The organism is Mariniflexile sp. (assembly GCF_052728615.1).
This window is the reverse complement of the sequence record NZ_JBFVFE010000035.1, coordinates 1-43,182: the sequence shown is the minus strand read 5'-3', so window position 1 is coordinate 43,182 and position 43,182 is coordinate 1. Positions and strand designations below refer to the sequence as shown.

43 protein-coding genes and 1 tRNA gene are annotated in these 43,182 nt (G+C 34.3%); 18 read left to right on the top strand and 26 right to left on the bottom strand.

What is annotated here, in order from left to right; all coding sequences use genetic code 11:
* Nucleotides 1-181: 181 nt before the first annotated feature.
* Nucleotides 182-256 (bottom strand) — tRNA-Pro (locus ACU1LP_RS13240).
* Between the two features lie 321 nt (nucleotides 257-577).
* Between ACU1LP_RS13240 and ACU1LP_RS13235 the strand changes: the two genes are divergently transcribed.
* The 7 genes from ACU1LP_RS13235 to ACU1LP_RS13205 all read left to right on the top strand — a co-directional run bounded on the left by ACU1LP_RS13235 (nucleotide 578) and on the right by ACU1LP_RS13205 (nucleotide 7,573).
* Nucleotides 578-2,863 (top strand): TonB-dependent receptor family protein, encoded by a 2,286-nt coding sequence (locus tag ACU1LP_RS13235; RefSeq protein ID WP_445736471.1) that lies wholly within the window; start codon nucleotides 578-580, stop codon nucleotides 2,861-2,863.
* Between the two features lie 10 nt (nucleotides 2,864-2,873).
* Nucleotides 2,874-4,004, top strand: a complete 1,131-nt coding sequence (locus ACU1LP_RS13230) for a PQQ-dependent sugar dehydrogenase (protein ID WP_445736470.1) — start codon at nucleotides 2,874-2,876, stop codon at nucleotides 4,002-4,004.
* Nucleotides 4,005-4,163: 159 nt separating this feature from the next.
* Nucleotides 4,164-4,559 carry a c-type cytochrome gene (locus tag ACU1LP_RS13225; protein ID WP_445734299.1) on the top strand — a complete coding sequence of 132 codons (396 nt, stop codon included), beginning with the start codon at nucleotides 4,164-4,166 and terminating at the stop codon, nucleotides 4,557-4,559.
* A 66-nt stretch (nucleotides 4,560-4,625) separates the two neighbouring features.
* Nucleotides 4,626-5,246, top strand: a complete 621-nt coding sequence (gene udk / locus ACU1LP_RS13220) for a uridine kinase (RefSeq protein WP_445734300.1) — start codon at nucleotides 4,626-4,628, stop codon at nucleotides 5,244-5,246.
* The gene (locus ACU1LP_RS13215; protein WP_445734301.1) at nucleotides 5,233-5,556 is read left to right on the top strand and encodes an FtsB family cell division protein; all 324 of its coding nucleotides are present in this window, start codon (nucleotides 5,233-5,235) and stop codon (nucleotides 5,554-5,556) included. Before udk ends, ACU1LP_RS13215 begins: the two co-directional genes overlap by 14 nt.
* A complete protein-coding gene (locus tag ACU1LP_RS13210; RefSeq protein WP_445734302.1) occupies nucleotides 5,549-6,958 on the top strand; it encodes a methylmalonyl-CoA mutase subunit beta in 1,410 nt (469 codons plus the stop codon). The genes ACU1LP_RS13215 and ACU1LP_RS13210 overlap by 8 nt, the downstream gene beginning before the upstream one ends.
* Nucleotides 6,959-6,976: 18 nt before the next feature.
* Entirely contained in the window at nucleotides 6,977-7,573 is a 597-nt protein-coding gene (locus ACU1LP_RS13205; protein ID WP_445734303.1) for a YdeI/OmpD-associated family protein, read from the top strand.
* Nucleotides 7,574-7,802: 229 nt separating this feature from the next.
* Here the strand turns inward: ACU1LP_RS13205 and proB are convergent, their stop codons facing one another.
* The 7 genes from proB to nusB form a co-directional block, all read right to left on the bottom strand.
* On the bottom strand, nucleotides 7,803-8,573 hold the full coding sequence (gene proB, locus ACU1LP_RS13200; RefSeq protein WP_445734304.1) for a glutamate 5-kinase: 771 nt from the start codon (nucleotides 8,571-8,573) through the stop codon (nucleotides 7,803-7,805).
* 2 nt (nucleotides 8,574-8,575) lie between these two features.
* A complete protein-coding gene (gene proC / locus ACU1LP_RS13195; RefSeq protein ID WP_445734305.1) occupies nucleotides 8,576-9,382 on the bottom strand; it encodes a pyrroline-5-carboxylate reductase in 807 nt (268 codons plus the stop codon).
* 23 nt (nucleotides 9,383-9,405) lie between these two features.
* A complete protein-coding gene (locus ACU1LP_RS13190; protein WP_445734306.1) occupies nucleotides 9,406-9,597 on the bottom strand; it encodes a hypothetical protein in 192 nt (63 codons plus the stop codon).
* 43 nt (nucleotides 9,598-9,640) lie between these two features.
* Nucleotides 9,641-10,078, bottom strand: coding sequence for a GNAT family N-acetyltransferase (locus ACU1LP_RS13185; protein ID WP_445736469.1), 438 nt, complete (start codon nucleotides 10,076-10,078; stop codon nucleotides 9,641-9,643).
* Between the two features lie 627 nt (nucleotides 10,079-10,705).
* Entirely contained in the window at nucleotides 10,706-10,993 is a 288-nt protein-coding gene (yajC, locus tag ACU1LP_RS13180; RefSeq protein ID WP_445734308.1) for a preprotein translocase subunit YajC, read from the bottom strand.
* Between the two features lie 20 nt (nucleotides 10,994-11,013).
* Entirely contained in the window at nucleotides 11,014-11,481 is a 468-nt protein-coding gene (locus tag ACU1LP_RS13175; protein WP_445736468.1) for a DUF1573 domain-containing protein, read from the bottom strand.
* A 243-nt stretch (nucleotides 11,482-11,724) separates the two neighbouring features.
* On the bottom strand, nucleotides 11,725-12,669 hold the full coding sequence (gene nusB / locus ACU1LP_RS13170; protein ID WP_445735016.1) for a transcription antitermination factor NusB: 945 nt from the start codon (nucleotides 12,667-12,669) through the stop codon (nucleotides 11,725-11,727).
* Nucleotides 12,670-13,339: 670 nt separating this feature from the next.
* Here nusB and ACU1LP_RS13165 point away from each other — a divergent pair.
* On the top strand, nucleotides 13,340-15,103 hold the full coding sequence (locus ACU1LP_RS13165; protein ID WP_445734700.1) for an ABC transporter ATP-binding protein: 1,764 nt from the start codon (nucleotides 13,340-13,342) through the stop codon (nucleotides 15,101-15,103).
* A 143-nt stretch (nucleotides 15,104-15,246) separates the two neighbouring features.
* The gene (locus ACU1LP_RS13160; protein WP_445734699.1) at nucleotides 15,247-15,633 is read left to right on the top strand and encodes a PUR family DNA/RNA-binding protein; all 387 of its coding nucleotides are present in this window, start codon (nucleotides 15,247-15,249) and stop codon (nucleotides 15,631-15,633) included.
* A 54-nt stretch (nucleotides 15,634-15,687) separates the two neighbouring features.
* Here ACU1LP_RS13160 and ACU1LP_RS13155 read toward each other — a convergent pair whose 3' ends face one another.
* Entirely contained in the window at nucleotides 15,688-16,023 is a 336-nt protein-coding gene (locus ACU1LP_RS13155) for a tRNA-binding protein (RefSeq protein WP_445734698.1), read from the bottom strand.
* Between the two features lie 455 nt (nucleotides 16,024-16,478).
* On the opposite strand from ACU1LP_RS13155, the gene ACU1LP_RS13150 reads away from it, so the two are divergent.
* Nucleotides 16,479-17,036, top strand: a complete 558-nt coding sequence (locus ACU1LP_RS13150) for a thioredoxin family protein (protein WP_445733631.1) — start codon at nucleotides 16,479-16,481, stop codon at nucleotides 17,034-17,036.
* Between the two features lie 67 nt (nucleotides 17,037-17,103).
* Here the strand turns inward: ACU1LP_RS13150 and ACU1LP_RS13145 are convergent, their stop codons facing one another.
* From ACU1LP_RS13145 to ACU1LP_RS13125, 5 genes are all read right to left on the bottom strand, one after another.
* Nucleotides 17,104-17,586 carry a GNAT family N-acetyltransferase gene (locus tag ACU1LP_RS13145; RefSeq protein WP_445733632.1) on the bottom strand — a complete coding sequence of 161 codons (483 nt, stop codon included), beginning with the start codon at nucleotides 17,584-17,586 and terminating at the stop codon, nucleotides 17,104-17,106.
* A 6-nt stretch (nucleotides 17,587-17,592) separates the two neighbouring features.
* Nucleotides 17,593-18,138, bottom strand: a complete 546-nt coding sequence (locus tag ACU1LP_RS13140) for a YfiT family bacillithiol transferase (RefSeq protein ID WP_445731617.1) — start codon at nucleotides 18,136-18,138, stop codon at nucleotides 17,593-17,595.
* A 57-nt stretch (nucleotides 18,139-18,195) separates the two neighbouring features.
* A complete protein-coding gene (locus ACU1LP_RS13135) occupies nucleotides 18,196-19,128 on the bottom strand; it encodes a peptidylprolyl isomerase (protein ID WP_445733633.1) in 933 nt (310 codons plus the stop codon).
* 179 nt (nucleotides 19,129-19,307) lie between these two features.
* A complete protein-coding gene (locus ACU1LP_RS13130) occupies nucleotides 19,308-20,135 on the bottom strand; it encodes a sterol desaturase family protein (RefSeq protein WP_445733634.1) in 828 nt (275 codons plus the stop codon).
* Nucleotides 20,136-20,296: 161 nt separating this feature from the next.
* Nucleotides 20,297-20,791, bottom strand: a complete 495-nt coding sequence (locus ACU1LP_RS13125; RefSeq protein ID WP_445731614.1) for a YkgJ family cysteine cluster protein — start codon at nucleotides 20,789-20,791, stop codon at nucleotides 20,297-20,299.
* A 90-nt stretch (nucleotides 20,792-20,881) separates the two neighbouring features.
* Between ACU1LP_RS13125 and ACU1LP_RS13120 the strand changes: the two genes are divergently transcribed.
* Nucleotides 20,882-21,580 (top strand): class I SAM-dependent methyltransferase, encoded by a 699-nt coding sequence (locus ACU1LP_RS13120; protein ID WP_445733635.1) that lies wholly within the window; start codon nucleotides 20,882-20,884, stop codon nucleotides 21,578-21,580.
* Here ACU1LP_RS13120 and ACU1LP_RS13115 read toward each other — a convergent pair.
* The gene (locus ACU1LP_RS13115; protein ID WP_445733636.1) at nucleotides 21,556-21,915 is read right to left on the bottom strand and encodes a hypothetical protein; all 360 of its coding nucleotides are present in this window, start codon (nucleotides 21,913-21,915) and stop codon (nucleotides 21,556-21,558) included. The genes ACU1LP_RS13120 and ACU1LP_RS13115 overlap by 25 nt on opposite strands.
* Nucleotides 21,916-22,096: 181 nt before the next feature.
* Here ACU1LP_RS13115 and tnpC point away from each other — a divergent pair, with 181 nt between their 5' ends.
* A complete protein-coding gene (gene tnpC / locus ACU1LP_RS13110) occupies nucleotides 22,097-23,461 on the top strand; it encodes an IS66 family transposase (RefSeq protein WP_445733637.1) in 1,365 nt (454 codons plus the stop codon).
* Between the two features lie 288 nt (nucleotides 23,462-23,749).
* On the opposite strand, the gene ACU1LP_RS13105 is transcribed toward tnpC, so the two are convergent.
* On the bottom strand, nucleotides 23,750-25,483 hold the full coding sequence (locus tag ACU1LP_RS13105) for a TonB-dependent receptor (protein WP_445736467.1): 1,734 nt from the start codon (nucleotides 25,481-25,483) through the stop codon (nucleotides 23,750-23,752).
* A gap of 248 nt (nucleotides 25,484-25,731) precedes the next feature.
* On the bottom strand, nucleotides 25,732-28,755 hold the full coding sequence (locus ACU1LP_RS13100; protein ID WP_445736466.1) for a tetratricopeptide repeat protein: 3,024 nt from the start codon (nucleotides 28,753-28,755) through the stop codon (nucleotides 25,732-25,734).
* A gap of 252 nt (nucleotides 28,756-29,007) precedes the next feature.
* On the opposite strand from ACU1LP_RS13100, the gene ACU1LP_RS13095 reads away from it, so the two are divergent.
* The 4 genes from ACU1LP_RS13095 to ACU1LP_RS13080 all read left to right on the top strand — a co-directional run bounded on the left by ACU1LP_RS13095 (nucleotide 29,008) and on the right by ACU1LP_RS13080 (nucleotide 32,234).
* The gene (locus tag ACU1LP_RS13095; protein ID WP_445731610.1) at nucleotides 29,008-29,691 is read left to right on the top strand and encodes a cell division ATP-binding protein FtsE; all 684 of its coding nucleotides are present in this window, start codon (nucleotides 29,008-29,010) and stop codon (nucleotides 29,689-29,691) included.
* Nucleotides 29,692-29,866: 175 nt separating this feature from the next.
* The gene (locus ACU1LP_RS13090) at nucleotides 29,867-30,433 is read left to right on the top strand and encodes a methyltransferase domain-containing protein (RefSeq protein WP_445736465.1); all 567 of its coding nucleotides are present in this window, start codon (nucleotides 29,867-29,869) and stop codon (nucleotides 30,431-30,433) included.
* The gene (locus ACU1LP_RS13085; protein ID WP_445736464.1) at nucleotides 30,430-31,320 is read left to right on the top strand and encodes a glycosyltransferase family 2 protein; all 891 of its coding nucleotides are present in this window, start codon (nucleotides 30,430-30,432) and stop codon (nucleotides 31,318-31,320) included. Before ACU1LP_RS13090 ends, ACU1LP_RS13085 begins: the two co-directional genes overlap by 4 nt.
* A complete protein-coding gene (locus ACU1LP_RS13080) occupies nucleotides 31,296-32,234 on the top strand; it encodes a glycosyltransferase family A protein (protein WP_445736463.1) in 939 nt (312 codons plus the stop codon). Before ACU1LP_RS13085 ends, ACU1LP_RS13080 begins: the two co-directional genes overlap by 25 nt.
* A gap of 53 nt (nucleotides 32,235-32,287) precedes the next feature.
* On the opposite strand, the gene ACU1LP_RS13075 is transcribed toward ACU1LP_RS13080, so the two are convergent.
* The 4 genes from ACU1LP_RS13075 to ACU1LP_RS13060 are packed head-to-tail and all read right to left on the bottom strand — an operon-like array spanning nucleotide 32,288 to nucleotide 37,614.
* Complete coding sequence (locus ACU1LP_RS13075; protein WP_445731606.1) at nucleotides 32,288-33,370, bottom strand: glycosyltransferase; 1,083 nt, start codon at nucleotides 33,368-33,370, stop codon at nucleotides 32,288-32,290.
* 6 nt (nucleotides 33,371-33,376) lie between these two features.
* Complete coding sequence (locus ACU1LP_RS13070) at nucleotides 33,377-34,999, bottom strand: phosphoethanolamine transferase (protein WP_445731605.1); 1,623 nt, start codon at nucleotides 34,997-34,999, stop codon at nucleotides 33,377-33,379.
* Nucleotides 34,989-36,281 carry an O-antigen translocase gene (locus ACU1LP_RS13065; protein ID WP_445731604.1) on the bottom strand — a complete coding sequence of 431 codons (1,293 nt, stop codon included), beginning with the start codon at nucleotides 36,279-36,281 and terminating at the stop codon, nucleotides 34,989-34,991. The genes ACU1LP_RS13070 and ACU1LP_RS13065 overlap by 11 nt, the downstream gene beginning before the upstream one ends.
* Nucleotides 36,282-36,312: 31 nt before the next feature.
* Nucleotides 36,313-37,614 (bottom strand): O-antigen translocase, encoded by a 1,302-nt coding sequence (locus tag ACU1LP_RS13060; protein WP_445736462.1) that lies wholly within the window; start codon nucleotides 37,612-37,614, stop codon nucleotides 36,313-36,315.
* 217 nt (nucleotides 37,615-37,831) lie between these two features.
* Here ACU1LP_RS13060 and ACU1LP_RS13055 point away from each other — a divergent pair, with 217 nt between their 5' ends.
* A complete protein-coding gene (locus ACU1LP_RS13055) occupies nucleotides 37,832-37,969 on the top strand; it encodes a hypothetical protein (RefSeq protein WP_445731602.1) in 138 nt (45 codons plus the stop codon).
* A gap of 44 nt (nucleotides 37,970-38,013) precedes the next feature.
* Here the strand turns inward: ACU1LP_RS13055 and ACU1LP_RS13050 are convergent, their stop codons facing one another.
* Together ACU1LP_RS13050 and typA are read right to left on the bottom strand one after the other, a co-directional pair.
* Nucleotides 38,014-38,241 (bottom strand): uroporphyrinogen decarboxylase, encoded by a 228-nt coding sequence (locus ACU1LP_RS13050; RefSeq protein WP_445731601.1) that lies wholly within the window; start codon nucleotides 38,239-38,241, stop codon nucleotides 38,014-38,016.
* 188 nt (nucleotides 38,242-38,429) lie between these two features.
* On the bottom strand, nucleotides 38,430-40,229 hold the full coding sequence (typA, locus tag ACU1LP_RS13045; RefSeq protein ID WP_445736461.1) for a translational GTPase TypA: 1,800 nt from the start codon (nucleotides 40,227-40,229) through the stop codon (nucleotides 38,430-38,432).
* A 374-nt stretch (nucleotides 40,230-40,603) separates the two neighbouring features.
* On the opposite strand from typA, the gene kdsA reads away from it, so the two are divergent.
* The gene (kdsA, locus tag ACU1LP_RS13040; protein ID WP_445736460.1) at nucleotides 40,604-41,425 is read left to right on the top strand and encodes a 3-deoxy-8-phosphooctulonate synthase; all 822 of its coding nucleotides are present in this window, start codon (nucleotides 40,604-40,606) and stop codon (nucleotides 41,423-41,425) included.
* An 85-nt stretch (nucleotides 41,426-41,510) separates the two neighbouring features.
* Here the strand turns inward: kdsA and ACU1LP_RS13035 are convergent, their stop codons facing one another.
* From ACU1LP_RS13035 to ACU1LP_RS13025, 3 genes are all read right to left on the bottom strand, one after another.
* Nucleotides 41,511-42,143: a hypothetical protein gene (locus ACU1LP_RS13035; RefSeq protein ID WP_445736459.1), complete on the bottom strand. Its 633-nt coding sequence runs from the start codon at nucleotides 42,141-42,143 to the stop codon at nucleotides 41,511-41,513.
* 210 nt (nucleotides 42,144-42,353) lie between these two features.
* Nucleotides 42,354-42,629 carry a HepT-like ribonuclease domain-containing protein gene (locus ACU1LP_RS13030; protein ID WP_445736458.1) on the bottom strand — a complete coding sequence of 92 codons (276 nt, stop codon included), beginning with the start codon at nucleotides 42,627-42,629 and terminating at the stop codon, nucleotides 42,354-42,356.
* A complete protein-coding gene (locus tag ACU1LP_RS13025; RefSeq protein ID WP_445736457.1) occupies nucleotides 42,619-42,921 on the bottom strand; it encodes a nucleotidyltransferase family protein in 303 nt (100 codons plus the stop codon). The genes ACU1LP_RS13030 and ACU1LP_RS13025 overlap by 11 nt, the downstream gene beginning before the upstream one ends.
* Between the last annotated feature and the right edge of the window lie 261 nt (nucleotides 42,922-43,182).

The following is a 43,182-nucleotide window of genomic DNA, read 5'->3' as shown; positions in this document are numbered from 1 at the left end:
AAATTGCTTTTAAATGCTCTTTAAATTTACGACAATTTTGGTAAGATACTGCACACCTGATTGCACACCTTTTATATGTTGTTTTTTGTTTTTATTTGGCATCAAACAAAATGCCTAAAAACAAAAAACACTGATAATCATACAATTAACAGTGTTTTGATACTTCCTATTTCTAGGTTCGTCGGGGTGGCAGGATTCGAACCTGCGACCTCCTGCTCCCAAAGCAGGCGCGATAACCGGGCTACGCTACACCCCGTAAAATTTTTCCTTAACGGGATGCAAATATACTTTTTTTATTCATTTCGTAAATACTTTTTAAAAAAATAATAAATTAATGTATATCCATTTTTTGTCAAATGGCTATCACGCCACCCGGAATCCATTTTAGAGTCTCATTTTATTGTATTGATTTACAGTGCTATGAGATTCTGAAACAATCCCGAAAGCTTTCGGAACAGAATGATGTGCTTTATCAATTTATGATTCTTTACGGACAATTAATATAAATTACTTCTTAAAATAAATTTCAAGATGAAAAATAGTAATTTAGCCAAGGTTTCATTTTTAATATAACATTTTGCATTACTCAAAAATAATTCTTGTTTTTTTAACCCTTTTTGGTTTTAGCTTTTCTTCATTTAGCCAGTCATTAATAGAAGGGAAAATTATTGATGGCGATAATAAATCACCATTATCCAAAGTGCAAATAATAAACACCGAAACCAAGGACACCATCTTTTCAAACAGTCAAGGGGTATTTAGAGTTAATAAAGTTGGCATCTATTCATTTAAAAAAGAAGGCTATAACAAAAAAACCATCAACCTAAAAAGCAATAAATATTATGTGATACAATTAAGTATAAATCCTTCGGAATTAAATGAAGTTATTATTAATGCGAGTAACATCCCGCAAAAATTAAAAAGGTCGATAACTTCTAGTGAAATTATATCGACTGCCGATATAGAACGAGGAAATTCCGTTGATATAGTTCCCATTTTAAACCGAACACCCGGCATTTTTATGCAAAGTGGCGCTCTAAATACCAACAGAATAACCATTCGCGGCATTGGCTCCAGAAATTTATACGGAACTTCCAAAATAAGAGCTTATTTCCAAGATATTCCTTTAACATCTGGAAATGGAGAAACAACTATTGAAGATTTTGAATTGGGTTCTATATCGCGTTTAGAAATAATAAAAGGTTCTGGTTCTAGCATTTACGGTGCCGGTTTAGGGGGCACCATTCATTTAATGCCACAAAGTGCTTATCTAAATCAAAATAGTGCTGAAAGTGATATATTGTTTGGGTCTTTTGGATTAATCAAAGGTATTGTAAATGTGAACCATGGCACAGAAAAAAACAGTTTTCGTGCCATTTACAGCAATACCCATAGCGATGGATATAGAGACAATAATGACTATAACCGACAAACTTTTACCATCAACACGAACCATTTTTTAAACGACAAAAATGACATTACATTTCTGGGGAGTTATGTAGATTTAAAAGGATTTATTCCAAGTTCCATTAACGAAAACACTTATAAAAACAACCCCAAGGAAGCCGCTTTTACGTGGGCACAATCCAAAGGTTATGAAGATACCAAACGTGGCGTTTTTGGACTCTCATGGAACCATCAATACAATAGCAACATAAAACAAACAACGAGTGTTTTTACGTCGTTTAAAGATGCTTACGAACCTCGACCTTTTGATGTTTTAACCGAAAACACGTCAGCCATCGGCATTAGAAGCCGCATTTTAGGTTCTATAAAAAAATTAAATTGGACCTTTGGTGGCGAATTATTTAAAGACAACTACAAATCGAGAAAATTTAAGAACCTTTATAAAGAATATCCAGCGGGAACTGGTAGTGTTGAAGGTGATAAGTTTTTCGATTTAAAAGAAAAACGTACCTACTACAACATATTTTTCGAAACCAATTACCATATTTCTGAAAAAACGATGCTTTCTTTTGGGTTGAATTTCAATAAAACATCCTATACTTTAAATGACCGATTTGTTACGAATGATAATCCTGACCAATCGGGCTCCTATGAATTTAAAGGCATTGTATCCCCAAAACTCGGAATATCATACTTGTTTACTGATAATATCAGTCTGTATTCCAATATCAGCCATGGTTTTTCACCGCCTTCAACAACTGAAACCTTATTACCAGATGGCTTAATTAATCCGGATATAAAACCTGAAACAGGCTGGAATTTTGAAATTGGTACGCGTTCATCTTTCTTCAACAATCGCTTACAACTTAATTTGGCTTTATACAGATTGGATGTTCGCAATCTCTTGGTTGCCAGAAGAACTGGGAATGATGAGTTTATTGGTGTAAATGCAGGAAAAACGCAACATGATGGGCTGGAAGTGTCCTTAAATTATCAATGGCTGAAAAAACAAACTTATACCCTTAGCACCTATACAAATTACACGCTTAACAACTTTGTGTTTAAAGAATTTATTGATGATACCAACAACTATTCAGGAAACGATTTAACAGGAGTGCCTAAAAACATTTTTAATGCTGGAATTGATTTCCAATCCGCTTTCGGCGTTTTCGGAAACATCAACTTTCAACATGTAGGCAGTATGCCAATTAATGACAGTAATTCCTTGTTTTCCGATAGTTACAACCTTTCAAACTTAAAATTTGGATTCCAGAGAAATATTAACAAAAAGCTAAATTTCAAGGTTTATTTAGGTATTAATAATATATTTGATGAAGCCTATGCTTCTCAAATCCTGATTAATGCTTCAGGTTTTGGTGGCACTGCCCCAAGATATTATTACCCAGGAAATCCTGTAAATTATTATTCAGGACTTCAATTAAGTTATAGTTTTTAATCAAAAAAAAATGAAAATGAAACAGACAACTCTATTCTTAGCACTTTTATTAGTTACATGCCTTTCATGTGCCCAACAAATAGAATCTGAAATAAAGGCAGAAAGTCCAACATCCATAAACTATACCACTGAAATTGTGGTGCCAGGGATAAATATTCCTTGGGGATTGGCTTTTTTACCAGATGGAAGTATGCTAATTACCGAAAAATCGGGTGAGCTTATCCATTTTAAAAACGGCATCAAAACCAATATTGAAGGGGTTCCGGAAATTTATGTACGTGGACAAGGAGGTTTTATGGATGTGGAATTGCATCCAGATTACAACAACAATGGCTGGATTTACTTTTCTTACGCTTCCGCGGAAGGTGAAGGCGAAGGCGGCAATACGGCCATTATGCGAGCTAAGCTAAAGAACAACACGTTAACAGAAAAGCAGCTGCTCTACAAAGCGGGTCCCAACACTACTAAAGGACAGCATTTTGGGTCCAGAATAGAATTTGATAACGAGGGCTACCTGTATTTCTCCATCGGCGAACGTGGGGAAGGCTCCTTAAATGCTCAGGATATTACTCGTGATGGCGGCAAAATATACAGACTCCATGATGATGGAAGCATACCTGAAGACAACCCTTTTGTTAATGTGCCAAATGCAAAAAAAGCCATTTACAGTTATGGCAATAGAAACCCCCAAGGACTCGTAAAGAACCCTTACACTGGCGAGATTTGGGAACATGAACACGGACCTAAAGGTGGCGACGAAATAAACATCATTGAAAAAGGAAAAAACTATGGATGGCAAGTGATATCTTATGGCATCAATTATGACGGCACACCGTTTACCGACATTACCGAAAAAGAAGGGATGGAACAGCCTCTTTTTTATTGGGTGCCCTCTATTGCCCCAAGCGGCATGACCTTTGTTACATCAGATAAGTATCCGGATTGGAAAGGGAATTTATTGGTGGGTTCTTTAAAATTCAGTTATTTGGAACGTTTGGTTATTGAAAACAATAAAGTTACAAAGCGTGAAAAATTATTGGAAGGCATGGGGCGTGTTAGAAATGTACGCCAAGGGCCTGATGGCTATATTTACGCAGGTATCGAAGGGAAGGGGATTGTGAAAATTATTCCTAAAAATTAAAATACCACCCGCAACTTTCCCCTCTTGGGAGGGGAACGGTTTATCAAAAATTTTCAACTTACGAACTCTTATGTTTTTAAAACCTGTGAGGTCTTTATACCTAAATAAACCTTATTATCTTCTGACTTTTTATCTTATGAAACCCTAAAAATCATAACCATGAAATTATTTATTTTAGCCACATTATTAACCATGTCCTTATCATGCTTTTCACAAAACAACGCTTTAAAAGAAAGTATGGAAAGAGGCCATGGAATATATACCGATTTTTGCATGTCGTGTCATTTACCAAATGGCGATGGCGTTGAAAGCGTATATCCACCTTTGGCAAATTCAGATTACTTATTAAAAAACAGGGAAGCGAGCATTAGAGGGATAAAATTTGGACAAAATGGCGAAATTGTGGTTAATGGCAAAAAATACAACAGCTTTATGGCGCCGTTAGGTTTGAGTGATAATGAAGTGGCCGATGTGATGAATTACATCAATAATAGTTGGGGCAATAAAAACAGCAAAATGGTTACTGAAGCCGAAGTTTCAAAAATTAAAAAATAATGGTAGTTCCTGTTAATTGATGTACATTTAACTAACTTTGTACAGCTTAATTAAACACATCTATCCATGCTTATAATAGGAATTGCCGGTGGCACAGGTTGTGGCAAAACTACTGTTGTAAACCAAATACTTAACGAACTTCCAGAAGGCGAAGTGGGCGTTATTTCGCAAGATTCCTATTATAAGGACACCACCCATTTAAGCTACGATGAGCGTATAAAAATCAATTTCGACCATCCCAGATCGATAGACTTTGAACTGTTGGAAAACCATTTAAAAGATTTAAAAAATAACATCCCCATACACCAACCCGTTTATTCTTTCGTTAAACACAATAGAACGGGCGATACCATTATAACACACCCAAGAAAAGTAATGATTGTTGAAGGTATTTTAATTCTGACCAATCCGGAATTACGGGATATGTTCGACATCAAAATATTTGTGCATGCCGATACGGATGAACGTTTGATACGCCGACTAAAACGTGATATTTCTGAAAGGGGAAGGGATTTGGACGAGGTGTTAACCCGGTACCAAAACACCTTAAAGCCCATGCACGACCAATTTATTGAGCCCATGAAAGAGTACGCAGATATTATTATACCCAACAATAGGCGCAATACGGTGGCCGTTGGTATGGTCCGCACCATTATAAACAACAAAATTATAAATGGCACCATTTAACCGCAACATATTAAAACCGTTCAAAAATATATTCATCCTTATTTTGGCGGTGTTTGCCGTTTGGATGCTTTTTTTTGATGCCAATTCATGGCTGATCCACCATGAGCTGAATACCGATATTGATGCGTTGGAAAGTGAAAAGGAATACTATAAAAAAGAAATAGAAAAAGATAAAAAAGCCCTTAAAAAACTAAGCACCGAAGAAGGATTGGAAAAGTTTGCGCGAGAGGAATACTATATGAAGCGCGATAGCGAAGAAATTTATATTATAGAATACGAGGACAGTTTAAAAAATAAACAAGATGAGTAGTGGTTTGTTTGATGGATTCTATTCGGTTTCCGCAAAACAATGGAAACAACAGATCCAGTTCGATTTAAAGGGAGCCGATTTTAACGACCGTCTTATCTGGAAAAGCAATGAGGATATTTCCGTGAAACCGTTTTATCATTCAGATGATTTTAAAGAATTCCCAGAACCTTCAAATACCCAAGCAACACCCTGGAGCATCTGTCAAGCCATTTTTGTGGCAGATGTAAAAAAATCAAATAAAAAAGCAATTGAAGCCATTGGAAAAGGTGCGGAAAGCATCAAATTCATTTTACCTTCCGAAACCGTTTCAATAGATGAACTAATAAAGCATATTGACTTAGAAATTACCCCCCTTTATTTTGAATTACAATTTCTTTCAGAGTCGTTTATTAAACAACTTTCTGGAATTTCATCAAAAGCAGGAATCCATATCCAAACGGATATTATTGGGAATTTAGCTAGACATGGCAATTGGTTCCAAAATTTAAACAGCGATTTTAAAATACTGAGACATGTGATTGCAAATAGCACAAATCAACTTGTTTCTACGCTATCCGTTGATGTTTCATTATATCAAAATGCTGGAGCCAATATGGTGCAGCAATTGGCTTATGCTTTGGCACATGCTAACGAATATATGGACGCCATATCTGATGACCCAGTGCCTTTTGCGACTTTCAAGGAAAATACTACTGCCAAATCTTGCATTGTTTTCAACGTTTCGGTAGGTAGCAATTATTTTTTCGAAATAGCAAAATTACGCGCCCTTCGCCTACTTTGGAATGTACTGGCTGATACTTACGGTATTCATCCTGAATGCCATATTATGGCTACGCCTTCAAAACGAAACAAAACCATTTACGATTATAACATTAATTTACTTCGTACCACAACCGAATGCATGAGTGCCATTTTGGGTGGTGCCAATACTGTTTGCAACTCGCCTTACGATGCCATTTACCATAAAACCAATGCATTCAGTACGCGAATGTCCCGCAATCAGTTATTGATTTTAAAGCACGAAAGTTATTTTAACAAGGTGAACAATCCTGCCGATGGTACTTATTATATTGAATCTTTAACCAATCAACTGGCTGAAAAAGCACTGATTTTATTTAAGGATATAGAAGCGAACGGTGGCTTTTTAAATCAATTGAAAGCAGGCACCATTCAGCGAAAAATAAAAGAATCCGCAGCTAAAGAACAACAACAATTTGATAGTGGGGAGGCTATTTTATTGGGTTCCAATAAACACCCAAACCCCCATGAAAAAATGAATGATGCGTTGGAACTTTATCCGTTTGTTAAAACCAATCAGAGAAAAACGCTCTTAGAACCTATTTTGGAAAAACGGTTAGCTGAAAAATTAGAGCAAAATAGATTGAAGAATGAAAACCAATAACATAAGATAAAAAAACAGTTGAAAAAAATAAGTTCCGTTGAAGAATACATTGAGGAAAACGCTCATTTCGCTGAAGCTTTAAATTTGTTGCGCCATATAATCAACAAAACAGAACTTGTAGAAAACGTAAAATGGAACGCCCCTGTTTACTCTTTACATGGTAAAAATGTTTTAGGGTTAGGTGCTTTTAAAAACCATTTTGGTATTTGGTTTTTTAATGGCGTGTTTTTAAAAGATGAAAATAATTTGTTGTCCAATGCACATGAAAAAACAAAAGCGTTACGCCAAATGCGCTTTGAATCTATAGACGACATTAATAAAAATAGCGTTTTAGCATACATAAAAGAAGCCATCGAAAATCAAAAATTAGGTAAAGAAATAAAAGCAGACCGAAACAAAAAGAAAACGGTTATACCCTTGGAATTAAAAGCCTTACTTGCAAAAAACCAATCGCTAAAAAGTAGTTTTGAAAACTTATCACCTTACAAACAACGTGAATATTGCGATTATATAGCCGAAGCAAAAAGAGATGCCACCAAAACAAGTAGGCTTGAAAAAATCATCCCCATGATTTTAAATGGCATCGGCTTGAACGATACATATAAAGACTGTTAATCAACCTGGGTTTTGCGTAAGATTACTTATTAGATTGAAGACAATATATATCCAATACGATTACGTTCGGTTATCCCCTTGAGGGGATTATAGGGGTGTTAGCCGTTTCAAAACACACCTCCCTAACCCTTCAAGGAGGGAATACACTTTATAAAAGAGCCTATTTAATTTGAAATTGTTACCTATAAATCAATTGGTTAATAATTTATTTTGATATTTCTCAACTTAGCTACAAAGCCACCTTAGTACCTACATTTTTACCGTCAATAATATCTATTATGGTATTATCTTTCTTTCCGTTAGCAATGTATGTTGTAATGTTTTTGGCAGCGGCCTGTTGTGCAAAATCTAATTTGGACCCCATGCCACCACGACCTTCACCTTCTCGTTTATTACTGTCTTTTATATATTTTTCCAAGTTATCGCCAGGTTCAATATACGAGATAAGATCACTGCTTTCAGCTTCTGGATGCCCTGTATAAACACCATCAATATCCGTTAGTATAATAAGTTTATCGGCATTAATCAATTGTGCTATCAAACTTGCCAACTCATCATTATCCGAAAACATGGACATGGTTACCGAAACGGCATCATCTTCATTTGCTATGGGAATCACGCCTTCAGAGAGCAAGCCTTCACAACAATTAATCATATTTTGGCGGTGAATACCCGGACTAAAATCACGCTTTGTAGGAAGTACCTGGGCACATTTCATTCCATAATCATGAAAAATATTGTAGTACAAACGCATCATTCGTGGTTGCCCAATGGCCGAATACACTTGTCTTTTTTGGGTTTTATTTTTTATGGAAGACGCTCCAAGCACTTCTTTTCCAGCAATTACAGAACCTGAAGATACCAATATGGTTATAATGTCCCTTTCATATAATTCAGCTATCTGTCTTACCAATTCTTTTAATACGGGTCTAACTATTTTGTTATCTCTATTGGTCATCACGTTTGTACCAACTTTTACAACTATTCTTTGTTTATACATATTCAATGTTCTTTTCCTAGTTCTACTGCGCGATTAAAAGCAGCAAATGCAGCATCTTTTATCAATTCATTTACATTATTACCTTGCATGGAATCGAGGGCTGCACGCGTGGTACCGCCTTTTGAGGCTACCATGTCCATCCATGAATTGGGCGATAAATTAGATTGGTTAAAAAGCTCTATGGCGCCCGTAAAGGTTTGGCTGACCAAGACCGTCGAGTCGTTTTTTGAAAACCCCATTTGCAGGGCAGCTTCCATCATACTTTGCATAAAATAAAATACATAAGCAGGCCCACTACCAGAAATTCCTGTAGAGGCATCTATTAAGCCTTCATTACTCACCTGAATGGATTTCCCTGTGGTGTCCAACAAACTTTCAACGGTAAGCAATTCTATTTTTGAAACATCTTTAGAGGCCACAAAAGAGGTAAGCCCCTTCCCTATTTTGGCCGGCAAATTTGGCATCGCCCTAACAATTTTAGGGATTCCAGCAAGAAGTTTTATGTTATCAATGGTTACCCCTGCCATGATGGAAATAATGATTTGGCCCGGATTGACCAAAGGGTTTATGGCTTTAAACAGACTTTCAGCATGGTACGGCTTTACGGCTATAAAAATGATATCTGCTTGTGGAACGCAATCTTTCAATTCGCTAAAGGCATCAAAATGCGCCATTTTATTTAACTTCTCCAATTTTTCCTCAGAGGTATCCAAAACCATGATGTTCCGTTTTTTGAGCAATTTTGATTTAGACATCCCTTCGGCATAGGTAAGCCCCATGTTCCCTGCGCCTATTACTAATACTTTCATTTAGTTACTATTTGTGTGGATTATTAAATAAATAATATGCAATCTTTACAGTCTTTTACTTCTCCATAATAGGTTTCCCTATATTTATGAAGAGTTTTAAAAGGGATTCCAAGCACGTATTTTTTAACGTATGTAACCTTGGTGGTTAACTCGCCCATTTTTAAACTGTAACGTTTTTCGTAAGTTGTTTTTCTTTTTACTTTTAAAATTCCCATTTGTTGTTTTTATTTTTGTAAAACCCTGTAATTCAATTGATTTTTAGCGGGTTAAACGCATTTCTATATTTCTTGATTTAAATCCATTTTCCTCAAAAAAACTAAGTGCTGGATTTTCTTTGTTAACATATAAGGCCATATCACCTTTACAATATGCTACGGTATAATCAATCAGTTTTTTAGCGACATCCTTTTCTTTATAGCTTTTATTCACAGCCAAATACACCAATATATTTTCTGGAATGTACTCGTTCATTCCTGTTTTATTGACAACCAAAACACCTCGAATTTCATTTTGATGCTCTAAAACAAACACAAAACCACCTAAGCCCGCAATATCCTTGTTGGCATACAGCAACGATTTTCTAATGGCGCTTTTGGCGTCTCTAAAGTCTCCTGAATGCTCGTAAAGAAAATTGGTTAAGCGATTTATATCAATAATAGATAGCCTTGAATAGGCGTCAAAGGTTTTTATAGTCATAAAATGAATGGTTATTAGCCTATCCAATAACGGAAAGGACTTTGTTTTCCTTTTATTAAAAAGATATTAAGTACAGATGATACTCGAAAAAACGGCGATAAGCTAGTTTCTTCTTCCTTAAAATTAATTAAGAAACTGGTGCAGGAGGAATAAATTTATCAGATTGTGTTCTGAAAACTAAAAATTTGAAGCTAAATATTCTACTGTTTTGTTTTTGGTACATTTTATTTCCCATACGGCAAATTTACAAAAACACATTCCCGATTGCAAATAAACGGCGTTAAGATAACGATCATGTATTAGTAAAATATAAATTCCAAAAAAAAAAATTCCAAATTCCAAAAAAATGAACCACTGTGGACTAGAAGTTCATAGTGTTGTTTCGCAGACTGAAAGTCTGCTTAGTGAAATTTGCAAAAACACATAAAACTGTGATAATTAATTTGCGAATTTGTGGTTAAAAAATTTAGATTCCAAATTGCAAGACACTAAAGACATAGTTTTAACTATATGTGAGACCATTAAAATTCCAAAAAACAAGGCAAATCTTGTGGTATCAAACCCCCTGTTACAAATAAAAAAAGCCTCCAAAATGGAAGCTTTGATTTTAAAAATTCACGTTTTATACTACTTAGCCGGTGTGTTTAATTTAGTGCTCAACTCCATAGAGATTGCAGAGCGCTCAAACTTAACTTTGCCCGACATGGTTTCAATAATGCACGTGCCATCTGAATCATGTAGTTCTAAAATTTTACCATGCAAACCGCTTTTGGTAATTATTTTATCGCCTTTTTTCATTTCAGCGCTAAATTTCTTTTCCTTTTTGGCACGTTTCATTTGTGGTGCAATCATAAAGAAATACACAACAACGAACAATAATAATATAAAGGGCAATTGCCCCATTCCTTCAATCATTTTTTTCTTATTTTAGTTATTTAGTTTACTGCGTTTGCAGCTGGTTTTACAAATGCTGTTATTTTTACCTCTTCAGTACCTTTTTCGGTATTTGCTGTTAAGGTTATGGTTTTAGTGATTTTATTTTCGCCACTTCCGTTAAAAGTTACCGAAAACTTACTGGAATCGCCAGGTTTTAAAGGCTCTCTGCTCCAATCTTGTGGTACGGTACAGCCGCAAGAACTTTTAATATCGGTAACCACTAAAGGGGCAGTCCCTGTGTTTTTATAGGTAAACGTCGTTTCAACTGGTACGCCTTTTTCAATGTTTCCAAAATCGTGTTCTCTTTCATTAAATTCAATTACAGGAAATTTGGAAGCATTTTCATCTCTTTCAGCTGCCGCGGTTACATTCACTTCTTCTATTTTTTTACTGGCATCTTCTTTACAAGATGTAAGTGCTATAAAGCTAAGCACACCTAATCCTAATATTAATATTAATTTTTTCATTACAAACGGTTTTTTATTCAAGTTGCAAAAATAGCAATTAATTAATCGATTAAAAACTTTTATTGAGATGTTAACATAGAACTGGTTTAAACTTTTTTGATTTGGAGCAAAAAATGGAGGTTTTTTGCTAAATTGAAGGATTTTTTGAACTGCATGGCATCGTTATGGAATTCTAAAAAGACAAAAACTGCCTGCCGGCAGGCTGGTTGTAGCCAATCGAAAAAAGTTTAAACCAGTTCATAATCACATCAATCCGCGGCCCACTTTGTTTAAGCTTCCGGCGTCCTTATATTCTTTAACCAACCTATCTAAAATGCCATTAATGAAAATACTGCTTTTTGGGGTTGAATATTCTTTGGCTATTTCTAAATATTCATTAATGGTAACTTTTACTGGTATGGACGGAAAGCTTTTTAGTTCGCAAATTGCCATTTGAAGCAGTACATAGTCCACTTGGGCAATTCGATCGGCATCCCAATTAAGGGTTTTAAGTTCTATTTCTTTATTGATTGCCGTTGTATTTAATAGTGTTTTCTTAAATAAATCGATGGCAAACTGTTTATCTTCAGCGTCTTTATACAGTTTTGGCGTAAAATAACCTTCAGAAGCTGTTGGTTTTGCTTTTCTCAATAATTTTAAAATGGTGGTGTTTACCGTTGGCAAATCATCTAACCAAGTTAAATTTTTATCCTCTAAATAATCGTAAAGCTTATCGTTTGGTGCAATAATATCCTTAAAAACATCTACAATAAAATCTTTGTCCAGTTTGAAATCGGAGGTTCTGGTTTGCATGTATTCGGTGTACAAATCACTGGCTGTTATCTCTTTAAAAATAATATCTACGTATCCACTATCCAATTCCCAATTGGTTATATTATGGTTTTCCAACTGATTTTTCAATTGGAAATTATCCGCTAAAAGCTTGAGCATCTCATTGTTTACAAACTTTCGGTTGGGATCTTTATCTTCTTTAGTGGCAAGGTGCTTTTTCTGTTTCTTGAGCAAATCGTCTTCCGCTCTTTTTTGAACTTCAAGCAGCAACGATAAAAGCAGCAAGTACAAGTTGTACATATTATCGATGCTGAACAGCAAAAACTTTTGGTCTTTACTAAAGTCATCACTTTCACCGCCTTTAAAGGCATACATGGTTTGCATTACTTTTACACGGATATGTCTTCTGCTTAGCATAATTACAAGGAACTTAAATTAATATGGCGAAAATTTAAATAGTGAACTCATTTAAACTTTTTCAATTGGCTAAAAAATTTAAACGAGTTCAGTTATTTCGAGCCGCAAAAATAATACTATTTTAAAAAGTGACTGTATATTTTTTGTTTTATTATTACTTATGCGAAACAAGGGTTAGAATATTGTAACTATTCAGCCGACTGAAAATTGGAGTGCGCGTTTGACTTAGGGGCGTTAGCCCTGTAGTCTTTTTAGCAAAATGTGACATGAAGATGAATTAGGGGCGTTAGACCTGACATCTATGATTAAATAATTGTGTACGTGTTTGCCATGTTTATTAATTTCACGAAGATAACAGGGCTACGCCCCTTTTTTAATATTAACGTTTGTATCTACGACGATTTTAGGGCTAACGCCCCTAATAGTGTATTCTAAATCCTTATGGGTTTTAATACTTTCAACACTTGATTCGCTTACCTATTTTATGGTATTTTTTTAACAGTTACAATATCTGCATTTGGGCAAAGCAACGCATTAAAAATATTAAGCCACAAATTTCACTAATTCTCACTAATTTCTGAAAAATCTTTAGATTTTTCTATTAGTGGTTTTAATCAATTATATTTGCTTACTTAATTTATCACGCATTCCCTTATTATTAAAGCTTTAAATGAAAGAATTACAGCACTTAAACAAATACTTCTTAAAATATAAAAAGCAACTTATATTAGGTACTGCCATTACCATAATAGCCCGACTATTTTTATTGTTTACTCCACGTTTTGTTCGTGAAATTTTTGTGGTTGTTGAAAAATATTTAAAAGGAGGCGTTCCGGAAACGGTCATTAAAGCAGAATTGACCGAAGTGATCATCTATATTATTGGCGCTGCAATTATTGCTGCCATTTTTACTTTTTTTATGCGTCAGTACATCATAAACGTATCGCGCTATATTGAATTCGATTTAAAAAATGAAATTTACGACCAATACCAGAAGCTTTCTTTAAATTTTTACAAGAAGAACAGAACGGGCGATTTAATGAACCGGATAAGTGAGGATGTTGGCAACGTACGCATGTATGCAGGACCCGCCATTATGTACAGCATCAACACCATTACGCTTTTTGTGATCGCACTGATTTATATGTTTAACGAAGCCCCTAAATTGGCTTTATATACGGTTTTGCCCTTGCCCATATTATCGATTGTTATTTATAAATTGAGCAAGGAAATCCATCACAGAAGTACCATTTTACAACAGTTTTTATCGAAATTATCTACTTATACCCAAGAATCGTTTAGTGGCATTTCGGTTATTAAAGCCTATGGCATAGAACCTCAAATCTCATCAAGTTTTACAACGTTGGCTACCGAAAGCAAGGAAAAACAAATCAGTTTAGCAAGAGTACAGGCTTGGTTTTTCCCGATGATGATTTTACTTATTGGCACCAGCAACTTATTGGTTATTTATGTTGGTGGGATGCAATACATTAATGGTGAAATTGAAAGTTTGGGCACCATTGCCGAATTTATTATTTACGTTAATATGCTTACATGGCCAGTAGCCACGGTGGGTTGGGTAACCTCTATTGTGCAACAAGCCGAAGCGTCGCAAAAACGTATTAACGAGTTTTTGAAATTAGAGCCCGAAATAAAAAATACAGTGAATGCGCATACCGAAATTACGGGTGATATTGCTTTTAATGACGTATATTTTACTTATGACGATACGAATATCCAAGCGTTAAACGGTGTAAGTTTCAATATTAAAGAAGGCGAAACTTTGGCCATTTTAGGAAAAACCGGTTCGGGTAAATCGACTGTTTTAGATTTAATTGGGCGTCTTTATGATATTAAAAGTGGGGCGATCATCATAAACGATACCCCCATTCATCAGCATAATTTAAACGATTTAAGAAACAGCATTGGCTATGTGCCACAAGATGCTTTTTTATTTTCTGATACCATAAAAAACAATATCAAATACGGGAAGAACAACGCCACCGATGACGAAGTTATTGAAGCCGCAAAAAATGCTCAAGTGCATAAAAATATTGTCAAGTTTAACAATGGCTATGATACTATTTTAGGCGAACGGGGCATCACGCTTTCTGGCGGACAAAAACAGCGGGTTTCCATTGCACGGGCTATTATAAAGTCGCCAAAGATTTTATTGTTCGATGATTGTTTATCGGCAGTCGATACTGAAACAGAAGAAAAAATACTGAAAAACCTATTTAAAATCACCAAAGGAAAAACCTCCATTATTGTGAGCCACAGGGTTTCATCCGCTAAAAATGCCCATAAAATCATTGTTTTGGATAACGGGAAAATAGTCCAGGAAGGCACCCACGAAACGCTTATAAATGTTGAAGGCTATTACAAACATCTTTATTTAAAACAATTAAGCGAAACGGGTTCCAATAAAAGTTAATGGGTTTGTTTTAAGTAGAATAGCTTGCATTTAATGCAATAAATATGGGCATTGAAAAAAGTAATCTCATAAAATGTTGGTTAGTTGCGGTTTTTTTTAGATTTTTGGTATAAATTGAGAACTTAATAAATTTCTATATAACTATGAACAATAATGACATGATGGAGAAAGAGGAGATTTTTTCTAAAGTATTGAGAGCTGGGAGACGCACCTATTTTTTTGATGTAAGATCTACTAAAGCAGACGACTATTATTTAACCATTACCGAGAGCAAAAAGTTTACCAACGATGATGGGTCTTTTCATTATAAAAAGCACAAAATTTATATCTACAAAGAAGACTTTAACGAGTTTAGAGAAATTTTAGGTGAAATGACCGATTACATTATTGATGAAAAAGGCGATGAAGTAATAAGCGAGCGTCATCAAAAAGATTTTAAAAAGGATTATGACACTGAAGATTTAAATGGTGAAGACGATTCAAAAACATCTACTGAAAGTTTCACGGATATTGAATTTGACGATATTTAATATCCAATAACAATAAATTATTTGGAAACCGTTACTGAAAAGTAGCGGTTTTTTTTAGCTAATAACACTCCCGTTCTTAACTTTCGTTTCTGGGTTCAAAAGGGTAACATCTTTACCATTTACAGCCCCCAGAACCAAACATTCGCTCATAAAATTAGCAATTTGCTTTTTTGGGAAGTTGATGATTGCTACTATTTGTTTTTGCAACAAATCTTCCTTTTTATAAAGCGTAGTAATTTGTGCCGACGATTTTTTAATGCCCAAATCTCCAAAATCAATGGTTAATTGATAGGCAGGATGTCTTGCTTCAGGGAACTCGTTTACTTCAATAATAGTTCCTACACGTAAATCTACTTTAGTAAAATCTTCAAAAGTTATTTGGTTATTCATATTTCTTTTTTTTAGCCACTCTTAATGAACAATTTATTTACTGTAATTTCACTTTGTGGTTTTTGTGTCTTCCTTTGTGTATTTTGTGTCATAGCTATTCCACAAAGGTTCACAAAGTTTTAAATGAAGTTTCTTTAGTACATGACAAAAACAGTTCGTTGATATTTAAATAGCTTCTATCGTTAACCCCTCCGCCTATCGGCACCTCCCCTTAAAAAAAGGGGAGGAATTATTAAGGAGCTCATTTTTAATGATTTGAACTTATTATTTAAAATTTTGTCATGTACTTAATGAAGTTTCACAAAGAATCTAAAGTTCCCTACAAGCATTTGTCTAGAGTATTCTGAAAAATTATTCGTGCATTCGTGTCTACTTCTAAGCATCAATAAATATTAACCTCTATTTCCTTTTTCAAAAATATAAATAATCCCGAACTTTGAGTAAAACTTTTAATCATGGCACGTACTCCTTCAAATATGCTTCCTTTGGGAACAAAAGCTCCTTTTTTTAAATTACCTGATACTAATGGCAATACGCTTGTAACCCTAAAATCCGCAAAAGGTAAAAACGGTACGGTTATTATGTTTATATGCAATCACTGCCCTTTTGTAATCCATGTGAATAAAGAATTGGTTGCCATAGCCAATACATACCATAAAAAAGGGATTGGTTTTATTGCCATTTCCAGTAATGATGCCATTAATTATCCGCAAGATGGGCCAGAAAACATGGCGATTCATGCTAAAAACGAGCAGTATCCATTTCCTTATTTATATGATGAAAGTCAAGAAGTTGCCAAAACGTATGATGCTGCATGCACACCAGATATATATGTGTTTGATAAAGATTTAAAATTAGTTTATAGAGGGCAGTTGGATGATTCCAGACCAGGAAATGGCAAACCAGTCACCGGAAATGATTTAAGACATGCTTTAGATTGTTTGCTTGAAAATAAAGAAAACAGCACTCTTCAAAAACCTAGTATTGGGTGTAATATTAAGTGGAAAAGTTAATTAAGGTGTTTAGACAAAAATCCATGTTTTAAATATTTTTAACAAGAGATTCCTGTCTTCACAGGAATTAAAAAGTCAATTGCCAAAAACCTACATCGTGCCACTTGTCAAATTTATAGCCTACTTCCTTAAAATGGGCCACTTTTTCAAAACCAAAGTTTTCATGAAGTTTTACGCTGGCATCATTAGGCAATGTTAACCCACCAATAACTACATGGTAATTTTGATTTTTAAGCTGAAGCAATAATTCTGAATACAATTTTTTGCCAATTTGTTTCCCTAATTCTGTATGTTTTATATAAACGGTTAGCTCTACGGTGTTTTTGTAGGCAGGTTTTGTTCTAAAGGTGTTGGCATAAGCATAACCCCATACTTCGTTATTCACTTCATAAACTATAAAGGGAAAATCATTAGAAATGGTTTTTATTTTCTCTTCAAAATCTTTTACCGAAAATGGAACCAAATCTAATGTAACGATAGAATTCATTACATAATAATTGTAAATATCCACAATTTGTTGCGCATCTTCAACAGTTACCAGTCTCATCATAATGTTCTAAACCCAGTTATTACGTTTCAACAAATTCTCAATATGTGTATAATGGTGATTGCTATGCCATGCATAAAGCCCGATGTTCGTTTTCAAAACGACTTCACTTTGTGTTTCAGGATGGATGAAACAGGTATCCAAATCATTTTCATGCAACCCCTTTAACAAATAAACCAATTTTGCATGAATGGCTTTTAAATGAAGCAAAGACATCTCAATGGGTGCTATTTTAGAATCGAACAAATCTGCCCACCTATCTTCGTAATAGGCTTTAATAACTGGCTTGTCTTCGGTTAAAGCCCATTTGAATCGTGCATAGCTGTGGTGGTGACTATCAGATAGATGATGAATCACTTGCCTAACGGTCCAACCTTCTGGTCTGTAGGGAGTTTCTAATTGGTCATCGGTCAAATTTTTGACCAGATTCTCCAATCGATTTGGGAAATGTTCTAGAATTGAAATCCAACTTTCAATGTGTTGTGATGAAATATTATTGGGACAATCGAACTTCCCAATAGGATATCTAAGTTTTTGTAATTCCTGCTCTGTCATATGTAAATATAAAAAAAGCCACAATGAAGTGGCTTAAAAAATATATTTTATTGAAAATTACTTAACATTCATTAATTCTACATCAAAAATCAACGTCGCATCTGGTGGAATAACGCCGCCAGCACCTCTACTTCCGTATCCTAAATGGCTTGGTATTACAAAACGTGCTTTATCACCCACTTTTAATAACTGAATGCCTTCATCCCAACCTGAAATTACTTGACCAACTCCTAATGGAAAATCGATGGGTTCATTGCGTTTGTATGATGAATCAAACACCGTTCCGTCAGCTAATTGCCCTTTATAATGTACTGATACGTTTTTACCTTTTTCGGCTTTAGCTCCACTTCCCTTTTGGATAATTTGGTAACGCAATCCGCTTTCGGTTTTGCTAAATCCTGTCGCCAATTTATCCAATTCCGCTTCGGCAGCTTTTTTGGTTTCTGCTATTTTTTTTTCTCTGGAACCTTCAAAAGTCCTAAAAGCTTCAACTGCTTTAAAAGCTTCAGCTTCTGCACCAACCCTTACAATCTCTAAAGTTTCAATTTTATCACCTTGTGCAATGGCATCCACCACATTTTGACCTTCTATCACTTTTCCAAAAACGGTATGGTTATTATCCAACCAAGGCGTTTCAATGTGTGTTATAAAAAACTGACTTCCATTGGTACCAGGACCCGCATTCGCCATAGACAATACACCTGGACCATCATGCTTTAAATCTGGATGAAATTCATCATCAAATTGATACCCTGGATTACCGGAACCAGTTCCCTGAGGACAACCTCCTTGAATCATAAAATCTGGAATAACTCTATGGAATTTTAAACCATCATAATAAGGCGTGCCTTGAGGTTTTACTTTATTTTCTAAGTTTCCTTCGGCTAAAGCTACGAAGTGACCAACTGTTCCTGGTGTTTTTTTGAATTCTAAAGCAACTAAAATGGCTCCTTTAGTTGTGTTGAATTTTGCGTATAATCCGTCTTGCATTGTTCTAATTTTTAAGAAAGGGCAAAGATAAGAATGATTTACGGATTACGATTTACGATTTACGGTTTTTTGACCAATGCAATTATTTTAAAGTGGGGATTTTAGTTTTTGCTGAAATTCACAGAGAAATTTTCTAACAAATAAATAGTTTCGGTTATTGATTTAGAAACTGAACGCACTCAAATGGAAGTCGGTTTTTTATACTTTTGAAAGGGTTGCTTCAACAAATCTTTAATGTTGCTATTTTCTTTTTCATCAGGAAATACATCTACACCATATATAATTTTATCTGTATCTAATTCCATATAGGTACCAAACAATCTATCCCACACCGAAAAAATATTTCCGTAGTTGGAATCGGTATATGGTATTTTGTAATGATGGTGTACTTTGTGCATATCGGGGGACACGAGTACATAACTTATACATGTATCGATTTTTTTAGGCAGTTTAATATTGGCATGGTTAAATTGGGTAGCCACCACCGATAACGATTGGTAGAGAATAACCAGTGCTATGGGCGTACCGATTATAAATATTCCTGAAAGTGTAAAAATGTATCGGATGAGACTTTCTATCGGATGGTGCCTATTGGCTGTAGTGGTATCTACATTATGGTCGGAATGATGCACTAAATGAACCATCCAAAGTGGTTTTACTTTATGTTCTATCAAATGCGGCAAATAAGCCCCAATCAGGTCTATTAAAAAGATGCCCACGAATGCGTACAACCATATAGGCATAGTAGGTAACCAATTAAGGATTCCAAAATTATTGGCCATTACCCAATCTGATGATTTTAAAAACAAAAATGCCAACGGCAGATTGATAAGAATAGTGGTTAATGTAAAGAATAAATTAGGAATGGCATGCTTCCATTTTTTGTATTTGAAACCAACTAAAGGCACGATACCCTCTAACAGCCAAAAGAAAGTTAAACCACCAACAATGATGAAGGCGCGGTGTGATGACGGAATGGTTTCAAAATAATTTAAAAGGGTTTCCAAAGGGATATTTTTTCTAAATATAATAAAATTATTTCTCGTCTAGGAGGCGCAAAGCGTCTTAAAATTATCTCGCAAAGCCGCGAGGCGCAAAGCGAATAAAAATACTGAAAACTGAGACTGAAAACTGTGACTGCGACTGCGACTGCGACTGCGACTGAAAACTAACCCTTAATCCGTTTCTTCATGTCCTCAACTATATTAAATGCTGCGGGACAAATAGCCACATTCTTTAAAGTTAAATTAGAAATTTGCTGAAACTTTTTTCTATTGGTATGTGGGAACTCACGGCACGCTTTAGGCCGTACTTCATAAATGGAGCAATAGTTATCGGCTCCTAAAAAGGTACAGGGCACACTTTTCAATACATAATCGTTATCTTCATCAATCTGCAAATATTGGTTGATAAATTGCTGCGTTTTCATTTTAAAATGTTTCGCAATACGCTCCACATCTTTATCGGTAAATAATGGCCCAGTGGTTTTACAGCAATTGGCACATGTTAAGCAATCCGTTTTTTTAAACTCCGCTCCATGCAATTCTTGCATCACATAATCCAGATTTTTGGGCGGTTTACTTTTTAGCTTCGCGAAGAATTTTTTGTTCTCGTTATGCTTATCTTTGGCGAGCTTTGGAAGATTGCTAATGATTTGTTCCAAGTTATTTGTTTCAAGTTTTAGATTCCCGAATGGAGCATCAAAAATATAACTTTTAAACCTGAAACTTTTTTAAACTCTAAACTTTTTATTTTGAAAGACCTTTTCGGAAAAGCTTTATTGGATTACCATAACGGGAATTATTCCGAAGATATTATTACATCTACAAATATTTCTGATGAAGATGAATTGCCTCTGCCCTATTTATTCCGAGGTTTTAAGGAGATGCCCAAACTAGAACAAAAAGCTCTAAAATTAGTAAAGGGAACTATTTTAGATGTCGGTTGTGGTGCCGGTAGCCATAGTTTGTATTTACAGGAAAAAGGATTTCAAGTAAAAGCCATCGATATATCGAAAGGTGCTATTGAAGTGGCTAAAAACCGTGGGGTTATACATGCTGAAGTAAAAAACATTTTAGATGAAACTGACACCTATGATACCATTTTATTATTGATGAATGGTACCGGTATTTTTCAGGAACTTGTTCAGGTTTCAAAATACTTAACACATTTAAAAAGCTTATTAAAACCTAGCGGACAGATTTTAATCGATTCTTCCGACATTAAATATATGTATGAAGATGAAGATGGTGGTTTTTGGATGGATGCACACTCCAACTACCATGGCGAACTCGATTATTTTTTAAGTTATAAAGATGAAAAAGAAGTACCTATGAAATGGCTATATTTAGATTTTGATACGTTGAAACTTGCTTGTGATACGGTTGGATTGAACTGTGAATTGGTTTTGAACGGGGAGCATTTTGACTATTTGGCGCAATTAGCATTGTAATAATTCACTAAATCTTCCAAATCCTTACGGTTATACTTTTCATCCTCAATTTTTGACACCAAACTAGAGCAATCACTAAAATACTCTGAAGCTCGCTTTTTAAATGACTTTAATTCTACATAATTAAAAATAATTGCTTCTTCATTATTTCGCATAAGTAACGATTCCTCAAAAACGCTATTTCTATTAGAATTGGATACAGTTCTTTTAACCAATTTGACTGTTCCGTCTATAATAAGTTCAGCAAAACCTAATTTATTTTTATTTTCACTTTTAATTATTGGGATGTATGTTGCTTGTCTTTTTACCCTTTTTCCTTTTTCTTTATAATCCAAGTCGAAAATGATTTTTTCAACTTCTTGAGGAGTAAATTCTGTACTTTTTTTTTGTGTAACTATTCAGGTTCTATATTGAGATTGACATCAATCTTCCCAATAGCCCAAAAACAATAAAAAAAAGTGGCCCCAAATTTGGATCCTATGGATCTATTTCGGATCTTTCGGGAAAAGAAAAGGTTTGACCGACAGGGAACTTATAGTGGGGCTAACGGCCCGTTTGGACGTGCTCGAGAAAGAGAACGGGGCGTTTCGGCTACGGATCTCAGAGCTTGAGGAGCGCCTTGCCGGGTACGAGAACCCGAAGAACAGCCGCAATAGTTCAGTCCCGCCCTCCAAAGATGAAAACAGGCCTTTAAAAAACCAGAGCCTGCGCACCAGATCCGGCAAAAAAGCTGGTGGGCAGCCAGGGCACGAAGGCACTACGCTAAAAATGGCCGGGAGCCCAGACCAGATCATCGACCATAAGCCTGGTTTTTGTAATTGTTGCGGAAACGACCTATCCGACAGGCCAGAGGAGTTCCTGTTAAAAAGACAGGTGGTCGATATTCCGGTCATTTACCCAAAATATACAGAGCACCGAATTTTCAGTAAAACGTGTTCTTGCGGGCACCGGAACAAGTCCGTTTTTCCGGAAAACATAAGAACGGCGATAAGCTATGGCGCCAATGTCCAAGCTACGATCGCCTATATGCATACGCGCCAATACCTGCCTTTCGAGAGAATGGGCGAATTTTTCAAAGATGTTTGCAACCTGCCCATTTCACAAGGTACAATTTGCAATCTCTTGAACGGCTTTGCTTTAAAATCACGGCCTGCCTATGATCTGATCGCTGAAAAAGTATCGAACGGAAAAGTTGTCGGCGCGGATGAAACGGGCATTAAGGTAAACGGCAAAAAAGGTTGGTTCTGGACCTGGCAAGGCAAGTCAGTTACCTATGTGGTGTTTTCAAAAAACAGGGGCACGGCCACTATCGGCACTAACTTTCCCCAAGGTTTCCAGGATGCGGTCCTGGTCCATGATTGTTGGGCAAGCCATTTCCAGTCCCAATGCAGAACGCACCAACTGTGCATTGCACATTTATTGAGAGAACTCATATTCCTTGAACAGCGCTTTGAATCCAATTGGGCCACGAACTTCAAAAGGGTACTGTATCAAGCCCTTGAACTCAAGAAAAACCTGGACCAAGAACACTATAAAAACCCAATATTAGAAAGAGACAAAATAAAAACCGCTTTGGAAGATCTGTTGGAAAGCCCACTTCCTGAGAACCAAAAGAAACTGCGCGCGTTCCATAAACGAATGATAAAGCACAAAGCATATATTCTTGCCTTTCTCCATCATTTCCATGTGCCCCCTGACAATAATGCTTCGGAAAGAGCCATTAGAAATGTGAAAGTGAAACAAAAAGTATCGGGCCAGTTCAAAACTGAAAATGGCGCCCAGATCTATGCGGTCATCCGTTCGGTAACAGACACCTGCATTAAAAATGGGCAAAACGTATTGGACGCTTTTAAAACTATTGCTATATTAAAGGCTGAATAGTTACTTTTTTGTTTAATTTTAAAGTTAATATATCGTAAATATTCTTCTGAAACGATAGGAATTGGAAATCCAAATTTAGATTCAATCATAGTTAATCTAGCCTTTCCACTTAATTTTGTACCATCTTTCAAAAAAATTTCTGAAGAACACCAATCTTTATACTGTGAATGAGCCAATATTGATATAAAAACCAAAATAGCTGTAAAAATATAATTCTTCATTTTATCAACTTTATTTCATTAATAGACATCATGAGATTCCCGTCTTGACGGGAATAACAAAAGGCTATCAAAAATCAAACTTATAAGTGGCACCCGCCAAAAATTGCGCACTTTGTACGGGAACATTTTGCCAACGTTGATAGGCTTTATTAGCGATGTTATTCGCTTTTGCAAACACTGAAAGTTGGTCGTTTACATGATAGCCTACATGCGCATTGGCATCAAAATAACTATCTAAAGTTACTGGCGTAAAAGTTGTGGGTATGAATGATCCCTCAAATTCTAAAATATCTTTACGCTCGCCCACATAAAACAAATTAGCACCTGCAAACCACTGTTTACTTATCTGATAATCTAAAAACAAGGAGCCTTTAAAATCGGGCAAATTCCAAGCTTCCGCCTCATCATCGGTTGTATAACTAAAGGTTTCTCCTCTTAAAGCCAGTTTAAAGTTTCTATTAACATCAACATTGATTTCGCCCGAAACACCTATGGTTTTTACGTTATCATACACCATTCCAAAAGAGTTTCCATAATCATAATCTGTTTGAGGCGATAAATTTTTAATCACATTGGTTTTAAATAACGCTTTGCTTCTATCGGCTATATAACGTCCACTCACATTGTAACTAACATTACTGGTCACTTTTCCTTTTAAACCCACATAGGCATTATATAATTGATCGGTTGGTGACACCTCCAATGTTGGAGACACAAACGGGTTTTCATTGGCAAAACCATAGTAGGTGTTCTGGATTAAATTACCTTGGATACCGCCATAAGCAATCAGTACATCGTTTACCAATCTGTAGGTTGCCTTTACATTGGGGTATAAATATATTTTGCTTTTCGTAGCGATATTATCTCTTAAATAAAACAACGAAACTCCCAAATTCAAGGTCAAATCATCTTGTTTTAGTTGATAGGTTGGCGAAATCCCTAATTGGAAATTCCCGTATTTCAATTCATCACTGGTATTATAACCTCTATCAAAACTTCCACTTATATAGTCTATTACCACATCAGTTGAAATCTCCATATCGTTAATGGGCACATCCACTTTTGCTTTTAATACAAAATTGTTTTCCCCCGATCCTTGGTTGTCGCCAAAACGCCTAAAAAACAAACTTCCAGAATTAATGTAAGTGTCCTCGAAAGAAATATCGCCCCCTACGTGCGCTCCAAAAAACGAATGGTCTACCCTAATACCATTAGTTTGCGCCGCTATAATTTGGGATTCTGGCACGCCGTACCAATTGTAATTTTGAAGTTGGAATCCGCCCTCCACATTCCACGACATATCCCTTAAACGCGATGCATAATTGACATTCATTTTTGAATTTAAAAAATTATCATCAAAAGAAACCCCTTCAATACCGCCTTCCGAAGAATGGTAATTTACGTAACCACCTACACTTTCGGTACGGCTAATGGCATGGTTTAAATACAACTCGCCCAAAATAGTGGTATAGGTACCTACCCCAAGGGTTGCGTAATTATCGTATAATTTAACAGGTTTTACTTTATCAACAGTTGCTGCCTTTCCTTTAGCAGGCGTAAATGTGGAAGCTACCGGAAATGAAAAAACAGTGTATTTGATCTCTTTTTTAGCTTGGGTGGTTTCATCATCCAATGAGGGCGTTTCCTTTACCTTAAACGCATCCGATATGGTTGGCGTATAAGGTTTTACTACGTCAATAACCCCTGTATTGATGGTGTCGTTTGATTTTTTTTGGGAAAAAACCAGAGATACACTTAATGTAAAAACTGCCAATAATATATTTTTTATGTGCTTGCGCATATTCTTGATTTACGATTTATGAATTACGATTTTTAATTTTATTATGTAGGTCTCGACTGCTCCCGATAACTATCGGGACGACCGGACAAACTAATGATTAACGAATTACGATTAACGATTAACGATTAACGATTAACGATTAACGAATTACGATTAACGATTAACGAATTACGATTAACGATTAACGAATTTTGAATTTTACCACTCTCACCTTTTAACTTTTAATATCTAACCTTTAACTTTTAACTTTAATTTCCTGCTTGAATGGACGAATTGGTTTTGGCTTCATTCGCTTTAATTTTACTTAATTCTGATTTTGCTTCAGTAACCACCTCATCAAATTCCGTAAAATTTTTAATCACGCTTTCTAAAATATAGGTAGCCTGAAACGCATCATTTAAGGCATAAAAATTCTTCGCCATAATCACCAAGCCTTTGGCACTGTAATATTTATAACCGGAAAAATCCTTGGCTAATTTTTGAACCGTTGTGTTGGAAGCCTCATATTTAGCGTCTTTATTTTTAAAGTATGCGTTGTAGTACAACGCTTCGGCAGCGGTTTCACCCGTAGCCACGGGTTCAACTTTGGCATAAGCCTCTTTTGCTTTATTTTCGTCGCCGGTTTTCATGGCAGAACGTGCAATTATAATATGCGCATCGGCTTTAATTTTATTATCGATTTTTGAATTGGTCAGCACTTTTTCGGCATAAGTAACCGCCTTATTATAACTTTGCAATTGGTAATTCGCCTTCATTAAATTTGATTGTGCAAACACCACATTTTGTGGAAAATTAGCTTCTTCTTCCAAGCGTTCCAATAACGGAATGGCTTTGTTCCAGCTTTTGCTTTCTAAAAAATATTGCGATAAACGCGACAAAGCTTCTTCGGTATATTCACTTCTTGAAGCCTCTACAATATATTTGTAATGAGGTGCCGCATTTTCCATCAACCCTTTTTTATAATATAATTGCCCCACGTAAAAATGGGCTTGTAGGGCATGCAAACCTTTTGGAAACTGATTCAAATACCCATTAAATTGTGTGATGGCCTTATCGGTATTGTTATCTAAATACTGTTTTTCGGCAGCTTCGTAGGTGGCGTTATCCAAATCGGCATCCGTCACTTCCACATAATTTAAGGTTTTTACCCAACTGGCATATTCATTCACACGTCCTAAATCAATATAAATTAAACGTGCTGTTGCCACCGATTGAATCGCTTCGGGCGTTCCAGGATATTCGCTTGCCACTTGTTTGAATTTACCTAAAGCTTGCTCATTCTTGCTTCCGTTATAATAAACCAAGCCTTGTCTTAACAACGCTTTTGGTACAAACGAGCTCATTTTATATTCTGAACTTAGACGGTTGTAAACCTGCATCGCTTTGTCGGTTTCATTGGTTTTTACATACGTATTCCCCAATTCATACATGGCGTCATCACGAAGTTTCGATTTTGGATATTGAGAAATAAACTGCTCCAATTCTTTTATCTTTTTTGAATCCTGCCCAACATAACCGGCACTTATCGCTTTTTGAAAAAAGGCATAATCGGAATCGATAGCACTTAATTTAATAGCATTTTCATAAGCGTTTATGGCATTTTTATAATCACTCGATACAAAATAGGCGTCCCCTAAACGCAGGTACGCATCATTCAAACGCACTTTGTCTTCTTTCTTACCTGATGAAATAAATTGGTTGAAATATTGTGCCGTTTGCGAATAATTTTTCAGCTTAAAATAGGTGTAAGCCAAGTTATAATCTATGTTTTTATATTCGGGTGTTGAAGATGCTCCAGATTGTTGACTGAATTGTTTGAAACCAATAAGCGCATCATCATAATTGCCTAAATTATAATCGGTTTCTGCTTTCCAAAAGGTTGCCCGTGCCGTAAAATTAGCATCGCGCGGTTCTTTTAACGACGCATCAAAAAGTTTTTTAGCTTCTAAAAAATTACTTTCATTATACAATTCCAAAGCTCTATAAAATGCTACTTTTTGGTATGCCACCTTGTTCTCAAAGCTCTTTTTACCATCCAATAATCTCAATGCTTCCTTGTAGTTTTTAGATGTAATGTAAGAATCGATTAAAAGGGTTTCAATTTCTTCTTTAGAGGTTGTTTTAGGATATTTATCCAAATAAGCGGCTAAAACCTGAGGTGCAGATTGGTACGGATTGCCAATTTCGTAACTTATTTTCGCATAGTTCAACCAAGCATCTTCTTGGATTTTTAAGTCGAAATCCATTTCCGAAGCATTTTTAAAGGCATTTAAAGCTTCCTGTTTTTTATTTAATTTGATATAACTTTCGCCCAAATGGTAATAGGCGTTTTGAGCAATGGAATTAGTGCCTCCAATAATTTTATTGAATTCTGAAATGGCTTTTTCATAATCACCTTGTTTATAATATGCATACCCTAATTGATAAAAATCGGTATTGTTCCACTTACGGTCCTTACCTTTATACGCTTGCAAATACGGAATCGCTTCGGCATATTGTTTCAAATTAAAATAACTTTCTCCTATTATTTTTGAAAGTTCCGATACTTCATTAGCATCGCTACTTTTCAATTTCGCTTTGGCAAGTTGAATGGCTTTTTCGAAATTTCCCAATTTGAAATTCAAATCAGCTTGATAGTAAGACAGCTTTTCCTTATACTTTTCCTGGTTGCTTACTTGCTCAAAATACTTGTTGGCACTTTCATAATCATCGCCTTCATACGCCATAAAACCTATATAATATTTAGCTTGTGAACCGTATTCTTTTGAATTTTCCACACGCGACAAATACTGTTTGGCTTCTTTAAATTGTTTGCTTGAAAATGCTGAGTAGCCATTGTTGAAATAGAACTTTTCCTTTTCGGCTCTCCCTAAAGCACTTTCATCCACTTTATCATACCATTTTCGGGCATAGGCATATTTTCCGTTTTCAAAATAATAATCGGCAACATCCACATACGCTGTATTTTTTTTGGTGCTTGTTGGATATTCCTTCACAAAATTTTCAATGAGTTGATCGGCATTTTGCTGATTTAAACGCACCGCGCTATTGGCTATATAATAGTCGCAATCGGACATTAAAACCTCTTCATTCGTCGTTTTTTTAACATTCCGGAATAAGGATTGTGCCGCTAAATATTGCTGATTGTTGTAAAGCGTCAACGCTTTTTGATATTCTACTAAATTGCTGGTGTAAATGGCAGATTGTTGTGCCCATATTTGAAAACCAAAACTTATTGCCACCAAAAGGGAAACACTGTTTTTTATGCTCATTAATGATTCGTTTTTAATTTAAAAATCAAAGATAATCCAATACAAAACTTATAACGCAACAATTGCACGATAATTATAAACGAAGTTATTAAAAGTTGGAAAAGACGGAAAGAGTCGCAGTTTTCAGTCGCAGTCGCAACTATCATATTAGTTGCATGATCTTTGCGTCTTTGAAACTTTTAACTTTTAACTTTCAACTTTCAACTTTTAAATAATACATTTACAACGTTTAAAAAATAAGTAAACCCAATTATGTCAAATCCTATTTTGCAATTAAAAGATGTCTCTATTTACCAAGGAGATAGTCTGGTGCTTTCAAACGTTAATGTTGAAATAAACAAAGGCGATTTTGTGTATTTGATTGGGAAAACCGGTACCGGAAAAAGTAGTTTTATGAAAACACTTTACGGCGATTTACCTTTAACGGAAGGCGAAGGACATATTGTTGAATTCGATTTAAAAACCCTAAAAGAAAACGACATCCCTTTTTTAAGACGGAAATTAGGTGTTGTTTTTCAGGATTTTAAATTATTATCGGATAGTACCATCAATGAAAATTTACTGTTTGTTTTAAGGGCTACCGGTTGGAAGGATAAAAACGAAATGAATGCCCGTGTTGAAGAAGTTTTAAGTAAAGTAGATGTAAAAACCAAAGGCTTTAAATACCCACACGAACTTTCGGGTGGCGAGCAACAACGGGTTGCCATTGCACGAGCCTTACTCAACAATCCGGAACTCATTCTTGCCGATGAACCTACGGGTAATTTAGATCCACAAACCAGTATTGAGGTTATGGAAGTTTTACAGGAAATAAATAAAAACGGAAATACCATTTTAATGGCCACCCACGATTATGCGCTGTTGCTAAAATATCCCAGTAAAACCTTGAAATGCGAAGACAATCAGGTTTTTGAGGTGGTGCAGCGGAAAGGTTAATATGTACAGTTTTATTAAAAATAGTATTAAAGCCTTCATCCCTAAACAATTTCTATTTAAAAACGAATTGTTTTTTCGCGCATTATATGGTATGTTATTTTTAGGAAACACCCATCAATGTAATGTTTGTGATAAAAAATTAAGGTCTTTTATTAAATTAAAAAACAAAGACCTCATGTGCCCTTTTTGCGGCAGCTTATCTAGAAACAGAAGACTTTGGTACTTATTGAACAACAATGGAAACCTAAAAGGCAAACTGCTCCATTTTTCGCCTTCCAGAAGCCTTTATAGAAATTTAAAAAAAGAAAAATCTGTTGATTATTTCAGTACGGATTTTGAAAATGAATTTTTAGCGGATTATAAATTCGATATTACCAATACAAATCAAGAGCCCGAAAAGTTTGATACTATTGTTTGTTATCATATATTGGAACACATCATTGATGACCAAAAAGCGATGGCAGAACTTTATAGGGTATTAAAACCTAACGGCATTATTTACATCCAAACACCTTTTAAAGAAGGTGCCATTTATGAGGATTATTCGATAGTTTCCCCTGAGGAAAGGCTTCTTCATTTTGGACAAAATGACCATGTTAGAATTTATTCTGTTGAAGGATTAAAAAACAGATTGGAGCATAATGCATTTAAAATATTGGTTAAATCATTTAATGAAGAAAAAGAAGATTTTTACTTTGGCTTTCAATCGCCTGAAACTGTTTTAATGGCCACCAAACAATGATTTCAATTTTAATTCCAACATATAATTACAATGTATATCCTCTTGCCCAACAACTTGAAAAACAAGCGTTAGAGGAAAAACTGGATTTTGAAATAATTTGTATTGATGATGGTTCCCATTCCATATTAAACAAAGAGAACGAAAAAATCAACTCGCTTGCAAATTCTAAATTTTTCACACTTAAAAAAAACGTTGGATTAAGCAATAACAGAAACGCTTTAGCAAATGCTTCCAAATTTGAATATCTTTTATTTATTGACGGCGATTCGTTACTGATACATGATGATTTTATAAAAAGTTATGTAAGTAACATCGATAAAAACACCGACGTTATTTATGGTGGAAGAACACACCCGGAAAATGTAGAAAACAGCAGAAAATTACGTTGGAAATACGGCATATACCGCGAAGACCTTAATGCTTCCCAACGGAATAAAAACAAATATAAAATGATACTTTTTAATAATACTTTAATAAAAAAAAGTGTGTTTGAAAAAATTGGTTTTGAAAAAAGAATCATTCAATACGGGCATGAAGATACTGTTTTTGCTTATAATTTATATAAAATACAGGCTAATATTACACATTTAGAAAATCCAGTTTTGCATGGGGATGTAGATTTAAATCCTGTTTACTTCGATAAAACAAAAAAAGGGTTAGAGAACCTAAATTTTATTTACTCTAAAGGTTTAATAGAGCATGATTTTGTAACTTTTTTAAAAATTTTCAATAAATTAAAGAGGTTTAAATTAAATTACCTGTTTGCATTTGTGCACAAAATTTTCTACTCTGCCTTTAAATTTAATTTGACCTCTAAACACCCTTCCATTTTTTTGTTTGATTTGTTTAGATTAAGTTACTTTTGCCATATCAACTTGAAGAAATAATGGCGTTTTTCTCTGTAATTATTCCTCTGTACAATAAAGAATATTTTATTAAAGACACTTTAAAGAGTGCTATAAATCAAACCTTTACCGATTTTGAAATCATTATAATTAATGATGGAAGCACTGATGACAGTTATAACATTGTAAATTCTTTTAATGATGATAGAATCTGTATTATAAATCAAGAAAATAGAGGCTTATGCGCTTCTAGAAATACTGGGATTAAAAATGCTAAAGGTAAATTTATTGCCTTTTTAGATGCAGATGATCTATGGATGGAAGATTTTTTAGAAACAATATATCATTTAATCAATATCCATAAAGAATATGATGTATTTGCTACAAATGTTAAGTTATTGCCCCCAAATAAAACCCCTATTTTAATTGTTGAAGCATTTGACACTAAACTTAAAACGGTTATAACCAATTATTTCGAACTTTGCAAAAACATTTTAGGCCCTAGCTCGTTGGTTTTAAACAAATCGGTTTTTGAAACTGTTGGATACTTTGACGAAAGTATAAATTATGGCGAAGAGGACGATTTTTACATTCGCTGCTTTAGTGTTTATAGCTTGCTATATTACAAGGGTTTTAAAACCTACTATCGCACAGGGCTACAAAACCAATTAACAGCTCCAAATAAAAATTTTGTCCGTAAGATTCCGGATTATGAACGGTATTTAAAAAATAGCGACCATCCCGATTTAAAAAAGTTCATTGATTTTGTTCATTATAGGCTCGTAGTTTTATTCAAAATGGAAAAAAATTACAAATTGGTTACATTTTACAAGCAGAAAATTGATGCTAGCAATCTAACAAACGTTCAAAAAATAAAATACTATCTGCCTACCGATTTGTTCTATATTATTAAACGAGCTTACATTTGGTTTTCTAAAAGGGTTATCCATTCTTGAAAAGAAATAGGACAAAAAAGATTAATTAAAAGTTCACAATTAATTAAGCATAATCAACTTTCTAAAATAAGTTTCCACTTTTCTTTAATACTTTGTTTAGTGAATTTTTGTATACTGGCGATAGCATTGCCACTGTAAAGACTTAATAAACCTTCTTCCAAAGCCATTTTTTTTAAGGCATTTGATAATACTTTTACATTATACGTTTCCAATAATATGCCATTAACATTATTTTCAATGATTTCTGAAGGTCCAGTTTCACAATTAATGGCTAAAACAGGTGTCCCACATGCCAGAGACTCAATCAAAACTAAAGGAAAACCTTCGAAACGACTTGTTAATACTGTAAACATGGCATTCTTCATGTAAACAAATGGATTTTTTGTAAATGGCTCGTATACTATGTATTCAGTGATTTTAAAATCTTTCGCCAATTCTTCATATTCTTGCTTATGTTCACCTTCACCCAAAAGCACTAATTTAATCCCTTTTAAATATAGTTTAGACTTATTGTAAGCTTTGATAAGTAGTTTAATATTTTTACTAGCTTCATCAAACCTTCCACAAAATAAAATATATCGATAAGGTAAATTAAATTCCTGATTTGCTTTAAAACTTATTGATTCAATATCTACAGTGTTTTGTATACATGCTAATTTATTTTCATCAAAATACTGCTTCAAAAAAATCAATATCCCATCGCTAACTGTTATAATTTTAAAAGCATCTTTTAATAACCAATTGTTTTGACAGCCATTTTTTAACATTTCTTGCTTAAATGAAGCCGAATGAATTACGTATATTATTTTAAAATTTCGATAGACAAATTTAGATACTCCAATCTCGTGCAATACGCCATTGTTTCTGCCCCTATTATCAATAATAAAATTAAACTTATTATCTCTTAAATATTTTCTAAATAAAAGTATACGCTCAATTTTATCAATTATAGAATCGCTTTTTTCTTTTAGTTTCCCTAAATTAAAAACTGTTCCTTTATACTCGAAAGTAATAATATTTGACATTAAAATAACATGTACTTCGTGTCCTAATTCTGTTAGCATTATTGATTGCATTGCAGCGACGCGTTCTGCGCCTCCTTGACCTAAAGATGTTGCTACTATACAAATTTTCATGAAACTCTAATTGGTAGTTTTACTTTTTTTTAAGCTATCGTAATCTCTATTATTCAACAGTATTCTTTTCCTTTTTTTAAATGATTTATTAAAGATGCTTCGCTCAACATCTACATATTTACTTGTTATACCACATAAATCTGCAATACTATGAAATAAATCATCTAACATGTAAGGCCTATTTAAGTCAATATCATTTTTTTTACTTTGTTTATATTTTTCAGATTGCCATAAAATATAAGGAATTTCATACATTGGTAAGGTTCCAACATCATCATTATGTCCCACAAATTTTTTTGTGTTGAAAACCTCTTCTCCATGATCTGAAAAATATAAGACAAAGCTTTCTTTTTGTTCCTTTTGAATTTTGTTTATAATGGTATTAACAACAAAATCATTGTATAGTATGGCATTATCATACTCATTGACTATGTCATAATCACTCTCTTTCTTTATTAACGAATTATCTATTTTATTTCTAAAAATATTATAAGCATCTGGATATCTGTTTTTGTAATAAATATGCGACCCTTGTAAGTGTATAAATAAAAATTTATTGGTTTCATTAGTCTTAAGAACTTCATCAATCTTATCGAAAACCACATCGTCATAAGATCTTGTGTCTTCAGAACTTTCTGTAGATAAGTAAAATTTATTTTTACACGTAAAGGCTACTTTGGTAATATCTGTTTCTGCCCAACCAACTGGTTGTTGATTAGAAATCCAATAGGTTTCAAAGTTAACAGCATTTAAAAGTTGTACTAAAGAACCTTTTTCTTTTGTAGACCCCTCATAGTTTTCTAAACTAAGAGCCTTGGTTATTGAAGCCGTGGTTCCTGCATGAGCACTTATTACGTTGTTAAAAACACTTAGGTCATTTCGATTTGACAGCAGTGGGGATGTATTTCTTTGATAGCCATACAACGACATATTATTTCTGGTTGTAGATTCTCCTATAACAACCACATATAATTTTGAATTTGTATCTTCTGCCATTTTAGCACCTTCAAAAATTCCTTTTTTGCTTTTATAAGGATCACTTTCCAATACTTTCGATTCAAAATACACTACGTAAAAAGATTTTAAAACTAGGTAAGGTAAATTTTGAAATCTTAAAGGAGTTACTCTTATTAAAATTAAAATCAATATAAAACCAAATATTAACTTCAAACTTCCAAAACGTGTTTTGCTTATGTATTTTAGTGCTATGTTTCTGTTACTAACAACCACTACAAATAGCATAGTCAATAAAGCAGCGTAGAGAATTAAATATATATCCAAATAAAAAGAAACAAATTCTTCGGCTTCCCCATTATTCGACTCAAAAAAAATATAGATGGCTGAAGGTGATAAGTTCACCTTAAAAATATAATAATATGATGTTTCAATGAAAACAGAAATATTGAAAAAGAGAAATGAACTTAAAAAGTAAAGCCTACTCATTTTTTTGCTATTGATAAAGCAAAGGGGGATTATTAAAATAATAGCAAAAAAAATATTTTCAATAAGGTTTAAAAATCTTTGTATTTGAAATCCCTCAAAAAATAAATCTACTAAGAATGAAAGGATAATAACAATAAAAAACAATAGCTCTACACTAAATTCCTTTTTATTTTTACTAAACCACATTTTTTTTGAATAACTCATTTCTAAAAATAAAAAACACTAGAAGGGTATAAAACAAATAGCTAAAGGCATGAGCCTTGACTGCACCTAAAACACCCATATAATTTATCAAATAAATACTTGTAAAATAAATAAAAATCATATATGAAATTTCACATATTAAATACAAACGAATCATTTTTTTAGCCAAAAACTGATATGCAATTGTAAATGAAACAATTTTAAAAAAATCTCCTATTAACTGCCATCCAAAGAGTTCTTGCATACCTAGGAAATCATCCGTAAAAATTAATTTAATAATAAAAATTTTAAAAAAATATATTACTATAAAACCTAGTAATACAAGCGGCAAAATATTTTTGTAAAAATTAAAAATAATACTTTTAAATTTAGTGCTTTTAGTATCTTCAGATAATACCGGTAGCAAATATATATCAAATAAAGTATAGATAAAAAGCATGTAATAATTTGAGATTTTCCTTGTACCTTCCCAATAGCCTGCTTCATTTGCTCCAACATTATTTATAATATAACTTCTAATAAGCAAATAAATAATTGGAATCATTATACCTGAAAACAAAGTCATTGAAAAAAAAGATGCCAGTTTTTTTATAACTTCTTTAGAAACACAGGAGAGTTTAATATTAAAAACAATAAATTTTAAAATATTAAACTGATAAAAAAGAGAAGTAAATAATAAAAATGGTGTAATAGCTATTGCTAAAAGAGCTCCATTTAATTGTTTCGCATAAATAAATACAACCATTAAAAGCGTTATTAAAATATAACCCACAACATTAATACGTACTAATTCTTTGAATTTTTTCAAACCATTTATTATTGAAATAAAAAAAATATGGATTGAATAAAATGGCATCATTAATCCTGAAATCCTGAATAAAAAAGAAAACTCTACTTTATTGAAAACTAAAGCACTCAAGCTATTTGAAAATACAAAAAGTAAAGAAGATGCCAAAACAGCAATAGAAATAGAAAAAAAAAAGGATGAAGATATAACACGTTTAAATTGAAGATCCTTACTTTTTGATTCTGCTACATATTTTATTGTACCGTTTTTAATGCCTAAAGACGATAGGCTTTCTAAAGATTGTGTGAAATTAGACAAATTACCAGAGATAGCAATACCTGAAGGGCCAATAAAAATAGCCATTGTTTTTGATACAATAAATCCAGAAACAAGCTTAACAAAGACACTTAAAATATTAAAAGAAGCAACTTTAATTAAAAAGCTATTTTTATAAACTTGTTTTATTCTATGTAACATTTAAATTTTAAGTATTTTAAAGCAGAGTGAATTATGTTTTATCACAATCAACCCTAAACAGAGAACTACCAAATATAAGCAATATAATACCAAAATACATCATATAGCTCACAAAATGAGCAATAACGGCCCCTTTTACGTTATCGAGCAAATCGATGAAATAGATACTGGTGGTGTATAAAATGACAACCAAAAATGCCTCGGTTAAAATATAGTGCCAAAACATTTTTTTTGCCAAAAACTGATAGGCGATCACCATGGACAATACTTTAACAAAATCGCCCAACAACTGCCATAAAAACAAGTCTTCAACAGGTTTAAAATCATCCGAAAAAATAATGGTTACAATAAATGGTTTCAATAAATATATGAGCACCAAGCCCGTTAATAAAAATGGTAAAATCGTTTTATAAAAACTAAAAACTTCCTTCCTGAATTCCTTAACATCATCAATCCCAGAAAACCTTGGCAATATATATAGAGCCATTATCGAACTGATCAACATTAAATAATATTTAGATATCCTGGTCATGGCTTCCCAAAACCCAGCATCTTTATACCCTACATTTTCTATAATATGGGACCTGATGGCAATAGCAACAAGCGGCAATGCCACAGCTGTGAAAAGTGCCATTAAGGAATAAGGGGCCATCTTTTTCAAGAAACCAAAACTGATGCTATTTACTTTAATAAGCGGCACTAAACTGCGCCTATTGATGATACCTACCAGGGTTATTAAACATATAAGCGACTCTGCAATAACCACCGATATTAAAGCGCCTTCCAACTTATTCTGATAGATTAAAAGCAAGGTAATGGAAACACTTAATATTTGCCCAATGATATTGATAATAATAAGTATCTTATACTTGGAAAAGCCGTTCATTATTGAAAATGAAAACATGTTTAAACCATAAAAAGGAAGGACAATGGCAAAAATTTTAATGATGTACGCATAATTATTATAAACCGGGAAAATAATATCGTTTATTGCCTGTGCATTAAAATAACAGAAAAATGACACTAAAATGGTCGAAGTAAACCCCACGTAAAACAGCGTAGATATTGTTTTGCTCAACTCTACAACATCGTCCTTAAAGTCTGAAATATACTTTACCGCACCATTGTAGAAACCAAGAATGGCGATGGCTTGAAAGGAGCTAACAAAATTGCGTAAGTTACCGATTAATGCCAATCCTGCTGGCCCAATAAAAATGGCAATGGCCTTAGAGGTTAATATACCAGCAATAATTCTTGTTATTACTGAAGCGCCTTGCAATGGCGTTACTTTCACTAAAACATGGGTATTTATATAATCGATTAATTTTTTCAATTATTAAAAGTTTCTTGTTATTGATAAAGAAAAAGAGGGGTATAACTTTTACCGATCATCTTATTAACGCTGAATGAAATCGTTTATTCTAATTCCATTATCATAAGAAGCCAAATATACAAAAGAATTTTACGTTTCAATAAATATATAATTGTAAGAAATTATGTATTAAAAATTAAGCCCCAATGGATTGAAAATCTATACGTTTTGAAAAGCAATGAAATTGCAAAAAGTGTTATTGGGTTACCAAGTTACCTACCTGCCGGCAGGTTCGTTATTTGGTCGGAATACTTTAATAACCTTTATGGCTGAAATGTTTTTAGAAATTGAATCCGATACCTATCGGGAGCACTAAAGCGCAGCTTTTCAACTAACGAATGGCATCCATCAATGGAACATTTATTTTTTAAACAAGTAGTATTGATTAATTAAAAAAATGGCTGCGTTCGTTATAATGATTGGCATGGAAAATGGCTCTAGCAAAGTACCATAAAGCACAAATAGCAAACAACCAAAAGAGTTTACTATTCGTAATTTGGCAACGGATTTCATTAAAAAAGACGTTAAAACAGTTGCCATGGCGGCGTACCCAACCCATTCTGTAAATATTATTCCTGCAAATTCCATACTTAATTACTTTTTTATGTCGCCATTGATTTTCCAATGGAAAAACGTTAAAATAGCGTTAAATAGATAAAATACATATTTTACTATATTGGCAATATTCCCCTGAATGGCATTTTTAATAACCTGGGCCATATTGAACTCATTTAAACTTTTCCAATAGGCCAAAAAGTTTAAATGAGTTCTATGTTTTAAATACCTTTGTTTCTCTTTCTTTCCACTTCTGTTAAATGGATTTTACGTAAACGTAGGTGACGGGGCGTTACCTCAACATACTCATCTTTTTGGATGTACTCCAATGCCTCTTCCAACGAAAATTTAATAGCTGGAACAATTTTAGCTTTATCATCGGCTCCAGAAGAACGCACGTTACTTTGTTTTTTCATTTTCGTAATGTTTACAGCCATATCGTCTTGACGGGAATTTTCCCCAATTACCTGGCCTTCGTAAACACTTTCACCTGGTTCCACAAAAAACTTGCCTCTATCTTGTAATTTATCAATGGAATAAGGAATGGCAGTACCATATTCCATAGAAACCAAAGATCCTGAAATACGCCCTGGAATAGCACCTTTTACCGGTTGGTATTCTTTAAAACGGTGTGCCATAATGGCTTCTCCAGCAGTTGCAGTCAACAATTGGTTACGCAACCCAATAATACCACGGGAAGGAATCATGAATTCGCACACCATACGATCGCCTTTTGCTTCCATTGAAAGCATTTCGCCTTTACGCAAGGTTACAAACTCTACAGCTCTACCCGATACGTTTTCTGGAAGATCAATTCTCAACTCTTCTATCGGTTCGCATTTAACGCCATCAATTTCTTTAATGATAACTTGTGGCTGGCCAATTTGCATTTCATAACCTTCACGACGCATCGTTTCTATTAAAACCGATAAGTGCAATACACCACGGCCAAAGACCATGAATTTATCGGCACTACCCGTTTCGCCTAAACGAAGTGCTAAGTTTTTTTCCAATTCTTTTGCCAAACGATCTTTAATATGTCTGGACGTTACAAACTTTCCATCTTTTCCGAAGAAAGGCGAATCGTTGATTGTAAACAACATACTCATAGTTGGTTCATCAATCGCTATGGTTTTTAAACCTTGTGGATTTTCAAAATCGGCAACCGTATCACCAATTTCAAAACCTTCCAATCCAACAATGGCACAAATATCACCCGTTTGTACTTCATCTACTTTTTTACGCCCCAAACCTTCAAAAATATGGACTTCCTTGATTTTGGATTTTACAATGCTTCCGTCCCTTTTTACCAACGAAATATTTTGTCCCGTTTTTAAACCACCTCTGGTCAATCTACCAATAGCGATTCTACCTGTAAACGACGAGAAATCCAACGATGTAATCAACATTTGCGTAGTCCCTTCCTCAATTTTCGGCGCTGGTATATGTTCAATCACCATGTCCAATAAAGGCTCTATGTTATCGGTCTCATTTCTCCAATCATCACTCATCCAATTGTTCTTTGCCGACCCGTAAACGGTCGGGAAATCCAACTGCCACTCTTCAGCACCCAATTCAAACATCAAATCAAATACCTTTTCGTGTACCTCTTCCGGGGTACAGTTTTCCTTGTCCACCTTATTGATCACCACGCAAGGTTTCAACCCTAAATCGATCGCTTTTTGCAGCACAAAACGAGTCTGTGGCATCGGGCCTTCAAAAGCATCCACCAACAACAAAACACCATCAGCCATATTGAGTACACGTTCCACTTCGCCTCCAAAATCCGCATGGCCAGGGGTATCGATAATATTTATTTTAGTGTCTTTATATGTAACGGAAACGTTTTTAGAAGTAATGGTAATGCCTCTTTCACGCTCCAAATCGTTGTTGTCCAGAATCAAATCACCTGTATTTTCATTATCGCGAAATAAATGACAGTGATACATAATTTTATCAACCAATGTGGTTTTACCGTGGTCAACGTGTGCAATAATTGCAATGTTTTTAATATTAGCCATAATAGTGCCTTATTTTAAGCGTGCAAAGGTAATTATAAATAATGGATAAATTATACAATACTTTTTTTTTGGGCATTCCCCTTTGTGGCAATTAAATTTTTGCTTAAATATGAACGTAAGTCACTAAGCCACAAAGGGTCGCGCTATCCATTATAGCTTTTTTGCGCATAAGCGCGCACAAAAAAGGCTGCCATTTCTATCGCTAACGCAGCCATCAGCTAAAGTCCTTGCTTTCAATTTAAAAATGGTTTATTTATATCGGTCATTAATCTTATCTTTACTGCATTGAAATACCACTGGGCAGAAAGAAGCCCACGGGGTATTTATCCCGATAGCCATCGGTATGACAATTAAAAAACAATAAAAATAAACACATGAATCTTCAAGACATCCCCAAAATAAAGCACACCAACTCCAATAACTTTTTCTTGCTTTGTGGCCCTTGTGCCATTGAAGGTGAGGACATGGCATTACGAATTGCCGAAAAAGTGGTTGCCATCACCAACAAATTGGAAATTCCGTATGTGTTTAAAGGCAGTTTTAAAAAAGCGAACCGCAGCAGGGTGGATAGTTTTACGGGCATTGGCGATGAAAAAGCTTTAAAGATCCTTCAAAAAGTATCAGACACTTTTGATGTGCCAACGGTAACCGATATTCACGAGATATCCGATGCCTACCTAGCGGCCCAATATGTTGATGTGTTGCAAATCCCTGCATTTTTAGTGCGCCAAACCGATTTATTGGTGGCCGCTGCCGAAACCGGCAAAGTGGTAAACCTAAAAAAAGGACAGTTTATGAGTCCGGAATCCATGAAACACGCCGTACAAAAAGTGTACGATTCCGGCAATAAAAACGCTTGGATAACCGACCGTGGCACCATGTTTGGCTACCAAGATATGATTGTCGATTTTCGTGGCATCCCCACCATGCGCCAATATGCGCCCACGATATTAGACGTTACACATTCCTTACAGCAACCCAACCAAACCGCTGGCGTTACCGGTGGCAGACCCGATATGATTGAAACCATTGCCCGTGCTGGCATTGTGAATAATGTGGATGGTCTTTTTATAGAAACCCATTTCGATCCTGCCAATGCCAAAAGCGATGGCGCCAATATGTTGCATTTGGATAATTTGGAAAAATTATTGACGAATTTAGTAGCTATTAGAAAATTAGTGAATGGATTAAACTAAATAAACCAAGCTCTTTTACTTTTACTCAGGTAGTTAATAATACAGCGGTAATAATGGATTTTTTCGTCATTTTGTGATTTTAAATTTAGTTGGATTTTCTATATAATATGTAAAAGTGGAAATCAGCTGTTAATTCTGATGTCTGAATTGTTTTTTTGCTAAAGCGAAAAAATTCGCAATCAACTTTATTTTTTATATTACCTAAAATATTGAGGATATTTTGCTCCCAATTTGATGGAATCTTTTTAACTTGATATTGCGAGAGTAAATTCAAACTCCATTTATTTTCAAACTCAAATTGTTCTTGTCTATTCGTATCGCATATAATTAAAAGAAATGAATCAATTTCTCTTTTTTCGAGATGATAAGTCCTTTCAACAAAACTTTTATTTATTACATTCTCGTACTTTGAGAATTGATTACTATCATTTGGAAAGTTATATTTAATTTCCATTGTGAAGTCAACATTTCTATTTTTTGTAATTGAGAAATCAATTGATACCCTTTTCTTGGTTTCTTTATCTGTGTAGCGTGGATGTTCTGCAAATGCTCTTAAACCGTTTGTTTCGTTCTTGTTGAAAAATTCAGTCAGAATGTTTCTAATGTGAAATTCAAGTTTTTGATTTGGAAAATTTTGAAATTTTTTTTTAAGTTTTTTATTGAATTTTTTGGATTCAATAATCTTCTTTATGGTTTCTATGTACTGTTCGTTGTTCATGTTCAAATTGTTGGCAACGGTTTTGTGTATGAAAAGTTGCGGGTTTGCGTGCGAGGATTTTCCGCAGGAAAATCAGACGTAGCAAACGTGCAACTGCCTTTTGATTAAGCAAAAACCAGCAATTTTTTATACACGTTGTTGTGGCTAGTGTTTATTTTTCAATTCGCTAATTTCTTTTTTCAGTTCAGGAAGTTCTTTAATAATGATAGTCTAAATTACTTCGTCCGAAATACTGTCATATTCGTGTGCGATTCGATTTCTGGTGCCGATTATTTTTTGAGCATTTTTAATTTCAATATCGGTATTTTTATATTTTAAAATTCTGTTAATTGCTTCTCCTATTATTTCTATATTTCGTTCTACTGCTTTTTTTGTCTTTAGGTCTTTTTGATACACGAAGAAGTCCCGTTGTTTAGGTAAGAAGTCAAAAATTTCATCAATAGACCTTTCAACGTCTTCAAGCCAAGAGTTAATTCTATTGTCCATAAATCAGCACTTTGGTTTCATCAAGTTCGTTTCTGAAATATTGGTTTTTGATAGCTCTGTATTCAATAAGGTCAATTTGACGTTTTAGTAATTTTTCTAGTTTATCTTTCAACTCAAAGTATAAGTTAGTGTATTCAAATGGGTCATTTTCATTAAAGTCCACAACAAAATCGATATCTGATTCATCGTTGAAATCATCTCTGGTGACTGAACCAAAAGCAGAGAATGTCCGGACTTTGTATTGTTCGCAAAGCTTTTTAATTCGGTTTATATTTTTCTCGTTTATTTTCATATTATAAAAATAGTCAAATTTCTTATATGTTTGTTTGTATCTGCCGTTTTTCTGGCATTAGCCACAACGTTTATGTGTAAGGAACGTTGCGTGTTTGAGTGCGAGGATTTTCCGAAGGAAAATCAGATGCTAGCAAATTGTATCCGTAAACTTCCGCAAGGTTTTTTTTTCTTTTTTTTTAATGCCTTAAATCCGCAAGCGATTAATTTGCTATTTTAAACATTTATTTTATGTGGTAAAAGTAATCTTTTCGGATAATTT

Excerpts from the sequence above, each read along its gene's own strand:
- yajC (WP_445734308.1), bottom strand. The coding sequence starts at position 10,993 with ATGATTGAAGGAATGGGGCAATTGCCCTTTATATTATTATTGTTCGTT.
- ACU1LP_RS13085 (WP_445736464.1), top strand. The coding sequence starts at position 30,430 with ATGATTTCAATTTTAATTCCAACATATAATTACAATGTATATCCTCTT.
- ACU1LP_RS13035 (WP_445736459.1), bottom strand. The coding sequence starts at position 42,143 with ATGAACAACGAACAGTACATAGAAACCATAAAGAAGATTATTGAATCC.
- ACU1LP_RS13230 (WP_445736470.1), top strand. The coding sequence starts at position 2,874 with ATGAAAATGAAACAGACAACTCTATTCTTAGCACTTTTATTAGTTACA.
- kdsA (WP_445736460.1), top strand. The coding sequence starts at position 40,604 with ATGAATCTTCAAGACATCCCCAAAATAAAGCACACCAACTCCAATAAC.
- ACU1LP_RS13165 (WP_445734700.1), top strand. The coding sequence starts at position 13,340 with ATGAAAGAATTACAGCACTTAAACAAATACTTCTTAAAATATAAAAAG.
- ACU1LP_RS13090 (WP_445736465.1), top strand. The coding sequence starts at position 29,867 with ATGTGCCCTTTTTGCGGCAGCTTATCTAGAAACAGAAGACTTTGGTAC.
- ACU1LP_RS13095 (WP_445731610.1), top strand. The coding sequence starts at position 29,008 with ATGTCAAATCCTATTTTGCAATTAAAAGATGTCTCTATTTACCAAGGA.
- ACU1LP_RS13140 (WP_445731617.1), bottom strand. The coding sequence starts at position 18,138 with ATGACAGAGCAGGAATTACAAAAACTTAGATATCCTATTGGGAAGTTC.
- ACU1LP_RS13215 (WP_445734301.1), top strand. The coding sequence starts at position 5,233 with ATGGCACCATTTAACCGCAACATATTAAAACCGTTCAAAAATATATTC.
- ACU1LP_RS13055 (WP_445731602.1), top strand. The coding sequence starts at position 37,832 with ATGAAATTGCAAAAAGTGTTATTGGGTTACCAAGTTACCTACCTGCCG.
- ACU1LP_RS13070 (WP_445731605.1), bottom strand. The coding sequence starts at position 34,999 with ATGTGGTTTAGTAAAAATAAAAAGGAATTTAGTGTAGAGCTATTGTTT.
- udk (WP_445734300.1), top strand. The coding sequence starts at position 4,626 with ATGCTTATAATAGGAATTGCCGGTGGCACAGGTTGTGGCAAAACTACT.
- ACU1LP_RS13225 (WP_445734299.1), top strand. The coding sequence starts at position 4,164 with ATGAAATTATTTATTTTAGCCACATTATTAACCATGTCCTTATCATGC.
- typA (WP_445736461.1), bottom strand. The coding sequence starts at position 40,229 with ATGGCTAATATTAAAAACATTGCAATTATTGCACACGTTGACCACGGT.
- ACU1LP_RS13100 (WP_445736466.1), bottom strand. The coding sequence starts at position 28,755 with ATGAGCATAAAAAACAGTGTTTCCCTTTTGGTGGCAATAAGTTTTGGT.
- ACU1LP_RS13185 (WP_445736469.1), bottom strand. The coding sequence starts at position 10,078 with ATGACTATAAAAACCTTTGACGCCTATTCAAGGCTATCTATTATTGAT.
- ACU1LP_RS13135 (WP_445733633.1), bottom strand. The coding sequence starts at position 19,128 with ATGCAAGACGGATTATACGCAAAATTCAACACAACTAAAGGAGCCATT.
- ACU1LP_RS13025 (WP_445736457.1), bottom strand. The coding sequence starts at position 42,921 with ATGAAAATAAACGAGAAAAATATAAACCGAATTAAAAAGCTTTGCGAA.
- ACU1LP_RS13145 (WP_445733632.1), bottom strand. The coding sequence starts at position 17,586 with ATGATGAGACTGGTAACTGTTGAAGATGCGCAACAAATTGTGGATATT.
- proB (WP_445734304.1), bottom strand. The coding sequence starts at position 8,573 with ATGTATAAACAAAGAATAGTTGTAAAAGTTGGTACAAACGTGATGACC.
- nusB (WP_445735016.1), bottom strand. The coding sequence starts at position 12,669 with ATGCTAAGCAGAAGACATATCCGTGTAAAAGTAATGCAAACCATGTAT.
- ACU1LP_RS13075 (WP_445731606.1), bottom strand. The coding sequence starts at position 33,370 with ATGAAAATTTGTATAGTAGCAACATCTTTAGGTCAAGGAGGCGCAGAA.
- ACU1LP_RS13065 (WP_445731604.1), bottom strand. The coding sequence starts at position 36,281 with ATGTTACATAGAATAAAACAAGTTTATAAAAATAGCTTTTTAATTAAA.
- ACU1LP_RS13175 (WP_445736468.1), bottom strand. The coding sequence starts at position 11,481 with ATGAAAAAATTAATATTAATATTAGGATTAGGTGTGCTTAGCTTTATA.
- ACU1LP_RS13160 (WP_445734699.1), top strand. The coding sequence starts at position 15,247 with ATGAACAATAATGACATGATGGAGAAAGAGGAGATTTTTTCTAAAGTA.
- ACU1LP_RS13150 (WP_445733631.1), top strand. The coding sequence starts at position 16,479 with ATGGCACGTACTCCTTCAAATATGCTTCCTTTGGGAACAAAAGCTCCT.
- proC (WP_445734305.1), bottom strand. The coding sequence starts at position 9,382 with ATGAAAGTATTAGTAATAGGCGCAGGGAACATGGGGCTTACCTATGCC.
- ACU1LP_RS13190 (WP_445734306.1), bottom strand. The coding sequence starts at position 9,597 with ATGGGAATTTTAAAAGTAAAAAGAAAAACAACTTACGAAAAACGTTAC.
- ACU1LP_RS13105 (WP_445736467.1), bottom strand. The coding sequence starts at position 25,483 with ATGCGCAAGCACATAAAAAATATATTATTGGCAGTTTTTACATTAAGT.
- ACU1LP_RS13210 (WP_445734302.1), top strand. The coding sequence starts at position 5,549 with ATGAGTAGTGGTTTGTTTGATGGATTCTATTCGGTTTCCGCAAAACAA.
- ACU1LP_RS13050 (WP_445731601.1), bottom strand. The coding sequence starts at position 38,241 with ATGGAATTTGCAGGAATAATATTTACAGAATGGGTTGGGTACGCCGCC.
- ACU1LP_RS13030 (WP_445736458.1), bottom strand. The coding sequence starts at position 42,629 with ATGGACAATAGAATTAACTCTTGGCTTGAAGACGTTGAAAGGTCTATT.
- ACU1LP_RS13155 (WP_445734698.1), bottom strand. The coding sequence starts at position 16,023 with ATGAATAACCAAATAACTTTTGAAGATTTTACTAAAGTAGATTTACGT.